This is a genomic window from Lacibacter sp., assembly GCF_035299325.1.
GTDB lineage: Bacteria > Bacteroidota > Bacteroidia > Chitinophagales > Chitinophagaceae > Lacibacter.
The window spans coordinates 57672-115342 of the sequence record NZ_DATGWT010000040.1; the positions used below are offsets into that span (position 1 = coordinate 57672).

49 protein-coding genes (2 of these 49 cut by a window edge) are annotated in these 57671 nt (G+C 40.5%); 25 read left to right on the plus strand and 24 right to left on the minus strand.

Annotated features, from left to right (window positions below):
• Positions 1-188: the final stretch of a TonB-dependent receptor gene (locus VK159_RS20895; RefSeq protein WP_324232117.1), read on the plus strand. 2260 nt of this gene lie to the left of the window's left edge; 188 of the gene's 2448 nt are visible here — the last part of the coding sequence; its start codon lies off the left edge, out of view; the stop codon is at positions 186-188.
• Positions 189-213: 25 nt separating this feature from the next.
• On the opposite strand, the gene VK159_RS20900 is transcribed toward VK159_RS20895, so the two are convergent.
• From VK159_RS20900 to VK159_RS20910, 3 genes are all read right to left on the minus strand, one after another.
• Positions 214-1101: a DMT family transporter gene (locus VK159_RS20900; RefSeq protein WP_324232118.1), complete on the minus strand. Its 888-nt coding sequence runs from the start codon at positions 1099-1101 to the stop codon at positions 214-216.
• 8 nt (positions 1102-1109) lie between these two features.
• Entirely contained in the window at positions 1110-1907 is a 798-nt protein-coding gene (locus VK159_RS20905; protein WP_324232119.1) for a polyprenol monophosphomannose synthase, read from the minus strand.
• 71 nt (positions 1908-1978) lie between these two features.
• Positions 1979-2806: a 3'-5' exonuclease gene (locus VK159_RS20910; protein WP_324232120.1), complete on the minus strand. Its 828-nt coding sequence runs from the start codon at positions 2804-2806 to the stop codon at positions 1979-1981.
• Between the two features lie 280 nt (positions 2807-3086).
• Between VK159_RS20910 and ytxJ the strand changes: the two genes are divergently transcribed.
• Positions 3087-3422, plus strand: coding sequence for a bacillithiol system redox-active protein YtxJ (gene ytxJ, locus VK159_RS20915; protein WP_324232121.1), 336 nt, complete (start codon positions 3087-3089; stop codon positions 3420-3422).
• 70 nt (positions 3423-3492) lie between these two features.
• On the opposite strand, the gene ppdK is transcribed toward ytxJ, so the two are convergent.
• Entirely contained in the window at positions 3493-6246 is a 2754-nt protein-coding gene (gene ppdK / locus VK159_RS20920; protein ID WP_324232122.1) for a pyruvate, phosphate dikinase, read from the minus strand.
• Positions 6247-6574: 328 nt separating this feature from the next.
• Between ppdK and VK159_RS20925 the strand changes: the two genes are divergently transcribed.
• The 6 genes from VK159_RS20925 to VK159_RS20950 all read left to right on the plus strand — a co-directional run bounded on the left by VK159_RS20925 (position 6575) and on the right by VK159_RS20950 (position 14669).
• Positions 6575-7117 (plus strand): nuclear transport factor 2 family protein, encoded by a 543-nt coding sequence (locus tag VK159_RS20925; RefSeq protein ID WP_324232123.1) that lies wholly within the window; start codon positions 6575-6577, stop codon positions 7115-7117.
• Positions 7118-7256: 139 nt separating this feature from the next.
• Positions 7257-8339: an amidohydrolase family protein gene (locus VK159_RS20930; protein ID WP_324232124.1), complete on the plus strand. Its 1083-nt coding sequence runs from the start codon at positions 7257-7259 to the stop codon at positions 8337-8339.
• A gap of 335 nt (positions 8340-8674) precedes the next feature.
• Positions 8675-11869 carry a SusC/RagA family TonB-linked outer membrane protein gene (locus tag VK159_RS20935; protein ID WP_324232125.1) on the plus strand — a complete coding sequence of 1065 codons (3195 nt, stop codon included), beginning with the start codon at positions 8675-8677 and terminating at the stop codon, positions 11867-11869.
• Between the two features lie 14 nt (positions 11870-11883).
• Entirely contained in the window at positions 11884-13365 is a 1482-nt protein-coding gene (locus tag VK159_RS20940; protein WP_324232126.1) for a RagB/SusD family nutrient uptake outer membrane protein, read from the plus strand.
• A gap of 719 nt (positions 13366-14084) precedes the next feature.
• The gene (locus VK159_RS20945; protein ID WP_324232127.1) at positions 14085-14423 is read left to right on the plus strand and encodes a cupin domain-containing protein; all 339 of its coding nucleotides are present in this window, start codon (positions 14085-14087) and stop codon (positions 14421-14423) included.
• 36 nt (positions 14424-14459) lie between these two features.
• Positions 14460-14669 carry a YwbE family protein gene (locus VK159_RS20950; RefSeq protein ID WP_324232128.1) on the plus strand — a complete coding sequence of 70 codons (210 nt, stop codon included), beginning with the start codon at positions 14460-14462 and terminating at the stop codon, positions 14667-14669.
• Between the two features lie 75 nt (positions 14670-14744).
• Here VK159_RS20950 and VK159_RS20955 read toward each other — a convergent pair whose 3' ends face one another.
• The 3 genes from VK159_RS20955 to VK159_RS20965 all read right to left on the minus strand — a co-directional run bounded on the left by VK159_RS20955 (position 14745) and on the right by VK159_RS20965 (position 20113).
• Positions 14745-16892, minus strand: a complete 2148-nt coding sequence (locus VK159_RS20955) for a glycoside hydrolase family 97 protein (RefSeq protein ID WP_324232129.1) — start codon at positions 16890-16892, stop codon at positions 14745-14747.
• A gap of 150 nt (positions 16893-17042) precedes the next feature.
• The gene (locus VK159_RS20960; protein ID WP_324232130.1) at positions 17043-17510 is read right to left on the minus strand and encodes a hypothetical protein; all 468 of its coding nucleotides are present in this window, start codon (positions 17508-17510) and stop codon (positions 17043-17045) included.
• Between the two features lie 194 nt (positions 17511-17704).
• Positions 17705-20113 (minus strand): alpha/beta hydrolase family protein, encoded by a 2409-nt coding sequence (locus VK159_RS20965; RefSeq protein WP_324232131.1) that lies wholly within the window; start codon positions 20111-20113, stop codon positions 17705-17707.
• A gap of 389 nt (positions 20114-20502) precedes the next feature.
• Between VK159_RS20965 and hisG the strand changes: the two genes are divergently transcribed.
• The 5 genes from hisG (at position 20503) to hisB (ending at position 25450) form a co-directional block, all read left to right on the plus strand.
• A complete protein-coding gene (gene hisG, locus VK159_RS20970) occupies positions 20503-21420 on the plus strand; it encodes an ATP phosphoribosyltransferase (protein WP_324232132.1) in 918 nt (305 codons plus the stop codon).
• Between the two features lie 49 nt (positions 21421-21469).
• Positions 21470-22744 (plus strand): histidinol dehydrogenase, encoded by a 1275-nt coding sequence (gene hisD, locus VK159_RS20975; RefSeq protein ID WP_324232133.1) that lies wholly within the window; start codon positions 21470-21472, stop codon positions 22742-22744.
• A gap of 67 nt (positions 22745-22811) precedes the next feature.
• Positions 22812-23864 carry a histidinol-phosphate transaminase gene (gene hisC / locus VK159_RS20980; RefSeq protein WP_324232134.1) on the plus strand — a complete coding sequence of 351 codons (1053 nt, stop codon included), beginning with the start codon at positions 22812-22814 and terminating at the stop codon, positions 23862-23864.
• A gap of 30 nt (positions 23865-23894) precedes the next feature.
• A complete protein-coding gene (locus VK159_RS20985) occupies positions 23895-24302 on the plus strand; it encodes a cytochrome c (protein ID WP_324232135.1) in 408 nt (135 codons plus the stop codon).
• Positions 24303-24307: 5 nt separating this feature from the next.
• Positions 24308-25450: a bifunctional histidinol-phosphatase/imidazoleglycerol-phosphate dehydratase HisB gene (gene hisB, locus VK159_RS20990; protein WP_324232136.1), complete on the plus strand. Its 1143-nt coding sequence runs from the start codon at positions 24308-24310 to the stop codon at positions 25448-25450.
• A gap of 76 nt (positions 25451-25526) precedes the next feature.
• Here the strand turns inward: hisB and VK159_RS20995 are convergent, their stop codons facing one another.
• On the minus strand, positions 25527-26000 hold the full coding sequence (locus VK159_RS20995; RefSeq protein WP_324232137.1) for a hypothetical protein: 474 nt from the start codon (positions 25998-26000) through the stop codon (positions 25527-25529).
• Positions 26001-26157: 157 nt separating this feature from the next.
• On the opposite strand from VK159_RS20995, the gene VK159_RS21000 reads away from it, so the two are divergent.
• Entirely contained in the window at positions 26158-26979 is an 822-nt protein-coding gene (locus VK159_RS21000) for a universal stress protein (RefSeq protein WP_324232138.1), read from the plus strand.
• A 188-nt stretch (positions 26980-27167) separates the two neighbouring features.
• On the opposite strand, the gene VK159_RS21005 is transcribed toward VK159_RS21000, so the two are convergent.
• Positions 27168-28562 carry a tetratricopeptide repeat protein gene (locus VK159_RS21005; RefSeq protein WP_324232139.1) on the minus strand — a complete coding sequence of 465 codons (1395 nt, stop codon included), beginning with the start codon at positions 28560-28562 and terminating at the stop codon, positions 27168-27170.
• A 209-nt stretch (positions 28563-28771) separates the two neighbouring features.
• Between VK159_RS21005 and VK159_RS21010 the strand changes: the two genes are divergently transcribed.
• Complete coding sequence (locus VK159_RS21010) at positions 28772-30292, plus strand: alanine/glycine:cation symporter family protein (protein WP_324232140.1); 1521 nt, start codon at positions 28772-28774, stop codon at positions 30290-30292.
• Between the two features lie 101 nt (positions 30293-30393).
• Here the strand turns inward: VK159_RS21010 and VK159_RS21015 are convergent, their stop codons facing one another.
• The 8 genes from VK159_RS21015 to VK159_RS21050 all read right to left on the minus strand — a co-directional run bounded on the left by VK159_RS21015 (position 30394) and on the right by VK159_RS21050 (position 40219).
• Positions 30394-31356, minus strand: a complete 963-nt coding sequence (locus tag VK159_RS21015) for an NAD(P)-dependent alcohol dehydrogenase (protein WP_324232141.1) — start codon at positions 31354-31356, stop codon at positions 30394-30396.
• A gap of 55 nt (positions 31357-31411) precedes the next feature.
• Entirely contained in the window at positions 31412-32170 is a 759-nt protein-coding gene (locus tag VK159_RS21020) for an alpha/beta fold hydrolase (protein ID WP_324232142.1), read from the minus strand.
• A gap of 52 nt (positions 32171-32222) precedes the next feature.
• Positions 32223-32768 carry a MepB family protein gene (locus VK159_RS21025; protein WP_324232143.1) on the minus strand — a complete coding sequence of 182 codons (546 nt, stop codon included), beginning with the start codon at positions 32766-32768 and terminating at the stop codon, positions 32223-32225.
• Positions 32769-32828: 60 nt separating this feature from the next.
• Positions 32829-36683 (minus strand): caspase family protein, encoded by a 3855-nt coding sequence (locus VK159_RS21030; protein ID WP_324232144.1) that lies wholly within the window; start codon positions 36681-36683, stop codon positions 32829-32831.
• A 190-nt stretch (positions 36684-36873) separates the two neighbouring features.
• Positions 36874-37278 carry a GNAT family N-acetyltransferase gene (locus tag VK159_RS21035; protein ID WP_324232145.1) on the minus strand — a complete coding sequence of 135 codons (405 nt, stop codon included), beginning with the start codon at positions 37276-37278 and terminating at the stop codon, positions 36874-36876.
• An 81-nt stretch (positions 37279-37359) separates the two neighbouring features.
• On the minus strand, positions 37360-38367 hold the full coding sequence (locus VK159_RS21040) for a peptidyl-alpha-hydroxyglycine alpha-amidating lyase family protein (RefSeq protein WP_324232146.1): 1008 nt from the start codon (positions 38365-38367) through the stop codon (positions 37360-37362).
• Positions 38368-38398: 31 nt separating this feature from the next.
• On the minus strand, positions 38399-39130 hold the full coding sequence (locus VK159_RS21045) for a hypothetical protein (protein WP_324232147.1): 732 nt from the start codon (positions 39128-39130) through the stop codon (positions 38399-38401).
• Positions 39131-39283: 153 nt separating this feature from the next.
• Positions 39284-40219: a hydrogen peroxide-inducible genes activator gene (locus tag VK159_RS21050; RefSeq protein ID WP_324232148.1), complete on the minus strand. Its 936-nt coding sequence runs from the start codon at positions 40217-40219 to the stop codon at positions 39284-39286.
• Positions 40220-40365: 146 nt separating this feature from the next.
• On the opposite strand from VK159_RS21050, the gene katG reads away from it, so the two are divergent.
• The 8 genes from katG (at position 40366) to VK159_RS21090 (ending at position 50625) form a co-directional block, all read left to right on the plus strand.
• Positions 40366-42603 (plus strand): catalase/peroxidase HPI, encoded by a 2238-nt coding sequence (gene katG / locus VK159_RS21055; RefSeq protein ID WP_324232149.1) that lies wholly within the window; start codon positions 40366-40368, stop codon positions 42601-42603.
• A 278-nt stretch (positions 42604-42881) separates the two neighbouring features.
• Positions 42882-44750, plus strand: a complete 1869-nt coding sequence (locus VK159_RS21060) for a sensor histidine kinase (RefSeq protein WP_324232150.1) — start codon at positions 42882-42884, stop codon at positions 44748-44750.
• Positions 44751-44818: 68 nt separating this feature from the next.
• A complete protein-coding gene (locus VK159_RS21065; protein ID WP_324232151.1) occupies positions 44819-45454 on the plus strand; it encodes a response regulator transcription factor in 636 nt (211 codons plus the stop codon).
• 183 nt (positions 45455-45637) lie between these two features.
• A complete protein-coding gene (locus tag VK159_RS21070; protein WP_324232152.1) occupies positions 45638-46195 on the plus strand; it encodes a hypothetical protein in 558 nt (185 codons plus the stop codon).
• 51 nt (positions 46196-46246) lie between these two features.
• Positions 46247-47296, plus strand: coding sequence for a hypothetical protein (locus VK159_RS21075; RefSeq protein ID WP_324232153.1), 1050 nt, complete (start codon positions 46247-46249; stop codon positions 47294-47296).
• Between the two features lie 19 nt (positions 47297-47315).
• Entirely contained in the window at positions 47316-48245 is a 930-nt protein-coding gene (locus tag VK159_RS21080) for a hypothetical protein (protein ID WP_324232154.1), read from the plus strand.
• Positions 48246-48270: 25 nt separating this feature from the next.
• Positions 48271-49644, plus strand: a complete 1374-nt coding sequence (locus VK159_RS21085; protein ID WP_324232155.1) for a T9SS type A sorting domain-containing protein — start codon at positions 48271-48273, stop codon at positions 49642-49644.
• 372 nt (positions 49645-50016) lie between these two features.
• Positions 50017-50625 carry a HEPN domain-containing protein gene (locus VK159_RS21090; RefSeq protein WP_324232156.1) on the plus strand — a complete coding sequence of 203 codons (609 nt, stop codon included), beginning with the start codon at positions 50017-50019 and terminating at the stop codon, positions 50623-50625.
• 772 nt (positions 50626-51397) lie between these two features.
• Here the strand turns inward: VK159_RS21090 and VK159_RS21095 are convergent.
• Positions 51398-52330, minus strand: a complete 933-nt coding sequence (locus VK159_RS21095; RefSeq protein WP_324232157.1) for a methyltransferase domain-containing protein — start codon at positions 52328-52330, stop codon at positions 51398-51400.
• A gap of 362 nt (positions 52331-52692) precedes the next feature.
• Here VK159_RS21095 and VK159_RS21100 point away from each other — a divergent pair, with 362 nt between their 5' ends.
• Complete coding sequence (locus tag VK159_RS21100; protein ID WP_324232158.1) at positions 52693-53055, plus strand: hypothetical protein; 363 nt, start codon at positions 52693-52695, stop codon at positions 53053-53055.
• A 482-nt stretch (positions 53056-53537) separates the two neighbouring features.
• Here VK159_RS21100 and VK159_RS21105 read toward each other — a convergent pair whose 3' ends face one another.
• The 3 genes from VK159_RS21105 to VK159_RS21115 all read right to left on the minus strand — a co-directional run bounded on the left by VK159_RS21105 (position 53538) and on the right by VK159_RS21115 (position 55391).
• Complete coding sequence (locus VK159_RS21105) at positions 53538-53765, minus strand: CDGSH iron-sulfur domain-containing protein (RefSeq protein ID WP_324232159.1); 228 nt, start codon at positions 53763-53765, stop codon at positions 53538-53540.
• A gap of 323 nt (positions 53766-54088) precedes the next feature.
• On the minus strand, positions 54089-54667 hold the full coding sequence (locus VK159_RS21110; protein WP_324232160.1) for a hypothetical protein: 579 nt from the start codon (positions 54665-54667) through the stop codon (positions 54089-54091).
• A 133-nt stretch (positions 54668-54800) separates the two neighbouring features.
• Positions 54801-55391, minus strand: a complete 591-nt coding sequence (locus VK159_RS21115) for a 2OG-Fe(II) oxygenase (RefSeq protein ID WP_324232161.1) — start codon at positions 55389-55391, stop codon at positions 54801-54803.
• Between the two features lie 126 nt (positions 55392-55517).
• Here VK159_RS21115 and VK159_RS21120 point away from each other — a divergent pair, with 126 nt between their 5' ends.
• Positions 55518-55727: a VF530 family DNA-binding protein gene (locus VK159_RS21120; RefSeq protein ID WP_182801215.1), complete on the plus strand. Its 210-nt coding sequence runs from the start codon at positions 55518-55520 to the stop codon at positions 55725-55727.
• A 115-nt stretch (positions 55728-55842) separates the two neighbouring features.
• Here the strand turns inward: VK159_RS21120 and VK159_RS21125 are convergent, their stop codons facing one another.
• The 3 genes from VK159_RS21125 to VK159_RS21135 all read right to left on the minus strand — a co-directional run.
• Positions 55843-56412 (minus strand): cysteine hydrolase family protein, encoded by a 570-nt coding sequence (locus VK159_RS21125; RefSeq protein ID WP_324232162.1) that lies wholly within the window; start codon positions 56410-56412, stop codon positions 55843-55845.
• 63 nt (positions 56413-56475) lie between these two features.
• The gene (locus tag VK159_RS21130) at positions 56476-57102 is read right to left on the minus strand and encodes a DUF4256 domain-containing protein (protein WP_324232304.1); all 627 of its coding nucleotides are present in this window, start codon (positions 57100-57102) and stop codon (positions 56476-56478) included.
• Positions 57095-57671: the 3' portion of a YdeI/OmpD-associated family protein gene (locus VK159_RS21135; RefSeq protein WP_324232163.1), read on the minus strand. It continues 2 nt past the right edge of the window; the window shows 577 of its 579 coding nt (coding positions 3-579); the start codon is cut by the window's right edge — 1 of its three bases falls inside, at position 57671; its stop codon occupies positions 57095-57097. The genes VK159_RS21130 and VK159_RS21135 overlap by 8 nt, the downstream gene beginning before the upstream one ends.

Sequence of the window (57671 nt, forward strand, 5' to 3'; positions counted from 1 at the left end):
GTAACTGGTATGTGGCAAAGAGTCCGGCGTTTCCGCAATACACATTTCAACGCACAGCAAATAATAGTGGTTTTGCAACAACAAACGGAAAACCGATTGCATTTGATGGCAGCAATGCAATTCCTGTAATCCTGCAAAACAATGATCCAAGTGTAACACCAACAATTGGATTTATCATTGAATTTTAAAATATTAAATTGGAAAGGCCATTCATTAAACGGATGGCTTTTTTGTTTGCCATACCCGAACGGTTTGTATCACCACACTTGCAACAATCAACAGAATTCCCCAATAGAATCCTTTGCCTAAATCTTTGTTTTCATTATACAATAAAAATGCAAGCAGAATTCCGTAGACAGGCTCAAGATTGTAAGTAAGATTTGCAGTAAAGGGTGATATCTTTTTCAATGCAGTCACTGATAATTGAAAAGCCAATACCGTGCAAAACAATGCAAGCATCAACAACCAGAACCAATCATTCAAAGAAGGAATATATTTTTCTGCGGGAGAAAATTGCAGGTACAACGGTAACAATAAACTCAACATCAACCATCCCCCACCCAACTCATACAAGGTTAAGTTAGCAGCAGGAATATGTTGAATCAAGCGTTTATTAAAAATGGGAAACAATGCCGATAGAAATGCAGCAGCAACACCGAGCAGAATACCAGTTTTATATTGTACATCAAAATGAAAGATGAGATAAATGCCGAGCAAAACCAGTAAACCCAACAATACTTCTACCAAGTCCAATCTTCGTTTATGCAAAAGTGGTTCCAGAAAAGCAGTGAATGAACCGGTGGCTGCAAAACAAACCAATGCAATGGATACGTTCGCATATTTCACGCTGCCATAAAAGAATACCCAATGCAAGGCAATGAGTGCACCGATGCCTACACATTGCAGTAAATACTTTCGTTCAATACGGATCGACTGTTTACGGATGAAAAAGATGAGCAGTAACAATAAAGATGAAAGCAACATGCGATACCAAACCAGCCAGCCTTCGTTTAACTCGATCAAACGGCCAAGCACACCCGTAAAACCAGCCAGGAAAACAGCAGCATGTAATTGTAAAAAAGCTTTGGTTGTGGGATGCATTTTAGAGATCAATGATTGCTTTGCGCAACTACATCATCAGATGAATATTTAGAAGTCGATTCGCCTTTGCTTTTTATTCTTGCGTGATAATCTTTGAATAAACTTTGCCAACGCAGTTTTAACACGCCCAATATGCCTTCTTTCACAATCCCTTTGTTCATTTTGCTTGCCCCTAATTTGCGATCAACAAATGTGATAGGCACTTCTGTAATCTTAAACTTCAATTTCCATGCAGCAAATTTCATTTCGATCTGGAAAGCATAACCCACAAAATTAATTCCGTCTAAATTCAAAGCTTCGAGTGTTTCACGTTTGTAACAAACAAAACCTGCTGTGGGGTCCATCACAGGCATCCAGGTTATCATGCGTGTATATAAAGAGGCGCCTTTTGAAAGTAAGATACGCCGTTGCGGCCAGTTGGCAACAGCACCACCTGTTACATAGCGGCTGCCAATTGCAAGATCAGCACCACCTGTTTTGCAGGCATCAACCAAACGAGCAAGATCAGCCGGGTTATGACTAAAGTCAGCATCCATTTCACAAATGAATCGGTATCCTTTTTCAATGGCCCATTTAAATCCGTGGATATAAGCCGTACCTAATCCAAGTTTGCCTTTGCGTTCTTCAATGAATAATTGATTGGTGAAAGAAGGTTGTAATTGCTTTACAATTTGTGCAGTGCCATCGGGAGAACCATCATCAATCACCAACACATGAAAACCTTCATGTAAAGTAAAAACGGCACGGATAATATGTTCGATATTTTCCTTTTCGTTGTAAGTGGGTATGATGACGAGTTTTTCCAATCTGAATGTTTGCGTTGCAATTTAGTTGATTTCGAAAACCTTAAACAAAACTTCTTCTGCTGCAAGAACGTTTAGTTCTTTTTTAACAGGGTACGATTTAATATTTCTGTGAGCTTTTGTTTGGTGTGCAGTGGAAAATCTCCTTTCATCATCCAATCATAATATTGAGGTTCCTGCTTTAATACCAATGTAACAGGCTTGCCTTTATGTTTTCCAAAGTTGAACACTTCTACACCATTCTCCATTACAAACCTGCGGGCAAAATCAACGATCTGATCTTCACCTGTAAACTTTACAATGGCATCAACACTTGCACCCATTTGCGGATAACGTTTCACCTGTGCTTCCAATACTTCCCATGTTGCCAACGCATCTACTTCTGCACTATGAGCACCATCCAACACTTTATCACAATAAAATTTATAAGCTGCACTGAGTGTACGTTGCTCCATCATATGAAACACCCGTTGCACATCAAGCAAAGAGCGATCGTTCAATTCAATATCCAGACCTGCACGCAGAAATTCTTCAACCAATAACGGAATATCAAAACGGTTGGAATTATAACCAGCCAGATCGCAATTGGCCATGAACATTTTAATTTCATTGGCAGCCTGTTTGAACGTTGGCGCATCTTTCACCATTTCATTGCTGATGCCGTGTACTTCTGTTGAACCGGGAGGGATAGGCATTTCCGGGTTTATGAGCTTTCGCTTTACCTGGCGACTGCCATCGGGCATAATTTTCACGATGGCAATTTCAACGATCCTGTCGCTGCTGATATTTATACCCGTAGTTTCAAGATCTATAACGGCTAGCGGACGGTTCAGTTGTAAACTCATATTATTGTTACCGGGTTGGTTATTAGCGTCGAAACCCATCGAAATCTGTTGGCTCATGAGCAAAAATAGCTAAAACAAAGGCACCATCAGATACTGAAATACACTTAGTGAACGTTTAATTCAGGTAATTTCGACGAAATTCTCAAAAACATGGTTATTTTTGCGGAACCAAAATCCGTTTATTTATGAAAAAAGTAATGATTTCTCTTCTCGTAGTTGCTATTGCAGCATTCGTTTTCACTTCTTGCGCCAGCAGCAAGCGTGGTATTGGTTGTCCGACAAGCCACAGTAATAAACCTTTTAGGGCTTAAGCTGTTATTACAGGAAATTAGTTTACATGAATTGGATCCCGTTACGTTCCATAGATGATCTGGAACAAGTTATTTATTTGTCGCAGGAGAAACCTCAGGTTATTTTCAAACACAGCACCCGTTGTAATATAAGTTCGGTTGCCAAGAACCGTTTGGAAAGAGCCGACGCTCCGGGTGAACTTCAGTTTCATTATCTCGATCTGATCTCCTACCGTCCTTTGTCAAATGCTGTTGCTGATCGTTTTGCTGTTGAACATGAATCGCCACAAATACTGGTGATCAAAAATGGCAAATGTGTTTACAACGAAAGCCATATGGGAATTAATATGGACGAAATAAAAGATCAGCTTCAACTCAATTAATAAAGAAGGCCACCTGTACGGCGGCCTTTTTCTTTAGGGTCATAATCAAACAAATGGTTCTACATAGCTATTATTTTCGAGGGAACTCCAATGCAGCATGTGCTGCAGCCAAACGGGCAATCGGCACACGGAACGGAGAACAACTCACATAGTTCATTCCAATTTTATGACAGAAGATCACACTCTCAGGATCACCACCATGCTCACCACAAATACCGATCTTAAGATTGGGCTTTGTTAACCGTCCTCTTTCAACACCAATTTTGATGAGTTCACCTACTCCACTCTGATCAATCGTTTGGAATGGATCGGATGGCAGTAATTTCAGATCAAGATATTTTGGCAGGAAGCCGCCAATATCATCACGACTGAAACCAAAACTCATTTGTGTAAGATCGTTGGTACCAAAGCTGAAGAAATCGGCTTCTTCTGCAAGACTGTTTGCTTTTAATGCAGCACGTGGAATTTCAATCATGCTTCCATACAAATAGGGTATTTTCTTAACGCCCATCTTCTCGCAGGTTTCCTTGTACACCTGGTTAACAATAGCCCGCTGATGACGCAATTCATGTTTACCACAAACAACAGGGATCATAATTTCAGGCAACGCTTTCTTGCCTTTTTTTGTTAACTCAACGGTTGCTTCAAAAATGGCACGTATCTGCATCTCCGTAATTTCAGGGTAACTGATACCCAAACGTACGCCACGGTGACCAAGCATCGGATTGTTTTCATGCAATGCTAATACCCTTCTTTTCAATACACTCATGCGGATACCCAACTCTTTACTTAACTCCTGTAATTTTTCAGCATCATGCGGAACAAATTCATGCAGCGGAGGATCGAGCAAGCGAATGGTAACAGGATTTCCTTTCATCACTTCCAGTGTATCCTTAATATCTTTCTTCACATATTTGAATAAACCATTCAACGCATCTCTTCTTTCCTTTTCTGTTTTACTTACAATCATTTTACGCAGGAGAAACAATGGCTGCTCACTTCCTTCGCCATAAAACATATGCTCGGTGCGGAACAAACCAATACCTTCTGCTCCAAACTTAAATGCAGTTGATGCATCCTCAGGCGTTTCAGCATTTGCACGCACACCGATCTGTTTGGTTTTATCAACCAGCTTCATGAGTTCTTTGTAGGAAGCATTCTTTTCGATGTCAATATCAACCAATGCCATGCTGCCTTCATATACTAAACCTTTGGTACCGTTCAAACTGATCCAGTCACCTTCTTTAATGATCACATCATTTTTTGCATGAAAGACTTTTGTGTTGGCATGGATTTCAATATCACCACAACCAACAATACAGCATTTGCCCCAGCCACGTGCAACAAGTGCAGCATGCGAGGTCATACCACCTTTGGTTGTAAGAATCGCTTGTGCTTTATGCATGCCATCTACATCTTCAGGTGATGTTTCTTCACGAACCAGAATTACTTTCTCTCCTCTTGATGCCCATTCAACTGCATCTTCCGATGTAAATACCACACGGCCCTTTGCACCACCCGGACCTGCAGGTAAACCTTTTGCAATAACCGGTTGAATCAATTCAACTTTCGGATCGAGCATTGGCAGTAACAATTCCACCAATTGATTCGGACTTACACGAAGAATGGCTGTTCTTGCATCGATCAATTTTGATTTATACATGTCCATTGCCATGCGAACAGCTGCAACACCATTGCGTTTACCAACACGACATTGCAACATATACAGTGTACCATTTTCAATGGTAAACTCAATATCCTGCATGTCTTTGTAATGTTTTTCCAGCCTTTGCTGATAACCATATAATTCTTTGTAAAGCGAAGGCATTAACTTTTCAAGTGTAGTAAAATGTTCGCTCTGCGCATTTTTTGAATATTCATTTACGGGTGCGGGTGTACGTATACCAGCCACCACATCTTCGCCTTGCGCATTCACTAAGTATTCACCATAAAAATAATTTTCACCATTGCCGGGGTTGCGTGTAAAGGCCACACCTGTTGCACTTTTATCGCCCATATTTCCAAACACCATTGCTTGTACGTTTACAGCAGTTCCCCATTCGTCAGGAATTTTTTCTATACGGCGATATTCAATAGCACGCTTACCCATCCAACTGCTGAACACTGCACCAACACTACCCCACAATTGTTCATATGGATCTTCCGGAAATGGTTTGCCCAATACTTTTACAACCGTTGCCTTAAAATCTTTCACCAGTTTTTTTAATTCGTCAACTGTAAGATCAGTATCGAACTTGTATCCTTTTGTATGTTTTACTTTCTCCAGTTTTTCATCCAATACTTTACGGATACCTTTTCCACCTTTGGGTTCAATACCACCGGCTTTTTCCATCACCACATCTGCATACATCATAATTAAACGACGATATGCATCATAGGCAAAACGGGCATCGCCGCTTTGTTCAATAATTCCTTTGATGGTATTTTCATTCAAGCCAACATTCAATACTGTTTCCATCATGCCAGGCATACTTCGGCGTGCACCGGAGCGTACCGAAACAAGCAATGGATTTTTCACATCACCGAATTTTTTACCGGTGATCTTTTCCATTTTCAACAATGCTTCCTGCACCTGTTGGTTTAATACCTTGGGATAGGTTTTCTTATGATCATAATAATAGGTACATACTTCAGTAGAAAGTGTGAAGCCCGGAGGAACCGGTAAACGTAAGTTCGGATGGCCCGCCATTTCGGCCAGGTTTGCGCCTTTTCCACCCAATAGATTTTTCATTGATTCATTCCCGTCGGCCTTACCACCACCAAAGGAATAAACATACTTGATTGGTTTTTTAACTGTTGCCATTGTTAGAAGTTTTTGAATGTACTGAGAGGAAATACTGCGCTTCCCAACTCCTGTTGCTTTCGCAATCGTTCCTTTTAAATAACTTTTTTTTCAGAAGTAAAAGTAGAAGTGGTGCACGGGGCAAAGAATGATTGTCCGCAAGAAAAAAGCTTACCACTGTCAGTTTTTAGGAACAAAAAGCTGACTATGATTACCTGAAAAATGTACCTAAACTTTTGATCAAATATTGACAATGCAATTTTTATTGAGTAGCTTTCTTATTCTTCCGCACATTGTGAACCATATTTTGATCTCCCTTTTTCATATTCACATTTTAAAACAATCTTACATGAAACGATTTCTTGTTGGAATGATGTCATTCCTTTTGCTTGCAGCCTGTAACAATCCAAAACCAGACGAAGCTGCCGAAACCACTCCTGCTACTACCGAAACCAAAGCTCAACCGGCTGAATTTGCTGATCCAAAGTACATTGAGATCGGGAAAAGCGGGTTAGCCAGCATGTCATCAGGTGATATTGATGGATGGTCTTCAAACTGGGCCGATAATATTGTCTGGCAGTGGAATAATGGCGACTCTATAGTTGGAAAAGCAGCCGTAGTTCAATATTGGAAAGACAGAAGAACAAACAATATCGATTCAATCAGCTTCAGCAACCAGATATGGTTGCCGGTGAAAGTAAACCAAACACAGGCAACAGAAGCTGCAGGTATATGGTTGCTCAGCTGGTATAGTACGAATGCAAAATATAAAACCGGCAAACGCATGATACAGTCGATACACACCGTGCAGCATTTTGACGCCAACGATAAAATTGACCGTGTAGTGCAATACCTCGATCGTGTGCCTATTAATGCAGCGATGGCTAAATAGTTTTTTCTCATGCTTGATAGTTAAGGCCCGGAAGCATTTGCTTTCGGGCTTTTCTTTTTACCCCCGGTTAAAAAATGACAAGCGGAAACAGTTCTGTTTAATTAGTTGCTTTCTTTGAACCACAAAAACAATCATCAACATGCATAAGGTTTTTCTTATTGGTACTTTATTGTTTACAACAGCTGCAACTGCACAACAGAAAATTGATTTCGAAAGCTATAATCCTCCTTCAACATTAGTGGTACCACAACACCCGGTTACCAAAGCAAAGTTTCCGTTTATTGATGTGCACAATCATCAGTTCCGGATGCCGACAATGGACCTGAATACGCTTACCACAGAAATGGATAAATTGAATATGCGGGTGATGGTAAACCTGAGCGGCGGCAGCGGCGAACAGATCAGCGGTGCAGCAAAGAATATCAAAGAAAACAAACCCGGTCGTTTTATTGTATTTGCCAATGTGGATTTCAAAGGCGTGGGCGAACCCGGCTGGGGCGAAAAAGCTGCGAAGCAATTGGAAGACGATGTAAAGAATGGCGCCAATGGATTAAAGATCTACAAGAGTCTTGGTTTTAGTGTAAAAGATATTAATGGCAACCGTGTTCCTGTTGATGATGCAAGACTTGATGCTGTTTGGAAAAAAGCAGGTGAATTAAAAATTCCGGTAATCATTCATACGGCCGATCCAAAATCATTCTGGGATCCGTTAGATAATACCAATGAACGCTGGCTGGAGTTGATCATTAACCCAAACAGAAAACGTGGCGCCGATAATCCTGTGCCGTTTGAAACTTTGATTACAGAACAACATAATCTTTTCAAAAAACATAAGAACACCACATTTATTGCTGCACATTTTGGCTGGTACCCTAACGACCTGCAAAAGCTCAGTGGCATCCTTGATGCAATGCCAAATGTAGTTGTTGAGTTTGGTGCTGTGATTGCTGAAATCGGGCGACAACCAAAAATGGCGAAGGCGTTCTTCACCAAATACCAGGATCGTATTTTGTTTGGGAAAGACAGTTGGGTGCCATCTGAATATGCAACCTATTTCCGTGTGCTTGAAACAGAAGATGAATATTTTCCTTACCACAAAAAATACCATGCCTTCTGGCCAATGTACGGCATGGGTTTACCAGATTCGATTTTAAAGAAAGTGTATTACAAAAATGCGCTGCGCATAATACCTAATATCGATAAGAGTGGATGGCCTGAGTAAGATTTGGAGACGATAAGCCAGTACATTCACATGCCCTTAAGCAAATAAGAAAAATTTCGTGGAACTGGATCTGTTGTTTTTTTTGACTGATGGTTATTAAAGACACGTTTAAAAAATCATTTAATTATTGTTATTCATCACGTATCTGTCATATGTTTTATAATGACGGTATTTCGTGCAGCAATATTTAAACAGATTGTGTCTTTTTTTTTACCGTTCATAAATTCTTGTTTTCCGGATAGCAGAAAGAGGATATATTGCACAAACTGCTTTCCGTATAGATTATAGCTTCCTTAAAATCACCTACAATTATTAATTTATAAACCAAAACGAGCATGAGAAAATTTGCACTGCTTATTTCTTTGCTGTTATGTTCATTACACATGATGGCCCAGGAAAAATCTGTTTCCGGTAAAGTAACAGATGACAAAGACGGATCTCCACTTTCGGGTGTTTCTGTTGTTGTAAAAGGTACAACGGTAGGCACAACAACAGCTGCAGACGGCACCTTCAAATTAAATGTGCCGACAAGCGCAAAAACATTGGTGATAACGCTTCTCGATTATGAGAATCTTGAGGTCGCCATTGGCAACCGCTCCACATTTAATTTAGCACTTACTTCAACTTCAAAATCTTTGTCTGAAGTAGTGGTAGTTGCGTATGGTACCACAAAGAAGGAAGCTTTTACTGGTTCAGTTGGTTCAATTAAAGCGGCAGATATTGAAAAGAGGCCTTTAGGCAACGTTGTCAAATCAATAGAAGGTGCAATTCCCGGAGTAGTAACAACGTCAGGATCAGGACAACCGGGTAACTCAAATGCTATTCGCATAAGAGGTTTCGGGTCAATCTCTGCAACACAGGATCCACTTTTTGTGATTGACGGTGTGCCATATGTTGGTGGTAGTTCAAACATCAATCCTGATGATGTAGAAAACATTACCGTCTTAAAGGATGCATCCGCAACCGCATTATATGGTTCCAGAGCAGGTAACGGAGTTGTTATGATAACAACAAAAAAAGGTAAAAAAGGCAAAAACAGTATTTCTGTAAAGATCGCACAAGGATTTTCACAACGTGGTTTGCAGGAATATGACAGGGTTGGGCCAAATGAATATTATCCTGTAATGTGGGAAGCCTACCGTAATTCGCTTGTTTACCGTGCCAGTGGCGCAATTTCTTTAGACTCTGCAAACAGAGTTGCATCTGGCCTTACAAGCAGAAACGGGATATCAGATTTATTGGCTTACAACCCATTTAATGTTGCACGAAATCAGATAGTAGGTGTTGATGGTAAATTAAATGCTAATGCCCAACTATTATATGCTGATGATTTGGATTGGACAAAAGAATTAATGCGTAACGGTGTGCGAAAAGATTACGGTATCAATTTTAGCGGTGGTACAGATAAAGCGGATTATTTTCTTTCTATGGGGTATTTAAAGGAAGATGGCTATACAATTCAAACAGATTTTGAAAGATATTCTATAAGATTAAACACAAACGTAAGACCATTAGAATGGCTAAAAACAGGTTTAAATGTTACGAGCAACTACTCAAAATTTAATACTACTTCCGATGGTGGCGGTATAGTTAACCCGTTTACGTTTACAAGAAATCTTGGCCCTATTTATCCGTATTATGCTCACAACATGACCACTGGTCAGTATGTGTTAGATGCTGGCGGGAACAGAATATGGGACTTGGGGAATTTTCAGAATGAAGCCATTGGTATTCAAAATGGAATCCGAAACAGACCTGGCACTACTTCTGGACGCCACGCTCCTGCAGAATTAATTCTGAACGATTATTTATCTACACGATGGGTAATTGGAGCAAGATCAAATACTGAAATTACTTTGTTTCGTGACTTCAAATTCACAAATAATGTAGCTGTGGATTTTCAAACAGACAACGATGGCACGTTTGAAAATACACTTGTTGGCGATGGTGCACCGGCTGGAAGACTTCAAAAAAGTTCAGGATCAACAGTTGGATTAACAGCAAATCAATTGCTTGGTTATGGCAGAAAGTTTGGTAACCACCGAGTAGATGCACTTGTTGGGCATGAAACTTTTAATCAATTCAGCACAAGCATAAATGGTTTCAGACAAGGTCAATCACTTACCGGTATTAATGAATTTGGAAACTTTACGACGATCAATTCATTAGGTTCTTCAACAGACAGGTACAGAATTGAAAGTTACTTTTCAAGAGTTAATTATGATTTCGATGGCAGATATCTGTTAACAGCTAGTTTGCGCAGAGATGGGAACTCCCGTTTTGCAAGTGAATCACGTTGGGGTACTTTCTGGGCACTTGGCGGTGGCTGGAATGTAAGCAGAGAAAGTTTCATGTCAGGTATAAAATGGATTGATAATCTTAAGCTACGGGGTTCATACGGTCTTGTTGGCGTAGCAGATGGTATAGGTTTGTATGCATGGCAGGGTTTGTACGGTTTTGCAAATAATGCGAATGAATCAGGCATCGTTCAAAGTCAAACGCAAGTTGAAAACAGGGATCTTACCTGGGAAATCAATACGCAGGCAGACATTGGAGTAGAATTTTCACTCTTCAAGTCTAGGCTGAGCGGTACAATTGAATATTATGATCGCAGATCAAGTGATTTATTATTTGCGGTACCTACTCCATTGTCAAGCGGATTGTTATCTGCAACAAAAAATACAGCCACTATGTATAATAAAGGGCTTGAATTACAATTGAATGGTGATATTATCAGAACAAAAGATTTCACCTGGAGTCTTGGCGTTAACTTAACTACTGTAAAAAACAGGATTACAAAAATGCCGGAAAGTGTTAAGGAATTTGTTAGTGGCACAAAAAAATATCAAGTTGGAGCTTCACTATTTGACTATTGGTTACGTTCGTACTATGGCGTTGATCCTTCTGATGGGTCAGTACTTTATTGGGCAGGCAATACAACAGCATCGAGCGGCATTCGCTTGATTGATAATAAAGACGGGGGAAAAGATACTGTTACAACTTTAGTTGCAAACGGAAAATTCGCTTATCATGAAGGTGTGATACCTGATCTATATGGAAGTTTTGCACCTGCATTCAGATATAAGGGCTTTACTTTACAGGCATTATTTACATTCCAGGTTGGTGGTAAAACGTACGATGCCAATTACCAAACACTTATGTCATCAGGTACATACGGAAGTGCCGTACATGTTGATATTTTAAAAAGATGGCAAAAACCCGGCGATATTACAAATGTACCTCGCATGGACAATGGCCAAACAGCAGATTTTAACGCAACTTCATCACGCTGGTTGATTGACGCTTCTTATTTAAATATCAGGACCTTGAACCTTTCTTACCAGTTCCCAAATGAGCTTTTAAGCAGGGCGAAAATTTCAGGTGCACAGTGTTATATAAGCCTTGAAAATGTAGCGTTCTTTTCTAAACGTGTAGGTATGAATAATCAAAATGCGTTTTCTGGTATAACTGGTGGTGAATACCCTCCTGCAAGAATAATTACCGCAGGCATAACCTTTACACTTAACTAATAAATTCAGTAGCAATGAAATTAAAAATATTATCCCTCCTACTACTATCTTCAATAATCTTTTCTTCTTGTAAGAAGAGTTTTTTAGATACTTTCTCAACCACTGCTGTTGCCGCTGCTGACGCATTATCCAGTACAAAAAACGCATGGGCTGCTCTTAATGGCATTCATCGTATTATGTACACGCAATATGATGCACAACCACAAGGGGGAACATCTGCGATAATGGTTATAAGAGATTTGATGGGCGAAGATGTACTTTACACTTTGGCAAATGGCAGGCAAGATTTTGGCAACCATTTAAAATGGCTCAATCATCGAAATGTAAATTCCGGAGATACTCGATTTGTTTATCGCCTTTACTATCGAATTATTTCAAATGCAAATGTTCTGATTAACGGGATGGATGGTGTACCAGGTCCTCAAGCAGACAAGAATTATATAAAAGGACAAGCGCTTGTTTACCGGGCTTGGGCACACTTTGAACTGGTTCAGTTTTGGGGTGAGCGGTTTGTTGCAGGAAATCCTAACAACGGTTTAGGGGTGCCACTTTTAACTACAAATACACTTGAAGGACAAAAGCGGGCAACTGTAGCCGAAGTTTATACACAAATCAATAAAGATTTAGATGAAGCTATTTCACTGCTTGATGGTTACGTTAGAACAGGCTCCGCTGCAAAATCGAATTTTAATAAAAATGTAGCTCAAGGGATTAAAGCACGTGTAGCGCTCACTCAGCAAAACTGGGATGTTGCCGCAACTATGGCAATTGCTGCAAGAAGTGGTTTTGCATTAATGAGCAACGCAGACTATACAGCAGGGTTTAATAATACTGGTATTTCTGAGTGGATGTGGGGTAGTGATCAAATTGCTGATCATAATACATTCTTTTGGTCATTTTTTGCTAATATGGGTTGCAACTTTAACGGCACAAATACAAGAACTCAACCCAAAGCAATAAATTCAGCTTTGTGGAATGCATTACCTGCAACAGATATAAGAAAAAGTGTTTGGGACCTAACCGGTGCAGGCGTTCCCATTCCTCCGGGTGGTGCAAGAATACCTTACCAAAGCAAAAAATTTCTTGCATTTGATAATGCCACAAGTATTGGCGATGTACCGTACATGCGTGCTGCAGAAATGTATCTTATTGAAGCAGAAGCAAGAGCTCGTCAAGGTGGACGTGATGCTGATGCACAACAAGCGTTATTCACGTTAATTAAAAACAGAAATCCCAGTTACGTGTTATCAACAAACACAGGAGCTGCACTTTTAGACGAAATTTTATTTCACAGGAGAGTTGAGCTTTGGGGTGAAGGATTTAGATGGTTTGATCTTAAGCGAATGAATATTCCTCTTGACAGAACTGTTGTACCGAACACTAATGCCACTATCTCTTTAACATTAAATGTTCCTGCCAACGACAAATTATGGCAATGGCTTTTCCCGCAAGATGAGATGAATGCCAATCCTAATTTGGAACAAAACCCGTTATAAATAAATTATAATAGACCAAAAAAAAGGTTGACTGAAATTCAGTCAACCTTTTTTTTGGTCTATTCATTTTCTTGAATTTACCCATAGAACAATAATATATCAAGCTTTAACTGAGAAACAATACAAGAAGCATAAACCATCCTTACAAAAAACTAAACCAAGCTTGCCGGCAGGTATTAATTTCTTTAAACAAAATCATCTAACCGTGCCACCTCTGATGGCATTAGGAAACATTTTCTCATCAGTACAACCATACAACTTAGAGGAATAAAATTTCGTTTGCAGACTGGTCTGACAGGCAGAATGTATAAGACTGACACCAAAGCTCAGCCCTCGATTGCTTTCGGTGGGTAGGCGGATCTATCAATAAAAAATCAAAAAAGCCACCAATTTAAATTGATGGCTTTAGCTCTCCTCGAGCCCAGATTATTCTTATGGAGAAGCCCGGTTACCCGATAATAACCGATGGCGTCCATGATTGATCTGTAGATTTCATGAATACCTCCTTTTCTTTGATGAACATTAAATTTATGAAATTACATTGACGACAAAACAATTGTTTAAGGCTTTTATTTGAGCCTTCTTTTATTAAAATAAGAACAGAGATACATATTCATTGGATGTTCGACCGGCAACAACGTGCTTACAGAGGCAACAGCTTCTAAACATATTGATGGGAAAAATCAAATATCCTTTACTGAGATTCATATTTTTACAACATGCAACAACAACCCGGATTTATTGAAGACAAACAAATTGAATGGCAGACAGCAGGCGAAGGTATCCGTCGGAAAATCATGGCACACGATCCGTCACTGATGCTGGTTAAAGTAGAGTTTGAACAAGGCGCTGTTGGCGCTGTACACAAACATGTGCACGTGCAAATAACACATATTGAAAGTGGCGTATTTGAAGTAGAGATCGCTGGTGATAAGAAAGTGCTGAAGAAAGGTGATGGCTTTCATATTCCATCAAATGTAGAGCATGCTGTTATTTGTTTGAAGAAAGGTGTACTCATTGATGTGTTTAGCCCCATGCGGGAAGATTTTTTACAGTAACAACACGATTGCAAAACGACAATTACTATTATACAAATGGAAGGAACGATCAGAGCAAATATAAAACCGGGCATGCAAGTGTTGATCATATTAAAGAAAGATCAACGCACGGGCAATCTTACAGAAGGCATAGTAAAAGATCTGCTCACAAGTGCACCCAGGCATCATCGTGGTATTAAAGTTCGTTTGGAGGATGGGCAGATTGGCCGTGTACAAAAAATTTTAGGGGAAGAAGATTCATTGTAAGAAAGAAACAACAAATAAAAATCCGGCGCAAACAAATGTTCACGCCGGATCTAATCAATACTTCTAAACCACAATCTATTTTTTCTTCTTCAATGCTTTGATCATTTCGGGTGTTGCTTCTTCAAAACTGATGGCATAACCGCCACCTGCAGCAACCCATTGTTTTAGTTTTGTTTTGTTAGTAGCAACAATCTTCCTAATGCTGTAAGCCTGTGGATTTGTTTTGTAATGTGCATCGGGCGCATCGGCATAAACAGTAGCTATGTATTGTTTGCCGTTTTCCAAAAAGTCAAATGCAATATTCGATGTGCGGGCTTCCTCTCCTCCAACACTACCTAAAAACCATTTACCTGTTTTCTTTGCTTTGCGTGCAACAGTTAAGTAAGCACCCGGCTCTGCTTCGAGGTACTTACTATCATCCCAATCAACAGCCACATCTTTGATAAATTGGAATGCATCAGGAAAGCGCATATAGTTCTCCGGCAGATCAGCAGCCATTTGTAACGGACTGTACATGGTTACGTACAACGCCAGTTGATTCGTAAGCGTACTGTTAACATGCGAATTGTTATCCGGATTGAGTTTGCTGATATCCATTTCAAATACACCCGGTGTGTAATCCATTGGTCCGCCCATTAAACGTGTGAAGGGCAATACGGCAACATGGTTTGGTTTGGAACCACCAAATGCCTGGAACTCTGTACCACGTGCAGATTCATTACCAATTAAGTTGGGCCATGTGCGTGCAATACCGGTAGGTCGTATGGCCTCATGTGCATTCACCATAATTTGATACTCGGCTGCTTTTTCGATTGCGTATTGATAATGATTAATGATCCACTGACTGTAATGATGCTCCCCTCTGGGTAAAATATTTCCTACATACCCACTCTTCACTGCATCATACCCGTTTGCTTTCATGAATTTGTAAGCCGTATCCATGTGTCGCTCGTAATTGCGAACTGATGATGAGGTTTCATGATGCATGATCATTTTCACACCTTTTGACTTTGCATATTCACGGATACCAACTACATCAAAATCAGGGTAAGCTGTTACAAAATCAAACACATAATCTTTTGACTGACCAAACCAATCTTCCCAACCAACATTCCAGCCTTCAACCAATACCGCATCAAAACCATGTTCAGCAGCAAAGTCAATATAATGTTTCACATGCGCTGTTGTTGCTCCATGCCTGCCATGTGGTTTTGCTTTTGCGAAATCAGATACGCCTAACTGCACCGCAGGAAAATCATCGGTATAAGACCATGCGCTTTTGCCAGTGATCATTTCCCACCAAACGCCTACATACTTCACGGGCTTGATCCATGAGGTTTCTTTGATCTTACTCGGTTCATTAAGATTATAGATCATCTTCGAAGAAACAACATCCCTTGCATCATCACTTACAATCACCGTGCGCCAAGGTGATGTTGAGGGCGTTTGCATATAACCTTTATCGCCAACTGCATCTGGTGTAAGCCAGCTTTCAAACACATTAGTCTTATCATCAAGATTCAGATGCATGCATGAATAGTTAATGAGTGCTGCTTCATGCAGGTTGATGTACAAACCATCATCACTCTTCATCATCAAAGCTGTTTGCACACCTGTTGGCGAAAAAGGTGTTTGCGATGCATTGCTCGAAATAGAACCTTTCATTAAGCCACGTATCTCCGATAAACGTGAACGGGTATAATCGTATTCCTGTGTATCATAATCACCGGCGATCCACCAGGCTGTATGATTACCTGCCATAGCGAATTGACTATGCTCTTCTTTAATCACGAAGTAATTAAAATTTTTCTGTGCCGGAAATTCATAACGGAAACCCAACCCATCATTGAACAAACGGAAACGGATAACGAGTTGACGGTTGGTTTCTTTTTGTTGCAACGATACAGCCAATTCGTTGTAATTGTTTCGGATAGTACTTACTTCACCCCAAACAGGTTGCCATGTTTCGTCAACAGCATTTGTTTGCGTTGTTGTAATGGTAAAATCATTGAGCAATGATTTCTTATCGTTTTTTAATTCCAGTCCAAGCTTACTTGGCAGGATCACCGCTTTGCCTTTGTACGAAAGTTGATACTCCGGTGTACCGGCTTTGTCCAACGAAAATTGTAATTGTAACTGACTGTTTGGAGAGCGAAGTTCCTGTGCAAACGTAAAGACGCACAGTAACAGGAATGCTGAAATGCAGCAAATTGTTTGTTTCATAATCAATAGTTGTTAAGAGTCAGGCGTAAAGGTAAATGTTTGAAACAGTAAATGTCCTCACGAACAACTGATCGAAATGAAGTTTTTTTCTTTGCTCAACTGATTCTCATCATTGAAAACGTTTGCGGTGATCAGAAAAAAATATAAGTTTTATCTATTGATCCCCCTTTTTCCGTACCGATCATGAAAATGAATCAAGTCATCTAAAATTTCAAATTTCTTTCCTTTCAATTTTATGTCTTGAATCCTAATAACATCTTCGGAATTATTCAAGTATAGGGCAATATACCCTCCAGGTGCTCTTCCTTCATTATGCCTCAAATCGATTCTGCTAATTTCTGTCCATTTGTATTGTTTATCATTGAATTTGTCGACCAAATCTTCTTTGGTTAATATTAAAGATGGACGGTTTGAAATTAAATAGTAAAATGTTTTCAGGTATTCCGGAAGAATCGAAATAAAAAGGAGGAATGGGATTGCAAGTAACAGTAAATATTGCCATCCTTCTGGATAAAACAAAAGAGAAAAGTAAATTAATGCAGCCGAAAGCGACCCCATGAAAACGCTTGTAAACAAAAATGTCCATTTTGAAAAATAGTAAACTGAGTTTGAATACATTTTTTGAAATCGAAATTTTGTTGAACGGACATTAGGTCCAGATAACGCCTAAATATACGTACGTTCTCATTTAAATAATCATTGACTTGTATTTCGCTTTTCTGCAAATACTGCTATAAAAAATCCATTACATCAAAAAAATCGGGCACAAACTTTCGTTCATGCCCGACCAATAAAAAACTATCAACTATCGACTATTTCTTCCCCTTCACATATTTCTCTAACCACATATGCTCTTCCCACAAGAGATGAAGAATATTTTCTTTACCACGATAACCATGTGCCTCGTAAGGTAAACTTACATAACGCACATTACCACCATTACCTTTCAATGCCTGGAACATACGCTCACTTTGAATAGGATATGTACCGGTATTATCATCTGTATCGCCATGTACCAATAAGATCGGTGTTTTGATCTTGTGTGCATAGCTGAACGGACTCATATCAAAATACAATTGCGGAGCCTGCCAATACGTACGGTCTTCGTTCTGGAAGCTGAATGGTGTAAGTGTACGGTTATAAGCGCCGCTGCGTGCAATACCGCCTTTGAACCAATTGGTGTGCGACAATAAATGCGCTGTCATAAACGCACCATAGCTATGACCACCAACACCAACACGTGTACTATCACCCACACCCATTGCTGCTAATTTATCAATAGCTGCTCTTGCATTTAATTTCAACTGATCAATAAAGTCATCATTTGGTTTTTTATCAGGGTTTGTACTTACGATCGGCATCTCTGCAGCGTCTAATACAGCATAACCCTGCGTTACCCAGAATATAGGTGAACCCCAACTGATACGTGTAAACATATTTGCAGAACCACGCACTTGTGCTGCATCACGAGCATTGGTAAACTCACGTGGATAAGCCCACATCAATACCGGTAATGGTCCATCTTTTTTTACATCATAACCTTTGGGTAAATAAAGATTACCGGTAAGGTCAACACCATCGGCACGCTTGTATGAAATTTTCTGTTTTGTAATGCCATCTAATTGCGGATAAGGATTTTTGAAATCGGTAAGCTTTTTTCCACTTTCAGCCACCACACCCTTCATTGTTTTGAGATGGTAATTCGGCACTTCACTTTGCGTTTCCCTGCGTGTGATAACGGTTAAACTGTTACGGTCAACAACATCCATCACTACCTCATATTCGTCATCTTTACAACGCCAGATAATTTCATTTTTCTTTGTTGCCAGATCGAAATAAGCAAGAAAAGGAAGATCACCTTTTGGCGATGCACCTGTTGTATTATTCATCAACAGTTTACCATCTTTCGGTATCACCACATCACGGCCATAACTGTTTTTTTCTGTTACAGGTGAACCGGGATTATTGTAGAGATCCGTCATACTGCGTTCCATCAGTAATTCCATTTCACCTGTTGAAGGATTCCAACGACTCATGCGACCGATCACTTTGCTGCGAAGCATTTCCTGTACAATAGCAAATGTGTTGTTGCCCCATGTAACACCACCGTAACGCATTTTTGTTTTAAACAATTCTTTTGGCTGTGCAGTAAATGGAGCTGCTAATGCATACACAGCATCACGAAACTCTGCCGTGTTTTTAATTAAACCACCATCCAATGCTTTGCACCAAACAATTGTAGCTGCTTCATCATCACGCCACTCAATATTGCGGGGAACATCAGCCACGTTATCATTACCACCCGGCGCTGTTTCAGATGAAGGGATCTTTGCCAGTTCTTTAATCAACTTACCAGATGCATCATGAATAGTTACAGTTGTATTAAATCCATTTGCAGGAACGACATAAGAGAATGGTTTGTTAATGGTGCGAACCAATAAATATTTTTTATCGGGAGAAGCACTGATAAAACTATAGATCGCAGGTTGATTGATCTTTGTTTCCACGCCGTTTACATTCTTCACCAATTGTGATGTAGCAAAGAATTCAAACAACTGCTCATCATAAGGCGATTTGATCATATCCTGGAAAGTAGGGCGTGGCGAAGCGCTGCCATAACTTTCCTGCACGGTTGGGCCTTTTGGTGTAATAGGACGCTTCGGCATTGCAGCCGGCGATTTTATTGTTGTTTTATACAACAGAGTATTATCATCTAACCAACTGAATGCAGCACCTAACACAACATTCAATGCCGTCTTGTTTACTTTGGTTGCTTTTTGCGTTGCAATATCTACTACATAAAGATCAACGATTGAACCGGTGCTGTTGGTAAACGCAAACTTCTTTTCGTTAGGACTCCACGATACTGAGTTTGCCAACAGGTTGGCAGGCAAACCTGCAATTTTGTACTCTTTACCTGAGGCAATATTCTTCAGTGTAAAGTTGTTGATGTAATTCTGACGGCTTTGTGAAAAATTAGCCGGGTTGATACGTAAGCCGGCAACTCTTACTTCAGGCTGCCCCAGCTCATCAACCAATGGGTACATATTTCGTTCGATCAATAACATCCATTGGCCTTTGCTATCCACACTCACAGTGGGTGTTGGTTTTGCCAAAGCCAGATCCATAATGTCTTTTGGAGGAAGTTGATAATTGACCGCATCCTGTGCAAACAGGTTGAGCGAAATGAAAAATGCGAACAAAAGGGATAATTTTCTCATGCGTACAAGTATTTAGTGATTTACGTGTAACAGTCATCTGTTCGGGTAGAAACATCGTACAAATGACTGTTTGTTCAGGATTCCGAATGTACAGATAGCCTGTCATTCTAAACAACCGTTCAACAAATTGTTTCTGATGTAAAGTGTTCTGTTGAACTTCATGTAGCTTTCTTGCTAACACTCGTAAACAGAAACACTTCAATAAAATATTTGTGATTTCAGTTTCTGCCCTTATTTTTGCGCCATGATTTTAAACGCACATACACATCATCACCATACTTGCCCAAACAGGTAAGCCAGATGATGCGTTGTGTATAACAATAGTGGAAGGCTTACGGAAGTAGGCCTTTTTTTATTGCCTGAACTGAAATAAACGAACTAAAGTAAATATGATGCAGGAAAAAAAATACACCCCGCTCAGCGAAATAAGCGGAGGTAATGCAGAAAAACCATCGAAACTCAGGATTGCAATTCAGAAGAGTGGACGATTGTACGATGATTCAGTAAAACTCTTGAACGAATGCGGTATTGAACTACGCAATGTAAAAGACCGTTTGAAAACAGAAAGTGATACGTTCCCGATGGAGGTATTCTTTTTGCGTGATGATGATATACCGCAATACGTTGAAGATGGTGTTGCTGATATTGGTATTGTGGGTGAAAATGTATTGTTTGAAAAAAACAAAAAAGCGGAGATCGTTGAAAAGCTTGGCTTTGGTAAATGCCGCTTGAGTTTGGCAATACCACGCAGCGAAACCTATCAGGGTGTACAAAGTCTCGATGGCAAACGTATTGCTACCAGCTATCCGTTTCTAGTGAATGATTTTTTAAAAAAGAACAACATCAGTGGTGAAGTACACGAGATCAGTGGCAGTGTTGAAATTGCACCGGGAATTGGCTTGGCTGACGTGGTAGTTGATCTGGTGAGCAGCGGTTCTACCCTTTTCATGAATGGATTGAAAGAAGTAGAAACGATTTTACAATCGCAATCAGTGTTGATCAAAAACAACAAACTGAATAAAGAACAGGAAATACTGTTAGATAAATTATTGTTCCGCATTAAAGCAGTAAAGAAAGCAAAGCGTAACAAATATGTGTTGATGAATGCACCCAACGAAAAGTTGAGTGAGATCATTGCACTGCTTCCCGGCATGCGCAGCCCAACGGTATTACCATTGGCGGAAGGTGGCTGGAGCAGCGTACACAGTGTATTGAGTGAAGATGAGTTCTGGGAAAAAATTGAACAGTTGAAAGCAGCCGGTGCCGAAGGTATATTGGTGGTACCAATTGAGAAGATGGTGATGTGAGGCAATTTGAAAATTTGATGATTGTGAAATTTGAAAATGAAAAAAGAGAATGCAGATCATAAAACATCCAAAGAAAAGTGAGTGGAGCAGGTTGCTCAAACGCCCGGCAATTGATTCATCATCGCTGGAAGCAAGCGTTACAAATATTTTGCACCAGGTGAAAGCAAGTGGTGATGAAGCGTTGAAACGTTTCGCTACCATTTATGATAAAGTTTCTGTTGCTGAGTTGTTGGTTTCAAAAGAAGAGATCGATGCCGCTGCTGCAACAATCAGCAGCGAATTGAAAGACGCTATTGCTCTTGCAAAAAAGAATATTGAAACCTTTCATGCAAAACAGGTAAGCGCTGTTGAGAAAGTGGAAACCATGCCCGGTGTTGTTTGCTGGCGCAAATCAGTAGCCATTGAAAAAGTTGGGTTGTATATTCCCGGTGGTACTGCTCCATTGTTCTCGACCATTTTAATGTTGAGTATTCCGGCAAAAATTGCAGGATGCAAAGAAATTATTTTGTGTACACCTCCCGGTAAAGATGGGAAGATCAATGCAGCCATTTTATACACAGCCAAACTGGTCGGCATTACAAAAATATTCAAGACCGGTGGTGCACAGGCCATTGCTGCAATGGCTTATGGCACAGAATCTGTTCCACAGGTGTATAAAATTTTTGGCCCGGGTAATCAATATGTAACATGCGCCAAACAGTTGGTACAAAAAGATGGTGTTGCCATTGATATGCCTGCCGGACCAAGTGAAGTATGTGTAATGGCTGATGATACTGCGAATGCGTCTTTTGTTGCTGCTGATCTTTTATCACAGGCAGAACATGGTGTTGATTCGCAGGTGTTGCTGGTGAGCACTTCGGAAGCAATGATCAACGAAGTATTGATCGAGACAGCAAAGCAATTGGAACAATTACCACGTAAAGAATTTGCAGCAAAAGCATTGGAGAACAGCAAAGCAATTTTGTTGCACAGCACAACAGAAATGATCGAGTTGGTGAATGAATATGCTGCAGAACATCTCATCATCAGTTGTAAAGACGATGAAGCAATTGCTGAACAGATCATCAATGCAGGTTCGATCTTTCTTGGTAACTATTCACCCGAAAGCGTGGGCGATTATGCCAGTGGCACAAATCACACTTTACCTACCAACGGTTATGCAAAAGCATACAGTGGTGTAAGTGTAGATAGTTTCGTGAAGAAGATCACTTATCAAAAATTAAGCAAAGAAGGTTTACAGCAAATTGGCAAAGCCGTTGAATTGATGGCGGAGGCAGAAGGGTTAGAGGCGCATGCGGAAGCAGTGAGAAAGAGAAGCCAATAGTTGATAGCCGATAGTTCATAGTGAATACAAAAGCACTAAACATTGACCATTCACAATTCACCATAACATGTCATTCGATTTAAACAGTTTACTCAGAGAAAATATTAAAGCCCTTGTTCCCTACTCATCTGCACGTGATGAATTTCACGGCGAAGCAAAAGTGTATTTGGATGCAAATGAAAACAGCATCGGATCTCCGTTGCTGAAATGGTACAACCGTTACCCTGATCCGCAGCAACAGAAGATCAAAGAAAAATTATCAGCAATTAAAGGAGTTTCACCCAAACAGATTTTCATTGGAAACGGCAGTGACGAATGTATTGATCTTTTATACCGTGCATTCTGCAATCCCGGTGTAGACAATGTGATCATTTGTCCGCCAACTTATGGAATGTATGAAGTAAGTGCCAACATCAACGATATTGAGCTACGCAAAGCACCATTGCTCGATGATTTCCAGTTGAACCTTGCACACATGGAAACATTGGTGGATGAGCGTACCAAACTCATCTGGATCTGTTCGCCCAACAACCCAACGGGTAACAGCATCAACCTGGCAGATATTGAAATGGTGCTGAATAATTTTGACGGCATCGTGGTGGTGGATGAAGCATATATCAACTTCTCCCGTCAACGTTCATTGGTCACATTGCTCGCCGATTACCCGAACCTCGTGGTAATGCAAACACTCAGCAAAGCATGGGGATTGGCTGGTTTACGTTTAGGTATGGCATTTGCAAGTGAAGAGATAATCAACGTTTACAATAAGATCAAGCCACCTTATAATATCAGCGAAGCTGTGCAGGAATTAGTTGTGAAAGCATTGGATAACGTGGAAGATGTGAATGAAATGATCAAAGAGCTGGTGAAAGAACGTAAACGTTTGGAAACAGAATTGCCAAAGCTTGCTGTTGTTGAAAAAGTATATCCAAGTGATGCGAACTTTCTGTTAGTGAAAGTAGTTGATGCAAGAGGCATTTATGAATACTTACTCGCAAACCAGATTGTTGTGCGTGACCGCAGTAAAGTTTTGTTGTGTGAAGGATCACTACGCATCACTGTAGGAACTGCAAAGGAGAATGATGAATTACTGAATGCTTTGCAGAAGTTTATCGTTTAACATTAACTTTAAAGCCGAAATAAATTATTCATGAAGAAAATTTCAATTGTATTATTCATCGCCGTTTCTACGTTTGCGTTCGCTACGCAACAACCCGATCTGAAAGCATCGGTGCAACGTGGCAAGAAAGTTTATGAAACATATTGCCTTTCCTGCCATCAACCCGATGGAAAAGGAATGCAGGGGATGAACCCTCCTCTTATAAAGACGAAGCAGGTGTTGGGCAATAAAACACAACTCATCAATATTATATTGGCAGGTCTCGATGAAGAATTGGTGATCGACGGCGTAACCTATTTGAACCCCATGCCTTCGCAACCACACCTGAAAGACCAGGAAATAGCAGACGTATTAACTTATGTACGCAATAGCTTTGGCAACAAAGCAAGCCTCGTTACAACTGCAGAAGTAAAAGCAGCAAGAGCTAAAATCAAATAATAAAAATGAAGCGAGTTTTATTTATCGACAGAGACGGCACACTTATTAATGAAGCCCCTCCTACTTATCAACTCGATTCGTTTGATAAGCTTACATTTTATCCTGACGTATTCTTTTACCTGCGCAAAATCGCTGCTGAACTTGATTATGAATTGGTGATGCCCACCAACCAGGATGGCATGGGTACGGACAGTTTTCCCGAAGATACTTTCTGGCCGGTACACAATTTTGTGGTAAAGAGTTTAGCGAATGAAGGTATCGTGTTTAGTGATGTATTAATCGACAGAACATTCCCCCATGAGAATGCGCCTACACGTAAGCCGGGCACAGGTATGTTTACCAAATACCTCAACAACCCCGATTATGATCTTGCCAATTCATTCGTCATTGGTGATCGTATTACCGATGTACAGTTAGCAAAGAATCTTGGGTGCAAAGCCATTTGGATGAATATTGATGCTAATCTTGGTGCTGCTGAAATACAGGACAAAGTAACAGAACTGCGTCAATCAACAATTGCTTTAGAAACACCCAACTGGAAAGAGATTTATGAATTTCTGAAACTCGGATTGCGTACAGTTACGCATGAACGTAATACCAATGAAACAAAGATCAGTGTTGAATTAAACGTTGATGGCAGCGGCAAAGCAAACATCCACACAGGGCTTGGTTTCTTTGATCACATGCTTGATCAGATTGCAAGACACGGTAAAATGGATCTCAACATCAGAACCAACGGTGATCTGCATATTGATGAACACCATACTATTGAAGATACCGGCATTGCATTAGGAGAAGCATTTGGGAAAGCTCTTGCTGATAAGCGTGGCATGGAGCGTTATGGTTTTGCATTACCTATGGATGAAGCCGATGCAAAAGTGCTGATTGATTTTGGTGGTCGTAATTGGATCGTTTGGAACGCCACATTCAAACGGGAGAAGATCGGTGAAATGCCAACTGAAATGTTCTTCCACTTCTTCAAATCGTTCAGCGACGCTGCAAAATGCAATCTCAATATCGAATGCCATGGCGATAATGAACATCATAAAATTGAAGCCATCTTCAAAGCATTTGCAAAAGCCATCCGTATGGCTGTGAAGCGTGATCCGCTGAGTAACTATTTGCCATCAACCAAAGGAGTATTGTAATTGATCTTTCAATAATATGCTTCTCCTGCTATTCGTCTTCGAATAACAGGAGAAGCTATTACAACATGCTTTCATATTACTTCCTGTAAGTAAAGCCAACCGGAGCTTTTAACTCGCCGTAATCATACATATTAATAAACAGGATCACCGGTGTTTCCAGTCCATCATAGGTAACTTCGTAACGATCAAGAAGCCCCACACCATTAAAACCGTTGGGCGATTTAAATGCGCAGCAACTTCCCTTACGTACATACGTAACTGTTTCGCCGTTGGGTCCAAGTAATGCATTAAAAAAACGTCGTTCGTTCAACGGGCCGCTGCTTTCAGTTGTACCACCCACTTTTATCGGGTTGCTTTGATCATACCCATACGTTTTATCGGTTGTAACAGCTGTAAGTGCAAATGTGCCCTGGTCCAGCATTGGATAATCCATTTTCTTACCTGTCGCTGCACTGGTTGATGAAGTGGATTGAGCTGTCTTCTTTGAGCCTGAACAGGCCGTTAGGAATAGCAAAGAAAAGAACACACAAATGAAATTAATTTGTCGCATAAGTTTTAGTTTTCAGTGAGATGCATTGGTTACGGAAATTACATAATCCTGCAACAACAATCAGCAAACAGCATGATACATAGTTCAACAGGTACTGACAACTGTCATGGCAGGAACTGAAAGTAAAAAATACTTTTATTCTATAAAATTCAGGTATATGAAAACGATTCTTGTTCCCATCGATTTCTCCTCTACATCACTGAACGCAGCTTCGTATGCCCTGCAATATGCCAAACAGGTAGGCGGCAAGCTCATGCTTATTCATGCATACCAGCAGCCCTTGTTTTTTCCACTATACCAGGGCATTGAATTATCACCTGAAGGAATGCGGGAGATCAAGAAAAAAGAACTGGAATTAGTAGCCAACCAACTTGCAGAATTACAACCATTGATCAAAGTGGAGCATATGATGTTTGATGGCGATCTGGTTGATGTACTTGCATCACTCACCGATGCGATGAAGGTATCTTTTATTGTAATGGGTATTACCGGTGCAGGCAAACTGAAAGAGAAATATATTGGCAGCAATACATTGGCCGTAGCAAAAAATTGCAAAGTACCTGTCTTAATCGTTCCCGAAAATGCTGTGTTTACACGCATCAACGACATTGGTTTAACAACCGATTTCAGAGATGTGATAAAAACCATACCTGATCATATAGTTAGCGAACTCATCAAATCAACAGGTGCAAGGTTGCATGTTCTGAATGTTGACTTTAAAAACAGGCAATGGACAAATGATACCCCTTTCCAAAGTGGATTGGTTGAAACCATGTTCCAGCAATATCATCCACAATACCACTTTATTGACAAACAGGATATGGTAGAAGGATTGAATGAGTATGCCAATAAATTCAGTATTGAATTGCTATTGGTGATACCGCAAAAACATAACCTGATTGAAAGAATATTCTCAGGAAGTCATACAAAAGAACTGATCTTTCACAGTGATGTTCCTGTGATGGTGATGCATGAGTAAATTCTTAAACAGCGATATATGGAATAAACAAAGGCAAAGGTAAATCTGGCGGGTCTGGCTATGTTGGCCAGACCCGTTTTTACAATATGGTTTGGTTTGTTACAGTAGAACGAAAGCAACGTTCCTTGAAGTATAGTTATTTACAACTGCTCACTACGCTGCTTCTGCTTAGCAAAAAGGATCGTTCTCTACTTTTCCAGCAAACTTAATTTTCGTTTACTCGATTGGTTTGACGGATCCAATTCAAGTGCTTTCCTGAAACTGGCTATCGCTTTATCGTTGTTACCTGCTGCAAGATATGCATCGCCCAAGCTATTATAGGTGTTGGAAGACATGGGGAACTGGCGTGTAGCTAACTGAAAGGTTGCAATAGCCTTATTTAATTCTTTTTTGTCTAATAACGTGTACCCAAGAATATTTAAAACCTGCATCCAGCGGAAATCTGCATATCTGCTCTTCACTACAGCAAACAATTTATCAATTGTTGCACTGTCCATTGTTTCAAGTTGATCCATTAGTGGTTTATACATCGGCGACCACCTTAATTTGAAAAATTGAAACCGCTGCACCCGCATCATTTGCCCTGTTTCAGTTGCTCTGCGTATTAGTTCGTTCACATAAACAGTATCAGCATAAATTTCCTCAGGCCTTGGAGCAATACGTTCAATCTGGTCTTCCCATGTGCCACGAAAAATAACGGCATCCACAATTTCTCTGATGGGCTTTTCAATGAACTTCGAAGTATCAACCGGGTTTCCTTTTGCATCTTCACGATCATTGGCCCAGGGATAGAAGGCGGTAAAATCAATATTCCCGATTTTGCTTTTTGTTAAAGTCAGGAGGCTTGGTATAGTAATCTTTTCTTGCTCTATGATCTTTTTTGTAATGGCATCATTTGTATTTACACTTCCCCATATACTGTAAACCTTGCCGGGATACTTTGTATCCAACAGTTGAACAAGGTTGCGGTCTTTTACTGAAAGTTCTGTGGCGCCTGCATAGTTAAACCATACATCCCTGCGCACAAAGTGCAGATCACCATAAATAAGTAAAGCGGTCTGTTGTTTTTTCAACACTTCGTTTTCTATAATTGCATATGCATTTGAATCCCTTTTTTCCTCACCTTGTTCAAATGGTGGGTCGCCTAATAACACACGAACCTTTTGATGAATGGGTAATGATTGATTCAGCTTTCTTATTTCACGAAAAAACTGTTCGTAAATGGGATTATCCCATACAAACAACTGTGTTGTATTGCGCCAGCATTTTTGCAGTAATGAATCAGGAACGTCTTTTCCACTTGTAAAATCATCCATTATATCCTGGTGCGCTGATGTGCCAAATTCAACCACAATATTTCGTACGTTGGCTGCAAAGTTTTTTTCATTAACAAGCGAATATAACCACTCAGCTGTTAAGGCGCTGTTGTGCATGCCTTCGCCAATGGCAACCAACGGGAAACTATCAAACAATTCAATTATTTCCCGGTTTACGTGGCTGAAATTTGTTTTTGGGGTAATTGATTGCGCCGCTAAAATTGATGTTATCGCTACTTGAACTGCAACCGTAATTATCTTCTTCATCTAAGAACGATTTCATGAATAAATATGCCCACCTGACAACTGTTTAAATGTAAACATTCCTTCTGGCAGGCGCAAGTCGACAACTGATTTTTCCTGTACTTACTAAGTTGTTAATACTAAAAACTATACGCTACCTGTTACTTTAAACAATATCTGAATGAATTTACTTCGCCTGTTTGCATTATATTGTAGCTTAAACCAAATTGTGAATGGAAACCTTCGAAAAGTTTATTGACTTTGCTAATTCTATTATCTGGAGTAATGCACTCATCTTTATATTACTTGCCATTGGTATTTATTTTTCGTTCCGGATGCGCTTCTTCCAGCTGCGGTTAATAAAAGACATGATCAAACTGCTTGTTGAAAATGATAAATCAAAAGCAGGTATCTCATCCTTCCAGGCATTATCGGTTTCCCTGTCGGGGCGTGTTGGTACCGGCAACATTGCAGGTGTGGCCACTGCAATTTTTATTGGTGGACCCGGTGCTGTATTCTGGATGTGGCTGGTAGCTTTTCTTGGATCAGGTTCTGCCTTTATTGAATCTGCCCTCGGTCAAATCTATAAAATAAAAGTAAAAGGTGAATACCGTGGCGGCCCTGCTTATTATATCGAAAAAGGATTTCAGAATAAAAAAATAGCAAAGCCTTATGCCATTGTATTTGCTATTGTTACCATTGTTGCCACAGGATTATTGTTGCCCGGTGTACAATCGAATGGTATTGCCGGAGCAGTAAAAAGTGCATTTGCTATTGATCATATGTACACTGGTATTTTGCTGGCCGTGCTGTTAGGACTAATTATTTTCGGCGGTATAAAAGCCATTGCAAATGTTGCACAATACGTTGTTCCGTTCATGGCCATTGGTTATATTCTTGTTGCACTGATTGTATTAGGCATCAACTATGAAAGAATTCCGGAAATATTTTCTCTGATCATTACCAGTGCATTTGGTGCCAAAGCAACTTTTGGCGGCATCATTGGTGCCATGATCACCATTGGTGTAAAACGTGGTGTATACAGTAACGAAGCCGGACAAGGCACAGGACCACACCCTGCCGCTGCTGCTGAAGTTTCACATCCGGCCAAGCAAGGTTTGGTGCAGGCATTCTCCGTTTACATTGATACATTGTTTGTTTGCTCAGCCACAGCATTTATGATCCTTGTTACGGGCATGTACAATGTTAAAGGACCGGATGATCAATTGATCGTTAATAATAACGTGTATTATACACAGGATGGTGTAAAACATCCTGATGGAAGTGCCACGTACACCCAGGCAGCTATTGATAAAACCTTCAGTGGAAAAGAAACTTTTGATGAAAATTATGTTGGCGCAGGCAGCTACTTTGTTGCCATTGCCTTATTCTTCTTTGCGTTTACAACACTCATGGCTTATTACTACATTGCAGAAACAAACGTGGCCTACCTTACCCGAAAACGGGGTGGGCCTGCGTTGATGTTCCTGTTGAAAATTGCGATACTTCTGGCAGTATTCTTTGGCTGTGTACGTACAGCAAAAGTTGCATGGGGACTCGGCGATATGGGTGTGGGTCTTATGGCCTGGCTCAACATCATTGCCATTATTATTCTGCAAAAACCTGCCTTAGTTGCATTCAAAGATTACGAAAAACAAAAAGCTGAAGGAAAAGATCCTGTGTTTGATCCTGTTCCTTTAGGAATTAAAGATGCTGATTTTTGGGAGAATGAATTTAAAGAACAGAAGCCTTAGTTGATGTATTGATACAGATTGCTTCGCTGATGCAAACTATGTTAGCAGGCGAAGCAATTTCTTTTATAGTTATGAGATTACGAAGGCAGGGTTGCCAAACCTTAAGCAACCGTGATAATCACATTCCCGGTTTTTTGCCCGGTTTCAACATACCTGTACGCTTCCACAATATCATCGAGTTTGTAATGCCTGTCGATGACCGGTTTGAATTTACCTGCTTCAACCAATTCTTTTAAAAAGATAACATCGGCTTTGCTGATAGTTGGCAATGGGAACAATACTCTTTTACCACCTGTTAACGGAGTAGTGAGTGCAAGAAAAACATTGGCACTGTTCTTTCCTAATTCGGTAGAAATATAAATTCCTTTTTCATGCAGCAGCTGTTTGCATTTTGCAAAAGAACTTTTGCCTACTGCATCAAACACAAAATGAAACCGATCAGTGAGTTTTGTAAAGTCTTCTTGTGTATAATCGATCACTACATCAGCACCTAACGATCTTACCAGTTCAACATTTTTTGTATTGCATACGGCCGTAACTCTTGCACCAAAATGTTTGATCAACTGCACAGCAGCAGAACCAATAGCACCTGTTGCACCATTCACCAATATATTCTGTCCGGCCTGCACTTTTGCTGCACGTATGTCGCTCAGGGCATAATGCCCACCTTCTGTAATCGCAGCAGCTTCTTCAAAACTACTTTGCTGCGGCATGGTTGTAAATGCTCCATCTTCTGCAATACAGATGTATTGTGCATGTGCGCCAAATGTCACATCGTTATACCCAAACACTTTGTCGCCTGCTGAAAATGAGCGTACGTTTTTACCAACAGCTTCAACAACACCTGCAAACTCATTACCCAGTGTTTTGAATTTGGGTTTGAACAAGCCGCTGAAAAAACGGGAGATAAAATATTCTGCACTGCGGAAACCACAATCGGTTCTGTTTACTGTGGTGGCATACACTTTAATGAGTACTTCATTGTCCTTCTGTACAGGTTTTTCAACTTCCATTACCTGTACTACTTCGGGCGGACCGTAGATTTTGTTGACAGCTGCTTTCATTGTTTGGTAAGGTTTTGTATTTAACAGAACAACCTTGTGTGTGCTAATTATATCATCACTTACTCACTTTTAATAATAACTCCACCAATGCTTCCACTGCCGACCATTGCGGGTTATGATCTGCTTCCATTTGCACAACAGGCCAGCCTTTCTTTTTTGCACGTTCTGCCTGCAATGCAAAATCATCGGTTGAAGCATCAACACCCTTTGCAACAGTAAGAATATAAGTAACGGGCAGGCTTAGCCGTTTTGTATTGGTAAGTGATATTGTATCGGTGAATGTTTTTAACGGATGCGGCACATCTTTCGGTGGTGCTTGTTCCGGTTTTACCCATGCCGGTATCAGGTAACCATTGCTGGCCATCTTCATCACCCAATCGGCACGGGCACCTTGCATACTTACCACACTCTCACCATGCTCAGGTACAAACGCATCAAGATAAATTAATTTGCGGATGCGTTCGGGCACACGATCGGCTACACCTGTTATCACCATTCCGCCATAACTATGCCCTATTAGAATTACATTATGCAGATCTTCATACAAGATCATGTTCACCACATCATTGATATGTGTAGTCAAGCCCACTTCAAGTGATGCAAGATGCACCCGTTCCCCTTGTCCTGTTAACGACGGACGATAAACAACAGCACTTTTTGCTGTCATTAACGAATCAGCTTTTTTAAATGCCCAACTGCCGCCCCATGCACCATGTACAATTACATATACAGGCTTTGCTGATGATTGAGCAAAAGTGAACTGCAGTGTACCGGTTAACAGGAACAGGCTTAGTGCACGCAAGTTTTGTTTCATGATCTGTTGTTTTTGAATGTGATTGGAACTGCACATGCAGGCAGTTATAAAATTAAGTGATGTTTGATTCCTTTTGCTGAGTTGAGCCGCTTAATAATTTCTTTACCGCCGCAACATCTGCAGATTTATTTTGATGAATAGGAAAAAAATACATGGTTTGCCAGTCCTGTGTTTTTTCTGCCTGTTTACTTGTTGGTTTGTCCCATGGTGGATAAACCCTGATGCCACGCTTTCCTTCTTTTCCCTTTCCGGTGATGATTCCTTTTTCAAGAAGCAAGGCTTTCGGAAATATAAACACACCAAAGTTTTCGTTGCTTCTTGAGGAGATGATGAAGAAATCCAATTCATCTGCTTCACTAAATGGCCGGGTTACGCCTTGTTCATCTCTTTTCCAGATCGTTACAAACTGTCCGGTCTTTGTTGGCGTGATTTTAGAAACTCTGAATTTAATTTCGTGCCCGTTCAGTTTGAAATGACAGGCACCGTATTCACTGCTTTCACCCTCTGCTATTGGTTCAGTAAATTCAAAACCACATTGATCATACAGCAATCGTTTTGAGATGTAGAAATCGTTGTGTACAGTCTTTATTGTTATCAAGGCAGATTTTGCAGATAAATGATTTACGAAGATAAGACACAGATGATACAATAAAATATCTCAATCATAATTTGCTTCGTTGGGAATTCTGTAACTCAGTGGATTTTTGTATCCGGCCGGAGCGGTAAGTGCATTTGTGATGAACTCTTCCATTGCAGCTGCATAAACTTTCATCATTTTTTTCCATGACGGATTATTTCTTACGCCTTGCCATGAAGGATCGTTATCGAACAGATTCTTATACAACAATCCACTTTGTAATGCCTTTTCAACATAATACAAAGCTTTTGCGTTTTGTTTCAGCAATGCATATGTGCGGGCTGAAGTATAATAGGTAAACTGCGCAGCCATTCGCATGTAGTCGTCCATTTCATCGATCCTTGAAGTATCTGAAATATTGTACAGCGAATTTATCTTCCTGACCAGGCTTAGCACTTCCGTATAATTATTCTTTTGCATGGCCGCAATGATGTTCAGTTTCAACAGACTTATTTTCTCATCACGATCCGAGGGTCTGAATGATTGTAATAAGAGATTGTTCTTCGCTGCATTCTTCGAAAGCAGGTTGTATTCAGCAAGCAGCAGAATTTGTTCATTATTTATTTTACGCTGACGGTATAATGTATCTAACTGCTGCTGTATAGCAGGCAGACGTTTATTCATGGTCAGCATCTCAAGTAATTTGTTTCTGAGCAAAGAATCAGTTGGGTGCCGGTTCAATATGTTTTGATACCATTCAGCCGCCTCATCGTAATTGCCAAGCCAGCTGTTCACAGTTGCAAGCGTATGTTTCAATTCTTCTGCTGGTTCAACATCGCCATTGAGCTGAATGGATTCATTAAGATAGCTCAGCGATTCCTGCACAGGGTTATAAACAGGCATGGCGATCACTACTTCTTCTTCACTACCCGGCAATACAATTGAAACCGGTTCTCTGTTTGGTCCTTCTAACCCACCCATGAAAGGGTATGCATATTTCTGCATATCAATTGTAAACAATTCATATTCTTCAACAGGCATTTGTTGATAAGTCAATTGTAACCTGTTGTATAAAAACAAACCTGCTTTTTCTTTCCAGTAATAATTACGGGGAAAGGCTTTCATCATTCGTTTGTAAAAATTATACGTTTCGCTTTCAAGATTCCTGTTAATGACCAGCCAATACCAATTGACATCAGCCACCATTTGGTAAGCACCTGGTTTTCGATCGTTCATATGCTGACGTCGCATATCACCGGCTGCACGGTTTTGCATTACCTGCGCCAGCAAGGTTTTTTCAGCGAGTTCATATTCACCCATTTCTTCATACAACCTTGCTGCTTTAATGGAGCCGCCCATCGGTACCGCAACTTCATACAGTTGCATCAATGCATTAAAAGCTTGTGGGGGATCGTGCCTCCCTTCTTCACTACGAAAAAAAGTATTGTAATATTCGTAATCTTTATAAACAGCCTGTTCGTTTTGCTGTTTGTTTTCGAGCAGACTGATCACCTGATATTGCTTAACTGCTTCTTGATATTTTTTTTGCTTCTCGTAAATAGCAGCCAGCATGTAATGATCTTCTGTCTGGTTGTAATCAAAGAACCGCAATGCATTGTAAATACAACTGTCAACAGATGCTTCGCCGTGTTTGTACAGTGCAGTTTTTAGTTGCTGTTTGAATTCATTTTCGATTCGATAGTTTTTTATTGCAGTATTGAGTTGTTGTTCAGCTTCGGCATAACGGCCCATCTTAAACAATTGCTTCGCCAGGTAATGATGTGCTAATAATATCTGCGGATTTTGATCGGCAATTTTTGACAGTGTTAGTATTGCCGAGTCTGAAGCTAATGTCTTCGAACTGATGGAAGGCAATAAAGCAAGCAGCTGCACATAAGGATTGTCTTTATTCTGCTCAGTAATTGCCGTCAAAACACAAGCGTCTAAAAATGCTTCACTTTTATCAAATAAATTTCCACCCAATTCTATTCCAAATGCGAAATAAGCATCGTTAATGGCAAAATCATTTTTGCGTGTGGAAGCTTTATAAAAATATTCATTGGAGAGTTGATAGTTACCCTTCTTCAAATTCAGATGACCCAATCGTTCGAAAGGCAGATAGTGCACATTGTTTTGTTTGATGGCATGCAGATAATACGATTCAGCTGCCAGCCAGTTTTGCTCCTGCTCGGCAACCAATCCTGCATTGATCAACACATAAGCAAGATTTGGTTGAAGCGAATCGGCCATGTGCAAAGCCAGTTTTGCTTTCTTCGGATTTTTCAGCATCAGGTTCATGCGCACCTGGTTGCTCCAGGGAATGGCCCAAGTTGGTGCAAGCACAATGGCCAGGTTAAAGTGATACAATGCAGAATCAACGTTTCGCTTGTGTAGAAACAGGTTCGCCATTTCGTTATGTACATAGGCTGCATAAGGTTCCAATTCCATTGTTTTCCGTTGAAAAGCAAATGATGCTTTTAACAGGCTATCCGTTTTTTTGGAAGTAGCCATCTGCAAACGTGCAATCACACCAGACAGATAGTGATAATTGATCTGTAAAATATTATACAAATGATGTTCAGTTGAGATCAGCTGTATGGCGATGTTCAGCATTTCAAGAAAATTGCTGTATTGCCGTTCGCCGCTGTAATAGTATTGCCGTTTCTCCAGTTCAGATTCTTCGCCATCGAGATAAGCATTCACCATTTCCTGTGCACGGTTATGCACAACCGCTGCAAACTGATCATTAAAACGATTGATGCGGATCTTTTTTTGTTCAAGCTGTGTTCTGAAAAGTTTAAAACTATCAACCCGGTTTACCTCATGTATTTCCTGTTCATAGGCTGCAGGATCATACACTTTCTGATTATTATCAATTTTTGTGAAGGAGCTGGTAGTAGTAGAATCAAGGTGTGCTATACAATCATTCACGATCTGTAATGCCAGCTCATTACCGTTTAATTTTTTGTACTGTTTTAAATGCAGGATGCTTTCAAGCGGAAGTTCATCTACAGCTGCAAAAAAATAATCCATGGGTTGCACCAACGGGGCTATGGTTTTAGGAGGAAGTGAAGCATTATATACAGCAAATGTTTCAGGATGTACAACAGCCATATTTGTATTGGGGGTGCCATCCGTTACAGGATGTTGCTTATGATTCTGCTGTTTCAGAAACTGATCTGCTGCAAATGACGAATCGATAAAACGTCGAAGCTCGTGCAGCTGTATAGTTCCGTCTTTTAATCCGTCTGCAAAACCATACATACCCATTAACAGGTAATACGAAAACACGCCACGACCACCACCCCAATGATCAGCTTCTGCAGCCAGTTCATCTACAGCACAAGCTGCAAGCCTTACCTGGTTGTTTAATACCTGTTGCAGTTGAGCAGCTGCCAATTGCTTGCCTTTGAAAAAATCACCTGCCAGCTTACCTGAATGACAGGCATCGGTGATCAATACAACTTTTGCTTTCTTTTGAAGTGTAAGAAAATTTGCATCATTGTTCAACTGTTCAATACTGATGGCATTGTTGGGATAATTATGCGCCGGTGTGTTATAAGCCAGCAGGTAACCATTCACTTTTGAACTTTTTGTTTCCACATCACCATGACCGGAAAAGTAAACGTACACAACATCATTTTCTGAAGCTTGTTGTTTTAACCAATCCATTGCATTGTAAACAGCAGCAATGGTTGCTTTCTCATTCAGCAATACCCGTATTTGTGAGTCAGGTACAGCACCACCGGCTTTCGATTGCAGGTAGGCAGCAAAAAGGCCTGCGTCTTTATCGGCATAGGCCAACGGTTTCAGATCTTTATTCTCATACCCGGAAATACCAATAACCAGTGCATAGGTTTTCGGAGATACTTGTGCAAGCCCTTGAAGTAAACAAACGCAAAGAAGAACAGTTAGTATAAACGTATTACGAAACATGATGCTTCAAACCCAGTTATTGAAATAAAAGTTGCAGCAAGTTGCTCCGGGTTGCAGCAGAAATCACTACATCAGGAAGGTAACTAAACTTTTTGTTATTCTTTTAGTTTACAGGCAAGCTTATATATGACTACTACGGTATGGCCTGCACGCTGAAAGAATCAACAGGCAAAGCCAGTGTTCAATACAGTTACTGCCAATCGGCTCTGTTCATAATAAAACTGCTTTCCTGTTTTACAAATCCAACTTTCGGATAATATTCCATGGCTGATGGTACTGATAATAATAAAACCATCGACTGCTCTCCTACTTTTTCTTTTGTTAAGTTGATGAGCGTTTTACCGATCCCTTCTTTCTTGTATTCATGTTTAACAGCAAGATCAGCAAGGTAACAACTCCAAACCCAATCGGTGATGCAACGTGAAATACCTACCAACAAATCGTTGTCCCATGCTGTAACAATAAGATTTGAGTTGTCGATCATTTTTTGCATTCGCTCTTTGTCATTTGTTGGCCGGGGCAAACCTGCATTGTTGTAGAGTTCGATGAGTTGATCAGCAGTAGGTTTGCGATCGAAACTGTATGTAATTTCCATGGTGTTTGCTTGATGATAAATGTAGCACGAAGTAAAGAAAATTATTGATCCCCATCGCAAAGACGAACTGTGTTTGTTCGATCAGTATCCTTTATTCCGAAACTTCAACAGCCTGGTTCCATGTATATCACCTACATAAATATTTCCTTGCTGATCTACTGCAATATCATGATACCAGGAAACAGTCCGCTTGTTTTCGCCGGTACTGCCAAATTGAAAAACAATAGTTCCTGCGCTGTCGTACCGAAATATTTTCGAACCCTTGTTACCAATATCAGTAGTAATGGTATAATCAAAATCAATAGCGTAAAGATGTTGTGCACTGTCGATTGTTACAGCTGGTAATTGCGGTACGGAATCTTTGTTCTTTAACACACGCAGAAACGCTCCGTTCTTATCAAACACCTGTATGCGGTTATTTTGCCTGTCGGCTACATAAACATGTTCACTTTTATCAATCGTGATGCCATGCGGTATGTTAAATTCAGCTTCTTTACTTCCTTTTGTTCCCCATTCTAATAAATAGTTGCCGGAAGCTGAAAACTTCACGACTCGGCTGTTACCATATCCATCACTCACATAAAACGAACCATCATCGGCCACTGCAACGTCAGTCGGTAAATTAAAATGCAAGGAATCATTGCCCGGAGTTTTTGCAACACCCAACGTCATCAACAGTTTTCCATCGTGACTGAACTTTAATACTTGATGTAGTCCCACGTCCGTTACCCAAATATTATCTTGTTTATCAACCGTTAAACCATGCGGCATAATAAACAAATTGGCACCCCATTCATTGATGATAGTTCCCGTTTCTGCATCAAGCTCCAATATCGTATTCTTATCAATAAATTCTTCAGGAAAAGGATCGGTCCATTTTCTTCCTGCCCGGTGAAAAACAAAGAGGTGCTGCTTACTGTCAATGCCAATACCGGTTGGCTGACCAAACGAATAACCGGCAGGTAATTGCGGCCATGCTTCAACCAATGCATAGTTGATTGGTTGATCAGTATTGTTCTTGTTAGAATCATCGGCGCATGCAAACAGAAAAACGGATGCAAGGAAGAAGCAGATCTTTATTGTATACATGTTGTGTTATTAATTTACGATGATTGAAACATCACCCTTTGATCATTGTTTTCAAAAACGTTTGAACGGCTTCTGATCTTCCAAGTGGTTCTGTTAGAAAAATGAACAGGTTTACACCCAATGCAAGATAAGTAGCCGGGTGTTTCAGTTTGCCGTATTTCCATGCAGCAATCAGCAACATGGCAATGATGAGCCCCTGTGCAATATAAATGGGTATCATAATATCAATGTTTGGCCAATCCTTCCTGTTGATTGCAATGTAAACATTTTGTACGCCCCTGCCCAGCGCAGGCATCATGATCAAAAACACCGTGGAAACAAGCCACCATGCATGATGCTCTATTTGCTTACGATGGATAATACTTTTAATAATGGCAAAACCAAAAGCCGTCATCATTACTATTTCAACAGCTGCCACACCAAAAAAGAACCAGGGTTCAAACGGACCAAACCGTTCAGGATTTTTCATAATCGTTTCCGTTGTCGCAATATCACGATGCATCATACTCAATGCCGTTAAGCAAACAGCACCTGCCAAAAACATTCCAATGATTCCATTGGTGCGATGCAGATTTAATTTACCATGTGTTGCCCAATACGGTTGGAGAATCAGATACAAATACCACACAGTCCCTGTCCAGTAATGAATATGCACCGACCATGCATTGTCAGTAAAGTCGCCCCAATAATCCCTGAAAATTCCAACTTGCATAAAGAACATGGGTACGAACATCCACTTGTATAAACTTTTGTAACGCTGCATGGCAGAATGAGTTTTGGTTTGAAAAAAGTAAAACGTAGGCGGGCAGATCCGGACTAAGAGAGAAAGATAAACCGTTCGGCCGGTTCAGGCAATAGCTATTTTTCGCTAGAAGCAGCAACCAATTCATTCAAACGCATTTCCACCATCCAATCATCAATAACTGATGTCCACTACTTTTTTTCTGTTTAGTTTTTGCATCGGCTTGGGAACAATGGCAAGGATTTCTTCTTTCAATGTCTGGATCAATTTTGTTTTCAAATGATCACGGTGGATCACCAGGCTTACTTCCCTTGCCGGCCTCGGCTCTTTCAACTGTTTTACAAATTTCATTTGCGGTTTGGTAAATTCCATCACCGCCAGCTCGGGTAAAATGGTAATGCCATCACTTTTATCAACCATCCGTTTTAATGTTTCAATATTGCCGGTTTCGTATCGAAAGTTGATAGCAGAGAATTTTTGCAGCTCACACAGATTTAAGATCTGTGAACGGAAACAATGTCCTTCTTCCAGCAACCAGAGTTGATTGGGATCTATTTCATTCGGCAGCACGTACTTCTTATCATACAGGGCATTGTTTTTTGAAACGTACACAAACAGTTCTTCATAAAACAACACATCTTCTTTTATGGATGAATCTTTTAACGGCGTAACTACAATTCCACAATCAAGCCGGTTATTTTTTAGTTCCTGTACAATTTCTTCTGTAATAATTTCACGTACCACCAGGTTTACCTGCGGATATTTTTCACGGATGTTCTTGAAGAGCGGCGGCAACAGGTATGGCGCAATGGTTGGAATAATGCCAATGCGTATCTCACCACTCATACTGTCTTTCTGTTCGGAGATCAACTGCCGTATCAACCCCGCATCTCGCAGCACCACACGTGCCTGTGCAATAATGCTGGCACCAATTTCAGTAGGGATCACGGGTTGTTTGGTGCGGTCAAAAATCTTTACACCCAACTCCTCTTCCAGCTTTTGAATTTGCATACTGAGTGTTGGTTGCGTAACAAAACACTTTTCAGAAGCCAGTACAAAATGCCGGTGCGTATCGAGCGCTACAATGTATTCGAGCTGAGTTAAGGTCATAGAGATTGTTTATATCTTTATAAAAATAATCAATTTGCTTTATTAAAACACCTGTGTTAACATTGCAGCTCGTAAAACAATCCCATTCACCACCTCTTGTTAGTTATTGTTACTGTATTTACTAAAAACTATAAACCATTTACAAAATGAGTAATCACAATCCGGAGAACACAACGATGCACGACATGAACAGCGAAGGCGCTAAGTGCCCGTTCACCAGCGGCTTGCTGAAACGCAGCGCAGGCGGCGGTACAGGCAACCGTGACTGGTGGCCCAATCAACTGAAGTTGAACATCCTCCGTCAACACTCCACCCTTTCAAACCCAATGGGTGAGCAATTCAATTACGCAGAAGAATTTAAGAAACTCGATTTGGCAGCAGTAAAAAAAGACCTTGCTGAACTCATGACCACATCACAGGATTGGTGGCCTGCCGATTATGGACACTACGGTCCGTTTATGATTCGTATGGCATGGCATAGTGCAGGTACATACCGCATTTGGGATGGTCGTGGTGGCGGTGGTGCAGGCACACAACGTTTTGCACCCTTGAACAGCTGGCCTGACAACGCAAATCTTGATAAAGCCCGTTTACTCCTCTGGCCCATTAAACAGAAATATGGTAAGCAACTTTCATGGGCCGATCTGATGATCCTTGCCGGTAACGTGGCACTCGAAACAATGGATTTTAAAACCTTTGGTTTTGCTGGCGGACGTGCAGATGTGTGGGAACCCGCAGAAGATATTTACTGGGGTTCTGAAACCGAGTGGCTGGGCGACAAACGCTACAGCGGTGATCGTGAACTGGAAGATCCATTAGGTGCGGTACAAATGGGACTTATTTATGTAAACCCGGAAGGACCAAACGGAAATCCTGATCCATTGGCATCTGCCCGTGATATCCGTGAAACCTTTGGCCGTATGGCGATGAATGATGAAGAAACAGTAGCGCTCATTGCCGGCGGACATACTTTCGGAAAAACACACGGTGCAGCCGATCCATCAAAATATATCGCTCGTGAACCCGCAGCTGCAAGCATTGAAGAGCAAGGCTTGGGTTGGAAAAATACATATGGTACAGGTGCAGGTGCAGATACCATTACCAGCGGACTGGAAGGTGCATGGACAACCACTCCTACCAAATGGAGCAACAACTATTTTGAAAACCTGTTTGGCTACGAATGGGAATTAACCAAGAGCCCGGCTGGTACACATCAGTGGAAACCAAAAGGCAATGCAGGTGAAGGCCTTGTGCCCGATGCACATGATGCCTCAAAACGTCATGCGCCGTTTATGCTCACGACTGATATTGCTTTGCGTGTTGATCCTGCATACGAAAAAATTTCCCGTCGCTTTTTTGAAAACCCCGATGAGTTTGCTGATGCGTTTGCACGTGCTTGGTTTAAACTCACACATCGTGATATGGGACCACGTGCCCGTTACCTCGGTCCGGAAGTTCCTGCTGAAGTTTTGATCTGGCAAGATCCGATTCCTGCAGTTGATTTTGAATTGATCAACGATCAGGATGTGGCAGCTTTAAAAGCAACAATTCTTGCAAGCGGTTTAACCGTGAGCGAATTGGTATCAACTGCATGGGCTTCTGCTTCTACGTTCCGTGGTTCCGATAAACGTGGTGGTGCCAATGGTGCACGTATCCGTTTGGCGCCGCAGAAATATTGGGCAGTAAACAATCCTCCGCAGTTGAGCAAAGTACTGGATGCATTGGAAGCAATTCAAAAAGAATTCAACAGTGCAAATGGAACGAAGAAAGTTTCCATGGCTGATCTGATTGTATTGGGTGGCTGTGCAGGTATTGAACAGGCTGCTAGAAATGCAGGTATTACAGTTATTGTACCATTCACAGCAGGACGCAATGATGCCACACAGGAACAAACCGATATTGATTCATTTGCAGTATTAGAACCGGCGGCTGATGGTTTCCGCAATTACCTCAGCAGACGTGCCATTACATCATCCGAAGAAATGCTGGTTGATAAAGCACAACTGCTCAATCTTACAGCTCCTGAAATGACAGTATTGGTGGGTGGTATGCGTGTACTCAATACCAACTTCGATGGTTCAAAACATGGTGTGTTTACCAATAACCCCGGCGCACTCACCAACGATTTCTTTGTGAACCTGCTCGACTTTGGCACCACATGGAAAGCAGCCGATTCGGTACAACAAGGTTTCTTTGGAACCGATCGTGCAACAGGCGATTTAAAATGGACCGCCACCCGTGCCGATCTCATCTTTGGTTCCAACTCAGAGTTGCGTGCCATCGCTGAAGTATATGGCTGTGCCGATGGTCAAGAGAAATTTGTAAAAGACTTTGTAGCCGCCTGGAACAAAGTAATGAACCTCGACCGTTTTGATTTAGCGTAATCGTAAATAAGCATAAGAATCAATGTGTAAAGCCGGCCTGGTAACAGGCTGGCTTTTTATGTACTTGTTGTTTGCCCGACCAAGAAATGGAATAGCCTATTGTTCGACTGGGGTAACATGTTATGGCCACCGGGTTAATATTTTCTACAATCTGAATCCAAAGGATGGACACAGCATGCCTGAAGCCGACAGAAAATGTTACTTATTTTTTTGTAAAAAGTTGTCATCAACTCTGCCAGCTGATTTTTGTTTTTCACGTAAGCTTTTTAAATTACAGGATGAAGAAAATTGTTTGTGTCCTGTTCACCTCCTTGATTTTAGTTTCAGCCAAATCACAATCACCTAATGTAGATTCATTACGCAACGAATTGAAAACTGCTAAAGAAGATACCAACAAGGTTATACTGTATCGTATGCTGGCCGGTATTGTTGGCAACAGTAACCCCATTGAAGCGATTGAATATGGCAAAAATGGATTGAAGCTGGGAAAAAAATTAAAGTGGGAGAAAGGTGTGGCAGGTTGCTATCTTAATACGGCTGCAGCGTTTGGTTATAAAGGTGAGCTGGATTCCGCAATGCTGTACATCGACTCTGCTATCGTTTCATCGAAAATTGTGGGTGATCCAACAAGACTTGCGCTGGCCTATCTCAACAAGGCTGACTACTATATGCAGATGCGCAACTTCAAACAATCATTGATCAATTGCGATTCAGCCTGGCGTTATGCGGAGTTGGCGAATAATAACGATCGTCGTGCCCGCATTTTGCAAACCATCGGCGCTATTTATTTTTATCAGTCGAAATACAAAGAAGGCAGAGAGTATAATGAAAAAGCAGGGCTGTTGTATAAAGAACTTGGCAATAAAAAAATGTACGCCATCACGCTCGGTAACATCGGGAATATTTTAACACGGGCAAATGATTATGCAGCAGGTATTGAGAATTATAAACAAGCTATTGCACTTGCCAATGAAGCGGGCGATCGAATAAATCTTGCGATGTATTATGGAAATATCGGTTCCAATTATCTCAAGCAGGAGCAATATACCAAGGCCCTGGAAAATGTGCAACGTGCAATGGAATATGCGTTGGAGCAGGAAAATGAAAAACAGATAGGCATTGCGTATTCTCTTTTTGCAGAAATATACCTGAAACAAAAAAAGTATGCACAATCGATAGAAGCCGGTTCAAAGGCTTACACAACACTTAAGGAAAATGAGTTGCTGGAAGAGCAACAAACGGTGGCCGAAATTCTGGCAGAAGCTTATTCGCTTACCGGCAATCACAGCGAAGCGTATAAATATCTTTTGAAAAGTAAAGAACTGAGCGATACCCTGTCTACCCAAAAATACGATGAGGATATTGCTGCCATGCAAACATCATTTAAAGTAGAAGAAAAAAACAATCAGATTGCGTTGTTGAGTAAAGACAAGGAATTGCAACAGTTTCGTGAGCGTATTTTATTTTACAGTTTGTTGTCATTAGCAGCATTGGCCATTATTGGCATTGTAATGCTGATTAACAGAAACAGACTTCGCCAACGTATGAAAGAAATGGAATTACGTAATAGTATTGCTGCTGATCTGCACGACGAAGTTGGCAGCTCACTCAGCAGTATCTATATGCTGAGTGAAATGGCTGGTGCCACTGGAACTCCTGCTGCTTCACAAAAAGAGATGTTGCATAAAGTAACCAGTTACTCCAAAGAAACAATGGATAAAATGGGCGACATTGTTTGGATGATCAAGCAAAACACGGAAGATGGAAAAGACTTGCAGGAACGCATGCAACGTTTTTTATACGAAATGTGCAGCAGTAAAAACATCAGCAATCATTTTGATGGCGATGTATTACAAACACTAAAACTGAATACCGAACAGAAAAAAGCATTGTATCTTATTTTTAAGGAAGCCGTCAACAATGCATTAAAGTATGCGTCGCCTGAACATATTCATGTAACCATCAGTAAAAAACAAAACATGGTTGAGTTAAAGATCGCCGATGATGGTAAAGGATTTGATGTGGCCTCCGGCAAAAAAGGCAATGGCCTCATCAATATGCAAAACAGGGCAAAGGAATTGGGCGGTACTACAGAGATTATTTCATCGGAGAAAGGAACCACGGTGTTGTGTGTTTTGCTGGTATAATATTCTTCTCCCCCGTTTTCGCTATTTGAATTTGTAAAGCATTCAACCAAATTTGTAAAAAAGACTGCATGACCCGGATAGCAATTTTCGAAGACAACAATCATTTGCGTAATACATTACAGGTCTTGCTGGAATCGGCAGATGGATTTACATGCACCGGTGCGTACGCCAACTGCAATGATATGCTTGAATTGTTAGAGGAAAACCCTTGCGATACTGTGCTGATGGATATTGAGATGCCGGGCTTGAATGGTATTGAAGCAACAAAACTCATCAGGCAGCATTTCCCTGTCATGCATGTACTTATACAAACAGCTTTCTTTGATGATAGTTATATTTTCAATGCGATATGTGCAGGTGCTTCCGGTTATATTTTAAAAACCACTTCGCCTTCCGGTTACATTGATGCATTACGGGAAGTGGAAAGCGGTGGCTCGCCCATGACGCCGGGTATTGCCAGACGCATGCTGGAATTATTTCGTGTTAATCTGCAACCTGCATCCGCAACCGATTACCAACTAACAGCACGTGAAAAAGAAATTCTGCAAATGCTGGTAAACGGAAAGAGTTATAAAATGATTGCAGCAGAATCGAACATTGCAAACGATACTGTAAAGTCGCACATCCGCAACATTTATGCGAAGCTTCATGTCAACTCCGGCACCGAAGCCGTATCAAAAGCTATACGGGACAGAATCGTGTAACCGCTGCATTTCTTTCATCAAAAAAATTGCCGGAATTCTTTTTTTAACTTCTTCCACGAAGCAGTTCTTGCTGCGCTCTGTATTTCATTGCATCAACCCCTCACCCATTTTCGCTATTGACCTGCGATTGTTGAATAGATAGTTTTGAAGCTGTAATCACAAAACGAAGCAAATCATTCAACCATGAAACAAAAACTCCTGTTATCGTTGCTGGCCATCATTATATTATTGGCATGCAAAAAAGAAAATGCAAATGAACAGCCCACCGACCTGCGTGCAAGCGGTTTTCTTTGCACAATTGGTATAAAGTCTAATGAGCAAGCCTATCCAAACCCTGATACAATTTGTGTAGGTTCAAACTCAAGCGGTACTTCCTACAGTATCAGGGATTATTCTCATACAGCAATCGGCAGTTTTGTTGTCAGGCCACGTGATATCTGGACACTGGAAACAACAGGCGACAATAACTGGTACTTGAAAAATCATATGGGAAAGTATTTAAGTTTTGAAGACACACCCTACCCGGTTAATGATGAATACAGTATTGACTTTGATGATGCGCCTACTGAAAAAAGCGTTTTCCTACGCAGCCACAACAACGGACAAAACTTTTATCTCGAATCAAAATTTAAAAGAGGTTACTTTCTGATCTCCCGTGCAGCAAATGTTTCTCCACCCGATCCAAGTCATAGTGCAATCAGGTTTCAAAAAAAGCAACAGTTGTGGTTTTTTATGCCTTGATCAATTGTGATCGTTAAGCAATCAAATTATTTATTTCACAAAATATAAGCTATGTGTAAGTATTTTTTTTCCTCCTGGATAATTCTTGTTCTTTCTGTTAACATTGTACATGCACAACAACCCGGAGTAGCTATCAATACCAACGGCAATGCCCCGCATGGTAGTGCCATGCTCGATATACAAAGCACCAGCAAAGGATTGTTGGTGCCGTCCATGACTACGTTACAACGGCAAGCAATTGCAACACCTGCCGAAGGTTTATTGGTATTCGATCTTACTGAACTGCGAATGTATATCCGCAGAGAAGGAATATGGCGGTATTTATCAGATAATACGCTGTGGAGTCACTCAACAACCCGTAATCATGTGTTTAACAATCACGACAGTGTGGGAATAGGTACTGTGGGGCCTGTTGATCCATTACATGTACAGGGCGATGCCCGGGTAGTGGGCACATTTAAAGTGGTGGGTGAAGCGGGAATTGGATTAACAGCGCCGCAGGCACCACTGCACGTAAGAACACTGGGAAATGACAAAGGAATAATCATTGAAAGTTTTCGCAACCCGATTATTCAGTTAAATGAATATGATGGTTCGAACTGGATCTACAAAGGCTTCATGATGACGGAGGATGATAATATGAAAATTGGCACACGACTTTCTACAGGAAGTTTCATTATCAGGGCAGGCTCTTCTGATAAAGTGTTTATAACTCCTTCGGGCAACATGGGAGTAGGTGTTAGTGCACCCACCACCAAGCTGGATGTTAACGGCAGCATTAATATGACAGGAAAACTTACAGCAGATGTTACCGGTAGTGAATCGTTAACTCCCGTATGCTATGGCATTACCAGTTCCGGTACAACCGGCGGTACCGCAAGAGCAACCGACAATGTTTCTGTTACAAGAGTTAGTACGGGGCATTACAGGATTTACAGCTTAAGCTTTACCGATGCTAACCGTGTCATCCTTGTTGATCCTCTTGTGAGCGGTGTTGATGCAACCGTATACTACAGTGCACCCTTTTATTACGATGTGTTAACCAAAAAGATTAGCGACAATACAGACATTGATACAAGGTTCCGGTTTATTGCTTATTAAAATACAAAAAACAGTGACAATGAAAACATATACTACCATTTTATTAATTGCAGCAGTTTGTTTTCTTAATTCGGTTTATGCACAACAAACTGGTGTAGCTATTAACACCAATGGTAATAGCCCTCACAGCAGTGCCATGCTGGATGTTCAAAGTACAAACAAGGGATTTTTGTTACCACGAATGACGCAGGCGCAACGCATTTCAATCAGCAATCCAGCTGAAGGGTTGTTGGTATTTGATACAGATGCACAGCGGCTCTTTCAATACCAGGATGGTATATGGCGTTTTTTGATTGATAATAGTTATTGGGCAAAATCAGCAACTAGGAAATGGGTGTACAATGGAACGGATAGTGTAGGAATTGGTACTGCGGCTCCCTTAGCAAAACTTCATGTGAACAATGGCGATTTGCGGGTGTCAAATGCGGATATCAATGTTGTAAATGGGGATGTTGTGATGAATAAGGCCGGTGGAATTCTTCAATTTCAGGATGCAAGTGTAAATACAGGGTATTTGCAAATTTCCGGCGATAATTTAAGACTTGGAACAAATGTGGGGAATAGTACCGGCAATGTAATTATCAGACTTAATGGCACAGAACGGGTTACTGTTAGTCCGGATGGAAATGTGAATCTCTCAGGAGGAAGAGTAACATCAACTGTAACAGGCGATGTTCCGTTAACACCACTCTGCTGGGGTTTGACTAACAGTATTGATGCTGGAGGTATTCGCAGGGGTACGGCCAACGTGTCAGTATCAAGAATCGCCGAAGGTCAGTATCGAATTTTTTGTAATGGTATAACTGCAAACAGCTTAATTATGCTAACTCCTTTTGCCAGTAATGTGAATATTGCTGCTTTTGCTCAAAACGGTTTCGCAGATGTGTATACTAGATCGCAGGCAACCGGCAACAATATCGACCAGCTTTTCAATTTTCTTATTTACTAATTCAATCATGGAAAAAAATATGAGGATGACCAAGATAAATGCAATCGGCGTCTGCCTACTTATAACTTTGCAATCACTTGCTCAGAATACAGGTATAAAAATTCAACCCGGCACAACGCTAAAGCTTTCTTCCGGTGTTGCAGTGAACATCAGGGATATGGATCTCATTAACGATGGTGAATTAAATGCAGCAAGCGGCGATGGAAGAATCATCTTTAGTGGCACCGGCAACAACAGAATTGCTGGCAACAGCATAACAGGCATCGATGAACTGGAAATTGCAAAAGCCATCAACAGTTCATTGTTACTTGAGCAGGAATTACAAATCCGTTCAGGTATCTGGTTCAACACAGGATTACTTAATCTCAATAATCATAACATTACATTGTTTGGCAATGCAGCATTGCAAAACGAATCTGCAAACAGTCGCATCATTGGTGCAACCGGTGGATATGTGCAGGTAAGCATGCAGCTCAATAATCCGCAGGCAATAAACCCCGGAAATCTTGGCGCAGCCATTACAAGTGCACAAAACATGGGGCTTACAACCATACGTCGGGGTCATGCAATGCAAAACCTCGGCAACGGCAAACAATCCATTCTTCGGTATTATGATATTCTGCCAACCAATAATTCTTCACTTAATGCAACATTGCGGGTTAATTATTTAGATGCTGAATTAAATAATCAAAGCGAAGCCGATTTGAATTTGTGGAAGACAGAAGATAATATTAACTGGACGGTGCAGGGTTTCACTAACCGAAACACAAGTGCAAACTATGTAGAAAAACAAAACATCAATAGTTTCTCCAGCTGGACGCTCTCAAGCGATCTTACCTCGCTTCCAGTGCATGAACTTGCTTTGTGGGGCATATGGAAGAATGAAAAAGCGTCACTCTCCTGGACAACACAATCAGAATTCAACAACAACCGCTTTGAGATAGAACGGAAATATAGTGATGAAAATAACTTTACAAAAATTGGCAGCGTTAAGTCTAAGCATGCAGGTGGCACTTCTTCATCTGTGGCTGCTTATAGTTATACCGATGCAGCATCGGCAAGCCGGGGAACCATCAGCTACCGTTTAAAACAGGTAGATAACGATGGACAATTTACCTACTCAAAGATCATTCAACTGAAACCTGAACTGCAGCAATTGTTTATACAAAACCTCTACCCCACCAGATTGGCCGGTCAATCGATTTATATACACACTGGTGGTCTTAATCTGCAGGAAATGCATATAACATTATTCGACAGTCAGGGTCGTTTATTCATGAAAACAAAAACGGGGTACACTTCACAATGGATCACCTTGCCTCAACTTTCTGCAGGTATGTATCAATTACGAATTGAAGCGGGGGAATGGAAATATAATGGACGGTTTGTAAAAGAATAATCAAAGGGTTTTGTTTGTTGATGATTTATACAAAAGGCTTCACTGAAAGGTGGAGCCTTTTATTTAGTTGATTGCAAAAAACCGCCTGAGAAAAAAGAAGCACGTCTTAGCTGTGTTTGCTGATCACCATTTTCATTTTGCCTGGTATTCTCTGCCGTGTAGTAGTTGAAGTAATACTTTACTTAACCAACCTTTGTAATAATCGGTTAATGTACCTCCCGGTTATCCTTAGTCTTCAACCATATCATACTGGTAAAAATTTGCTCTGTATAGACATGATGTTGAGAGCTATCCAGAGTTTCCAACTCAGAATTTGTAAATATCAGAACAAAAAGTCAAGCTCAGGCAAACCACATTGCTTACCTAATAGTAATGATTGTTTTACCCGATAGCATGCAGAATAAACCATTCACAGAATACGAAACCCTTATTGTAGCAGGCTGTTCATTGGGTACACAGTTATCATTTTCAGTGCACCAGGCAAGTCATTTCAATACAGCTGTAAAAGAAGGTCATGTGTTTTACAATCTTGTATGCACAGAAGAAAATCTACTGTATTGGAGCGAAGAAAAAGAATGGCCAATAACGCCGGAAGAAAAACAAAAAGAAATAAGACAGCATGCATGGCAACAGTTTCAGAATAGTTTTAGCAAAGCCGAAATATTCCTGCAACAGGCAGCCGAACTCTGTTGCCGGGCAATCCTCATTTCACTCACAGGTCGTGATAAAAGAACACATTCAATTGCAGCATTAAAGAAAACCTGCCGCCGCTTCACCGCTACGGTTGAAGAGGCTTTCCCAAGCTATACAGAAGAAGAGAAACGGCTGTTGAAAATTCTTGACGATGCATATATCGCTGCACGATATGAGGATGATTTTTCACCTGCACTCACCAACCTTGAATTATTATTGCAAAAAGTACAACAGCTGCACCAGTCAGCAATGCCGGCAGTAAAACACAGGTTAAGCCTGCCGGTCTGATCAACAAAACTATTTGGTATCCACTTCATCAATGTATGTCTTTGTAATTTGTCAGCAACCTTTGTGCATCTCCCGCTCTTTTTGCCTCCGTGGCTGCCTTCCTCTTGTAAAGCAACGCTTCCAACTTTCGCCAACTCTCTCATCACCATCCCCACCACCTCTCGGTATTTCTCTCTGCTTCGCTCACCCACGGGCACAAGCTGCCTGTAAACAACAGATGCAATCTTTGAGGCAATCCCCATTCGTTCTGCATACCGCATCGTTTCCGCAAAGGCAGGATCATGCTTCACCCGTTCCGCCGACAGACTGCTCTTCTTCCGTGCATAGTACTTGCCATCCATCTTATAAAAGCAAATACCATGAACAGTACCGGTGATTTGTAATAACCCGATTTGTTTCGCCATACACACAAGATAGAAACTGCAAATCTTTGCAAAAAACCAACTGGCCATTTATGCCACTTTTGTCACTTTTTGCCGCTTTTTGCCGAAAAAGAGCGTTTATAGCACGTTTGAACAAATCATGTATGGCTAACCAATGCCATGGTGTAACTGTCCGCAGTTAGTTGAATATATACATCCAGGGGCCACTGTTTGAGAGAACCGGCAGACAGGAGGCATTGAATATACAAGAGTTCGTTTGCTGACAGGTATTGTTTTGCCTATTTGAGCGCTTTTAATCGTCTTAAAAGTGGGCGTAAAGTGCCTGTACCATCCACGGGAGACGGACCACTCATCACTCATCACTCATTACTCATTACATCACTCATTACTCACCACTCCCCTTTCTTAATATGCAAAAACAGGTTGATACCTTCAGGCTCCTTACCCACAGTAATTTGTTGAGAATGGGCACCAGCGGCAATGGCCAGTTCTGTAAGATGTTGGGCACTGCGATGGTTTAATATCCAATCGCCTACCATTTCCATATAAATTTGGCTTGGGTTTTCATCGCTGAAATTTCCAATTATAATTTCTCCGTCTTCTGTTGCAAATTCAATCAGCCTTTTTAATACTGCTACAAAACTGCGGTCGCAGAAATAATCGAATAACCCTGCCGACCAAACGATGTTGAATTTTTCTTCGGTACGAAACTTGAAAATATTTTGGTTGATGAATTTGATTTCACCACCATGCGATGCGTTGATGTTTGTTGCATGCTCAATGGCACGGCTGTCCATTTCAACGCAAGTAACGTTCATACTCTGCGGTTGAATGATTTCAAACAGTTCTTTCAGATCTCTTGCAGGACCACTTGCTACATCAAGCAAACGTAATGGAGCTTCCGTCTGTTCAATACGATTGGTCATTGTGTTTTTAAAATATTCTTTACGGTTACGCACTGCTTTTGCTGCAACATGCTCCAGCGAATACTGATCCCAATAATAATGGCTGGTTGATGGTTGTGCTTCGTTGAGGTATATCCGCTCAATGATCATAAAATCACCGGCATAGCCATAGGGTTTGTTACGGATATGCCCCATGATGGAATCGTTTGTTTGTAAAAACTTGCATTGCTTCAATAAGTTGCTGCCAACTTCTGCAGGCAGTTCTTCTGCTTTTAACTTTTTACCGATTTCTTCAAACAGGTAATCAGCATAAGCATACTGATGTGGTCGTGGTCCGCCCTGTTCAATAAGCGCTTCAATTTCTGCTACAATAAAATCCTGCTGTGCAATTTGAGTTGAGATAGGTGTCGTCTGCATTTTTTTGTTCGTTTTGTGAATTAAGTTTTGATGTAAATGCATTTGAAGATTTATCCTTCAAATACAAATTGATCACACAAAATTGTATGCAGAAAGAAAGGCCGGCAATTAAATACAACCGAACTGTAGAATAATTAAATTGAACAGTTGATTAATCGGTTTGAAACCTGACAGGCAGAGTTGATTAACCCTTGGCTTGATTCATCACAAATCTGTTCATAACTATCTGTTTGTTTTTAAAGAGATGAACCAGGGTATCATGTACTGCACACTTGCATCAACCATCATCTACATAATACAAATATTCTGATATGTTGAATTTGGCAACATAATCTTTTATCTTACTCATTAAATACAAGTATATGAGCACAAGTACAAGCTATAGCGTTATTCAATTATTAGCAATCGGGCTACTACTCGCCGTATTGAAGGTTGTTTATATGTTTTTTGACCCTTTTAACATTGCAGACTTTATTGTATTTCTTGCAGCAGGTTATTTATTGGGCGGGAAACTTCCAGCCAATAGAAAGTGGCTGGGGCTGTTGATGTGCATACCAACCTTAATTATCTGCTTTTTAGCTGTAAGAAAAAACGGTTTCACCGGATTTATGAATGGAATTGGCACTACCTATGCAATAGCATTTATTGTGATTCCTGCAGCTACCCTGCTTGGCATTTATTTCCAAACAAAACGTAGTCAACGAAAAAGTATTACTAAACAGTAATTATCTGCTTTTTGAGAATTACATTAACGAAAACAGTGACAGCATTGTCATTAAAATTGCAACCGCAAGTGCAATAACATTCATAACTTTTAACGAAGAGGTTCTTCTGTGAAAATAAACAGTGGTCAGTATTATTCCGAGAATACTAGACAGTAAGGAAATAAGTGATAAAGTATATCGCCCATGTAAAAACTCAGGAAAATAACTGTTGTACATTTTCACTCTGTCGGCTTGGTTACTTTGTGAAGTGAAACAATGATCCCATAATACCCATAGAAAAACCGGAATCAGGATCGATAAAAAACTTATGCCAGTTAAAAGTTTAAGTTTAACCGAATTGCCTTTATTCATGTTACTTGTTTTTAGTATGCCGGGCTCACGAAGAAACCCTGGTTTGCCTGCGCAAACCTGTGACATGTGCTTTGCCATTACTTTTTCAATAACAGTTTATTATTGCTGATTTAGTAACGGTTGACTAAGGGTTAAACTGTTTTCTTTGGAGGCAAATCAAAAGCAATTGCCTCATGTTCAAAATGCCCTTTATGTGAACTGTCGCAGAAAGGTTTATTTTTCGACAAACCACAACGGCATAACGAAACAATTTCTCTTCCCTGCAGATTATAGACAGCACCATTTTTATCCACTATTTCAAAACTGCCTTCAATTTTCAATGACCCGTTGTTATTAACCGTAATTTTTGTATTTGACATCTGTATTTTTTAAAGTACTTATTAAATAAAAACGAACTTAAACTAAAAATATGCAACCTGTAGCACTTTATGCAACAAACATAACTGCAGGAGAGATTCTAAGATGAAATACAATGACCATTATACTGTAAAACAGGACAAACAAATGACAGAAAAATTCAATGATTGTTTGCTTTTTTAAGTCATCTTTGAATTCATCATTGTCGAATTTCCTATATAAAGAAATTCGAGCGGCCGACTCTTTTCAGAGTTGGCCTTTTTAATGATCGCTGTTGATGATGCGATCAACAATGATGTAACCAGGCAGTAACAGGAGCGTTCAATTAAAAAACACCGGAAATAGTAACCCCAACAGCATTGGCCTTATATGTTGCGTTATCAGCATCCTTATACTTCATTAACGTATAAGACAATGCAAACAAACCGTAACCCGCTTCAAATTGCAAACCCGGCGAAGCTGTGAATTTTGCATTTTGCCCCAGACCATCAAACTTCAGATTAATTGCCTGGTGCGAAACAATGCCCGTTGCAAATCGCCATTTTTTTACAGGCATGTAATTAAGCGATAATTGCAAAGGAATACGGGTAAGACGTATATGCGCATTGTCGGCTTTGGTAGTAAGATATTTTATACCCACACTCCCACGCAGGAATAATTTTTCTGATTTGTTTAAACGTAACTGTCCGCCTGCAAACAAAGTGCCTCCTTGTCCGCTGTTCATTTTTTGCACGCTTCCGTCGGTAAAATAAACTTCGGCCAGGTTATCGCCTCCAAATTCGAAAGCGGCTCCCAGTAAAAAGCGAACCGGCTTCGGATTGCCTGAAGAAGATTTCGTTTGTGCGTTGCCGGCAAAGGCAGGGCTAAGCAAAAGAATAAAGATGATGCGTTTTAGTTGATGCATACAGGTTTTGATTTTGGGGGCACGAAAATAGTGGAAAGATCAACTTCATGATTTACCTGTTGAACTTTTTTTTTACCGGTTGGGGGCAGCGTCAGTTTTTATTACCGGATAGTCGTTACGGATTGCATCTTTCTCATGACTTTAACCATCCCGTAATACTCATACGTGGCTTGTTACTCAGCAATACTTCGTGTTCCAGTTCGCTGCTTTTAAAGAAAACAGTTTTGCCGCTGATGGGAGATATATTTTCAATATGATCCTGATGATGGATGCACAATTCTCCACCATCACCTTCTGTCCATTCACTATTGAGATACATGATCATCGAATATTTGCGGCTGTCGTTGTTCTTAAATTGATCAAGATGCTTTTTATAAAAGCTACCCTGCTCATACAACGCATAATGAAATTCGTAACCGGTTATTCCGGTATAACAGGTCTCATTCAGGAAAACAATGAAAGAATCCATAAGATCGAAGAATGTATTTTCGTGCTCATTGTTATGCTTCCTGTCGAGCCAATAGATCATATCGCTTCTGAATAATTGATCGTAGTGAACATTTTTGTTTCCACCGGTACCTGCAGACTGCATTTGCTGAGAAGCATAAAGTGTTTGCAAATTTGCCTTTAACTGTAATGAAAGAGCTTTACTTAAAAAATCTTCTGCAATTCCTACTTTGTTTTCGTTAAAGCTGTTGACGAGTGTGTTAAAAATATTTTCCAATAAATGGTTTGAAGCGATGAACTCAGGTGAAGATAGCCTAATTAACCTCAACCAGGCATATTGACCAGAAGCCGACTGTTACTTCATAAAAAAGTGTGTTCTTTGCAGTAAGATCAAACACTGCACATGCAACAATCGAACGATCCCCTGCACGGAAAAACATTAGAAATGATTGTAACGGCTCTTGTTGACCATTTTGGCTGGAAAGAGTTGGGACAGATCATCCGCATCAATTGCTTTAACAGCAACCCCAGTATTAAATCGAGTCTTACGTTTTTACGCAAAACACCATGGGCAAGAAAAAAGGTAGAAGAGTTGTACTTGTCTATTTTGTGAATGGATAATAAATTCCTTGGTGCGAGGGATATCTATTCGCAACTCTGATCAATATTGAAAACCGGCACACTATTACAGTCCGGCATTTTAGCTGTTGAAATTCTGCAGACGGGCCTTAAATATTTTGCTTTATAAAGTCGGTAGTCACCACTTTTGCAAACTCTTCGTTTAAACTGGCAAGTGCTGTTTCGTGAATTAATTCAGCTGAAAAACTCTCTCCATTTACTCCCTTCTTATTAAATGTTGCAGTGGCGTCTGCCACAAGGAAGGTATCATACCCATAATTTCCTGCCATTCTTGTAGTAGTTGAAACACAATGATCAGTTGTTAAGCCTGCAATAACAAGTTTGGAAATGTTGGCGCTGTCAAGTTGATCTTTTAAGGTTGTTCCAATGAAAGCGCTATTTACACTTTTTTTAATTATCGGTTCATTTGCATTTGGCTTCACAATGTCCTTAAATTCATTTCCGCTGTTTAGTTCGTTAAGCGGAGATGTCGGGTTTAATGAACAATGTTTGATATGAAAAACCGGAAGATTGTTTTCCCGCCAAACTTTGAGCAATTCTCCGGCATTGCTTTCTGCCTGTGGGTTATTTCTTTGTCCACCCCAATATTCCAGCTCATCAAATGCTTTTTGAAAATCAATTAAGATCAGTGCCGGGTTATCCTTTTTTGAAATCGTCATATACTTCCTTTTATTTTTCTTACAGTTTTAAAGCGTCTGATAATTTTTTTTGAATCTATCAGATCATACTCTTAGTGAACCACGGAATGCCCTTGCTGCATAATACGACTCTGCACCATTGTGGTACACAAACACGGTGTTATAGCGACGGTCACAAAACAACGCACCGTTGAGTTTCCGGATAGCAGCAGGCGTCACGATCCAGCTGGAGGTTTTTAAATCGAACTCGCCAAATTGCTGAAGCTCCCGGTATTGTTCTTCTGTTAACAGTTCAATGCCCATATCTTTTGCCATTTCAACAGCACTGTTTTCCGGTTTATGTTCTTTTCGTTTCTCCAAAGCTTCATGATCGTAACAAACACTTCTACGGCCTTTTGGGCTTTCTGCTGAACAATCATAAAAAATATACTCCCCACTCTTTTTATCAAAGCCAACAACATCCGGTTCACCGCCGGTTATTTCCATTTCATTGAGCGACCAAAGTTTTGAAGGATTGGCTTCAAGCTTTGCCTGTACTTTGATCCAATCAAGACCTTTGTGACGTGTCATGTTTTTTTCGAAACGTATTTTCAAAATGTTGATTAATTCTCCACTCTGTGAAGCTGATAACTTCTTTTTAGAATTGCTCATTGTTTTATTTATTCGTGATGATAATTGACCATTACGCATTGCATACTCAGCATTAATCATCCAATCCCTTTCCATCGAGAATTTTCTGCAAATATTTTTCAACTCTTGCTTCTCTTGTTTTGGCTTGTTTGGCTGAAGAGAAATGCAGCAAGTACCCTCTTTGTCTTCCCGGTGTTAATTTTTCGAATGCTGCTTTCAGTGATTTGTTCTTAGCTAACTTCTTTTGAAACTCTTCCGGCATGTTATAATCGGCAACTTTCTTCAATTTCACTTTCAAACCGGCTTTCTCTATTTCAATGGCTTCATAAATATAAGCTTTCACTGTTTTTTCCAACTTCACGATTTCATTACTGTTGGTGAAGCGAACCTGTCTTGCAGACTGAACATTTTCTGATTGTTGAATGAGTATACGATTGTCGTCTTTCAGCAAAGCGCCTTTAAAAAACAAAACGGCACAGTACTCTTTAAATACATGTATCAACACAATATTACTGCCTTCATAAGTATAACAGGGGCTACCCCATTTCAATTCTTCGGTTAATCCACAGGCAAGAATGATCGTTCTTAATTTATTGATCTCTTTCTCCCAATTTTCATTCTTACTGAAGTACCAATCAACGTTTGGATTC

Coding starts and splice junctions, on each gene's coding strand:
- hisC (WP_324232134.1), top strand. CDS start 22,812: ATGTCATTCGATTTAAACAGTTTACTCAGAGAAAATATTAAAGCCCTT.
- VK159_RS21050 (WP_324232148.1), bottom strand. CDS start 40,219: ATGACCTTAACTCAGCTCGAATACATTGTAGCGCTCGATACGCACCGG.
- VK159_RS21090 (WP_324232156.1), top strand. CDS start 50,017: ATGATTGTTTTACCCGATAGCATGCAGAATAAACCATTCACAGAATAC.
- VK159_RS21080 (WP_324232154.1), top strand. CDS start 47,316: ATGAAAACATATACTACCATTTTATTAATTGCAGCAGTTTGTTTTCTT.
- VK159_RS21010 (WP_324232140.1), top strand. CDS start 28,772: ATGGAAACCTTCGAAAAGTTTATTGACTTTGCTAATTCTATTATCTGG.
- VK159_RS20925 (WP_324232123.1), top strand. CDS start 6,575: ATGAAACGATTTCTTGTTGGAATGATGTCATTCCTTTTGCTTGCAGCC.
- VK159_RS21005 (WP_324232139.1), bottom strand. CDS start 28,562: ATGAAGAAGATAATTACGGTTGCAGTTCAAGTAGCGATAACATCAATT.
- VK159_RS20965 (WP_324232131.1), bottom strand. CDS start 20,113: ATGAGAAAATTATCCCTTTTGTTCGCATTTTTCATTTCGCTCAACCTG.
- VK159_RS21030 (WP_324232144.1), bottom strand. CDS start 36,683: ATGTTTCGTAATACGTTTATACTAACTGTTCTTCTTTGCGTTTGTTTA.
- ytxJ (WP_324232121.1), top strand. CDS start 3,087: ATGAATTGGATCCCGTTACGTTCCATAGATGATCTGGAACAAGTTATT.
- VK159_RS21015 (WP_324232141.1), bottom strand. CDS start 31,356: ATGAAAGCAGCTGTCAACAAAATCTACGGTCCGCCCGAAGTAGTACAG.
- hisB (WP_324232136.1), top strand. CDS start 24,308: ATGAAGCGAGTTTTATTTATCGACAGAGACGGCACACTTATTAATGAA.
- ppdK (WP_324232122.1), bottom strand. CDS start 6,246: ATGGCAACAGTTAAAAAACCAATCAAGTATGTTTATTCCTTTGGTGGT.
- hisG (WP_324232132.1), top strand. CDS start 20,503: ATGATGCAGGAAAAAAAATACACCCCGCTCAGCGAAATAAGCGGAGGT.
- hisD (WP_324232133.1), top strand. CDS start 21,470: ATGCAGATCATAAAACATCCAAAGAAAAGTGAGTGGAGCAGGTTGCTC.
- VK159_RS20995 (WP_324232137.1), bottom strand. CDS start 26,000: ATGCGACAAATTAATTTCATTTGTGTGTTCTTTTCTTTGCTATTCCTA.
- VK159_RS21105 (WP_324232159.1), bottom strand. CDS start 53,765: ATGTCAAATACAAAAATTACGGTTAATAACAACGGGTCATTGAAAATT.
- VK159_RS21060 (WP_324232150.1), top strand. CDS start 42,882: ATGAAGAAAATTGTTTGTGTCCTGTTCACCTCCTTGATTTTAGTTTCA.
- VK159_RS21120 (WP_182801215.1), top strand. CDS start 55,518: ATGCAACAATCGAACGATCCCCTGCACGGAAAAACATTAGAAATGATT.
- VK159_RS20955 (WP_324232129.1), bottom strand. CDS start 16,892: ATGAAACAAACAATTTGCTGCATTTCAGCATTCCTGTTACTGTGCGTC.
- VK159_RS20985 (WP_324232135.1), top strand. CDS start 23,895: ATGAAGAAAATTTCAATTGTATTATTCATCGCCGTTTCTACGTTTGCG.
- VK159_RS20960 (WP_324232130.1), bottom strand. CDS start 17,510: ATGTATTCAAACTCAGTTTACTATTTTTCAAAATGGACATTTTTGTTT.
- VK159_RS21040 (WP_324232146.1), bottom strand. CDS start 38,367: ATGTATACAATAAAGATCTGCTTCTTCCTTGCATCCGTTTTTCTGTTT.
- VK159_RS20935 (WP_324232125.1), top strand. CDS start 8,675: ATGAGAAAATTTGCACTGCTTATTTCTTTGCTGTTATGTTCATTACAC.
- VK159_RS21035 (WP_324232145.1), bottom strand. CDS start 37,278: ATGGAAATTACATACAGTTTCGATCGCAAACCTACTGCTGATCAACTC.
- katG (WP_324232149.1), top strand. CDS start 40,366: ATGAGTAATCACAATCCGGAGAACACAACGATGCACGACATGAACAGC.
- VK159_RS21095 (WP_324232157.1), bottom strand. CDS start 52,330: ATGCAGACGACACCTATCTCAACTCAAATTGCACAGCAGGATTTTATT.
- VK159_RS21085 (WP_324232155.1), top strand. CDS start 48,271: ATGACCAAGATAAATGCAATCGGCGTCTGCCTACTTATAACTTTGCAA.
- VK159_RS21125 (WP_324232162.1), bottom strand. CDS start 56,412: ATGACGATTTCAAAAAAGGATAACCCGGCACTGATCTTAATTGATTTT.
- VK159_RS21045 (WP_324232147.1), bottom strand. CDS start 39,130: ATGCAGCGTTACAAAAGTTTATACAAGTGGATGTTCGTACCCATGTTC.
- VK159_RS21065 (WP_324232151.1), top strand. CDS start 44,819: ATGACCCGGATAGCAATTTTCGAAGACAACAATCATTTGCGTAATACA.
- VK159_RS20910 (WP_324232120.1), bottom strand. CDS start 2,806: ATGAGCCAACAGATTTCGATGGGTTTCGACGCTAATAACCAACCCGGT.
- VK159_RS20950 (WP_324232128.1), top strand. CDS start 14,460: ATGGAAGGAACGATCAGAGCAAATATAAAACCGGGCATGCAAGTGTTG.
- VK159_RS21100 (WP_324232158.1), top strand. CDS start 52,693: ATGAGCACAAGTACAAGCTATAGCGTTATTCAATTATTAGCAATCGGG.
- VK159_RS20900 (WP_324232118.1), bottom strand. CDS start 1,101: ATGCATCCCACAACCAAAGCTTTTTTACAATTACATGCTGCTGTTTTC.
- VK159_RS21130 (WP_324232304.1), bottom strand. CDS start 57,102: ATGATTAATGCTGAGTATGCAATGCGTAATGGTCAATTATCATCACGA.
- VK159_RS21070 (WP_324232152.1), top strand. CDS start 45,638: ATGAAACAAAAACTCCTGTTATCGTTGCTGGCCATCATTATATTATTG.
- VK159_RS21020 (WP_324232142.1), bottom strand. CDS start 32,170: ATGAAACAAAACTTGCGTGCACTAAGCCTGTTCCTGTTAACCGGTACA.
- VK159_RS20945 (WP_324232127.1), top strand. CDS start 14,085: ATGCAACAACAACCCGGATTTATTGAAGACAAACAAATTGAATGGCAG.
- VK159_RS20930 (WP_324232124.1), top strand. CDS start 7,257: ATGCATAAGGTTTTTCTTATTGGTACTTTATTGTTTACAACAGCTGCA.
- VK159_RS21110 (WP_324232160.1), bottom strand. CDS start 54,667: ATGCATCAACTAAAACGCATCATCTTTATTCTTTTGCTTAGCCCTGCC.
- VK159_RS20940 (WP_324232126.1), top strand. CDS start 11,884: ATGAAATTAAAAATATTATCCCTCCTACTACTATCTTCAATAATCTTT.
- VK159_RS21075 (WP_324232153.1), top strand. CDS start 46,247: ATGTGTAAGTATTTTTTTTCCTCCTGGATAATTCTTGTTCTTTCTGTT.
- VK159_RS21000 (WP_324232138.1), top strand. CDS start 26,158: ATGAAAACGATTCTTGTTCCCATCGATTTCTCCTCTACATCACTGAAC.